Below are 56,261 nucleotides of genomic sequence, written 5' to 3'. Positions count from 1 at the left end.
TTGTAGGCCGGGTAAGGCATCAACCGCCGCCCGGCACAAACTCAACGCTGCGCGTTCAACGCGGCAATATCCTTCGGCGTAGTGCGGCAGCAGCCGCCGATCAGCTTCGCTCCCGCCGCCAGCCACTGGGGTAAATATCCCGCCAGCGTTTCGCAGGCTTCACCGTGGTGGTGCCACGTCTTGGTCACCGGGTCATAGTGCTCGCCGGAATTAGGATAAACCACCAGCGGCAGCGTCGTCAGGCTATGCAGATGCTCCAGCGCGGCGATGGTGTTTTCCAGGGCAATGCAGTTAATCCCCAGCGCCACCACCTGCGGATAGTTTGCCAGCACGGCAATCACTTCCCGCAGCGGCGTACCGTCGCTGATATGCCGGGCATCGCGCAGAGTAAACGAGAACCACGCGCGCGCGCGCGGAAACTCGGTCAACAGCTCCACCAGCGCCTTAATCTCGGCGAAATTCGGCATCGTTTCACAGGCCAGCAGATCGGCACCGGCGTCCAGCAGCGCTTCCACACGCGGACGATGGAAAGCCTGAAATTGTTCATGGCTACGGACGTAATCGCCGCGGTACTCCGAGCCGTCCGCCAGGTACGCGCCGTACGGCCCGACCGAACCGGCGACCAGCAGCGCGCCCGCCTGCGGATTCTCGGCCAGATACGCCTCCCGCGCCTTGCGGGCCAGCTCAACGCTTTTGCCAATCAGCGCTTTCGACTGCGCTTCATCCAGCCCGCGGGCGGCAAAGCCCGCCGGGGTAGCCTGATAGCTGGCGGTGATCGCCACCTGCGCGCCGGCGCGAAAATAGTCGAGGTGGACTTCGCGGATAAGTTCCGGGTTGTCGACCAGCACTTTCGCCGACCACAGGCTGTCGGCAAGATTACAGCCGCGCGCTTCCAGCTCCGTCGCCATCGCGCCGTCCAGCAGGATAAAGGGTTGTGCGTCAAGGATGGCGGTTAACGGATTATTCTGCGACATGTTGAGGCTCCTGGGTGAGTTTCCGTGAACGAGTCAGATAATACGCACCATAACACAGGGCCACGAAGGGGATCCCGCACCACAACGCAATCCTCTGACTCGGGTCAAACGCCAAACCCACGCAGGCCAACAGACAAAGCACAAATCCCAGCACCGGCACCAGCGGGTACCACGGCGCGCGGTAGTGCAGTTCGCTTAACGCCTTCCCCTCCTGCAGATGGCGACGGCGGAACATAAAGTGCGAGGCGCAGATGCTCAGCCATACCGCCACCACCGCAAAGCCGGAAATCGCCGACAGCGCGACAAACACCGTATCCGGGGCTACTACGCTGGAGAAAAGCGCCAGCACCCCGCCGAGCATGCTCACCGAAATCGCCGTCAGTGGTACGCCGTTTTTGGTCAATTTGGTAAAGCAGGCCGGCAGCGTTTTTTCATTGGAGAGCGACCACAGCATCCTCCCGGAAGCGTAGAGACCGGAGTTGGCCGCCGAGAGAATCGCCGTCAGGATCACGAAGTTAAAAATATCTGCCGCGTAAGGAATGCCGACCTTTTCAAACACCAGCACAAACGGGCTCTTCTCTACCCCCGCCTGCTGCATCGGAATCAGCGCCGCCAGCACGAACACGGTGCCGATAAAAAAGATAATCAGCCGGGCGATAGTGGTGCGAATAGCCACCGGAATGACTTTATGCGGATTTTCCGTTTCCCCGGCCGCAATGCCGATAAGCTCGGTGCCGGAGAAGGCGAAGTTGACCGCCACCATGGTCATCAGGATCGGCAGGCCGCCGTGCGGGAACCAGCCTTCGGCGGTGATATTGCGCAGCCCCGGCGCCGGCGAACCATCCTGCATCGGAATGATGCCGAAAATCGCCGCCCCGCCGAGAATAATAAAAGCAATAATAGTGACCACTTTCACCAGCGAGAACCAGAATTCCCCTTCGGCAAAAAAGCGGGTAGAGATAACGTTGAGGGCGAAAATGACCGCGCAGAACACCACGCACCAGACCCATACCGGTATCTGGGGGAACCAGTACTGCATGCAGAATCCGGCGGCGGTGAAGCTGGAGCCAAGCGCCACCGTCCAGGTCAGCCAGTAGAGCCAGGCCACGGTATAGCCCGTCGCCGGGCCGAGATAACGCGCGGCATAAACGTGAAACGCCCCGGTCTCCGGCATCGCTACCGAGAGTTCGCCCAGACACTGCATCACCAGCCAGACCACCAGCGCGCCGATCAGGTAGGCCAGCAGCGTTCCCGCCGCCCCGGTGGTGGAGATGATATAGCCGGTATTAAAAAATAACCCTGTGCCAATAACGCCCCCCAAAGACAGCATAATCAGGTGGCGAGTTTTCATGGTGCGCTTAAGCTGCCCACCTTGTTGTTGTGTTGTTTGCATTTGACCTCATGGGCGTATAGACATCTAAACATCCAGATAAGATAATCCTTATACCGCGCCGACCAGCAAATTGCAAAAAACGACGTAATCGTCTCTGCCACCTGTAAGGATTTCCCCCGGAGCACTGCACCATAACGGTCATCAATCGTCGTGCAGCTCGCCTCTTTTTTGCACATCAGGCCAGCGCAAAACGGCTAAACCGCCTCTGCAGGTGACCTGGCATTCTCCTTGCAACCCTCCCGATATCTTTATCCGGCGAGGCATCGACAATGACAGAGCAAACCACAACGCTAAAAAGAACGCTCGGCAGTTTCCGCCTATGGGGAATTGCCGTTGGATTAGTTATTTCCGGAGAGTATTTCGGCTGGAGCTACGGCTGGTCCCAGGCCGGGACGCTGGGCTTTTTGTTTGTCGCACTGGCTATCGCCGCGATGTACTGCGCTTTTATTTTTAGCTTTACCGAACTGACCACCGCGATTCCTCACGCGGGCGGGCCATTTGCCTACGCCTACCGCGCCTTTGGCCCGACCGGCGGGTTTATCGCCGGCTTCGCCACCCTGATTGAATTCGTCTTCGCCCCGCCCGCCATCGCCATGGCCATCGGCGCCTATCTTAACGTGCAGTTTCCGGCTCTCGACCCCAAATGGGTGGCCTGCGGCGCCTACGTTATCTTTATGACGCTGAATATTCTCGGCGTCGGGATCGCTGCCACCTTTGAGCTGGTGGTGACGTTATTAGCCATCTTCGAGCTGCTGGTGTTTATGGGCGTGGTCGCGCCGGGCTTCTCCTGGAGCCACTTTACCGCTAACGGCTGGGCGGGCGCCGGGAGCTTCAGCGGCCTGGCGCTGCCGGGCATGTTTGCCGCCATCCCGTTTGCGATCTGGTTCTTTCTGGCGATTGAAGGCGCATCGATGGCCGCCGAAGAGGCTAAAGATCCGCAGCGCACCATTCCCCGGGCGCTGGGCGGCGGCATTCTGACCCTGACCGTACTGGCAATTGGCGTGATGGTTTTTGCCGGGGGCGTCGGCGACTGGCGAACCCTGGCCAATATTAACGACCCGCTGCCGCAGGCGATGAAAATGGTAGTCGGCAACAGCAGCGGCTGGCTGCATATGCTGGTGTGGCTGGGGCTGTTCGGCCTGGTGGCGTCGTTCCACGGTATTATCATGGGCTACTCGCGACAGATTTACTCGCTGGCGCGCGCGGGCTATCTCCCCGCCGGGCTGGCGACGCTGAACCGCCGCACCCGCACGCCGCATCTGGCGATCCTCGCCGGAGGCGTGGTCGGCATCGCCGCCATTTTCTCTGATTCGCTGATCACCATTAGCGGGATGCCGCTGACCGCCTGTATCGTCACGATGTCGGTATTTGGCGCTATTGTTATGTATATCACCTCGATGGCGGCGCTGTTTAAGCTGCGCCGCAGCGAGCCGAATCTGATTCGACCGTTTCGCGCGCCGCTCTATCCGTGGGCGCCTGCCTTCGCGCTGGCGATGGCGGTTCTCTGCCTGGTGGCGATGGTCTGGTACAACCCGCTGCTGGCGCTGATTTTCGCCGCCATGATGCTCGGCGGCTATCTGTGGTTTCGCAAGACCGCAGGTGCCCGCCAGCGCGCGGCGGTGGATCCGCAGCTGCGTACCGTCTCCTGAGGAGCCGACATATGTATAAAACCACGCTATCGGGCCAGGTATGGCGTTTTGATAGTCTGAAGACGCTGATGGCGAAAGCCTCCCCGGCGCGTTCCGGCGACGCGCTGGCGGGCGTTATCGCGGAATCAGCCGAAGAGCGAATGGCGGCGAAAATGGCGCTGGCGGAGGTTCCGCTCACCGAGATTCTCGCTAATCCGCTGATTCCCTATGAACAGGATGAAGTGACCCGCCTGATCATTGATACCCACGACGATCGGGGCTTTGCGGCAATTCGCCATCTGACGGTCGGCGATTTTCGCGACTGGCTGCTTGATGACGCCACCGACGAGGCGGCTTTGCGCCAGGTGGCCCGCGCGATAACCCCGGAGATGGCGGCGGCGGTCAGCAAGCTAATGCGTAACCAGGATCTGATCCTCGCCGCCAGCAAATGCCGGGTGGTGACTCGTTTTCGCAACACCATCGGCCTGCCGGGACACCTCAGCGTGCGCCTGCAGCCCAATCATCCGACTGATGATATGAAGGGCATCGCCGCCAGTATGCTCGACGGCCTGCTGTACGGCGCAGGGGATGCAGTCATCGGTATTAATCCGGCCAGCGATAGCCTGCCGGTACTGGCGCAGCTTAACCATATGCTCGACGATATTATTCAGCGCTTCGCCATCCCTACTCAGTCGTGCATTCTGACCCACGTCACCAACACCTTACAGCTGATCGAACGCGGCGCGCCGGTGGATTTAGTGTTCCAGTCGGTGGCCGGTACCGAGGCCGCCAACAGCGGTTTCGGCATTAATCTGGCGCTGCTGCAGGAGGCCAGGGAGGCGGCGCTCAGCCTGAATCGCGGTACGCTCGGCAACAACGTGATGTACTTTGAAACCGGCCAGGGAAGCTGCCTTTCCGCCAACGCCCACCACGGCGTTGACCAGCAGACCTGCGAAGCCCGCGCCTACGCCGTCGCCCGCCATTTTGAACCGCTGCTGGTCAATACGGTGGTGGGCTTTATCGGCCCGGAGTATCTGTACGATGGCAAGCAGATTATCCGCGCCGGGCTGGAAGACCATTTCTGCGGCAAGCTGATGGGGCTGCCAATCGGCTGCGACGTTTGCTATACCAATCACGCCGAAGCGGATCAGGACGATATGGATACCCTGCTGACGCTGCTGTGCGCCGCCGGGCTGACCTTCCTGATCGGCGTACCGGGGGCTGACGATATTATGCTCAACTATCAAAGCACTTCATTCCACGATGCGCTGTACGCCCGCCGCCTGCTGGGTTTAAAACATGCGCCAGAGTTCGCCGACTGGCTGAGGAAGATGCAGATTATTGACCGCCACGGCGCGCTGCGTCTGACCGATGCCCGCCATCCGCTGCTTTCCGTCCTGCCGCAAGGAGAACCGGTATGAATCCTCCCGACGCCTGGAACCCGCTGCGCGAATTTACCGACGCGCGAATTGCGCTGGGGCGCAGCGGCGCCAGCCTGCCGACCCGCGAAGTGCTCAATTTTGGCCTCGCCCACGCCCGGGCGCGCGACGCCATCCACCAGCCCTTCGCCAGCGACCAGTTAGAACAGCCGCTGGCGGAGCTGGGCCTCTCTTCGCTGACCGTCCACAGCGCCGCCAGCAATCGCCATATCTATCTGAATCGTCCGGATCTGGGGCGACGTCTGAGCGAAGAGAGCCGCGCCGACCTGGCCGCCAGCGGCGTACGTCCCGCCGACCTGCTGCTGGTGATTGGCGACGGTCTTTCGTCATACGCTGTACAGCGTCAGGCGCTGCCGCTGATCCGCACCCTTCTCCCCTATCTGAACACGCTGGGGTTAAGCCTGGCCCCGGTGGTGCTGGCGCATCAGTCGCGGGTCGCGCTGGGCGATGATATTGGCGAAACGCTGAAGGCCAGAGCGGTGGCGATACTGATTGGCGAACGGCCCGGGCTCTCTTCGCCGGATAGCCTCGGAGTGTACTTAACCTGGCAGCCGCACCGTCAGCGGCTGGAGTCGGAGCGCAACTGTATTTCCAATATCCGTCCGGAAGGGCTGAGCTTTGATGCCGCCGCATTTAAGCTGGCCTGGCTGCTGGAGCAGGCCTTTTTACGGCGGCTTAGCGGAGTACGCCTGAAAGATGAAAGCGATAATCCAGCGCTGCATGGAAAAATAAAACCGTTGAGCCAGCTGAAATAATAAATCAAGCAATTTACAGAATAGATTTTTAATATTACCGGGCGCACCTGAATATTATATTCGGATGCGCGCTGGCATTGCGGATTTTGCAGGCCGGGTAAGGCGTCAGCCGCCACCCGGCAAAATGCGTTCACCGTACCAAAAACAGGGTTGTCATCAGCCTTATGTCCTTTACTGCAGGTAATAAGAATATTGCATGAGTAAAAACGAAACGGACGTTGTAAGGTAAATCTGCATACCAAATATATCTCGTTATCTATTCAATATAACAGCCAATAATTCGCCGGATATCCTGGTGAATTATTTCTCAATGTTATGCAGTCATTGATGGTTAAGCATAAATAATCGATTGACCGACGGTGAGGTAAAAATGAAAAAGTTTTCCGGGAAAGCGTCTTTAATGACCACGCTGGTTGCCGCGTGGGTCGGTGCCAGCAGCGCGCAGGCGGCTGAAATTAAAATCGGCGTGGTGTTACCGTTGAGCGGCGCGCTGAGCGGCTATGGACAGCCTTCGCAAAAAGGGCTGGATATTATCCAGAGCATTACGCCAACCTTAAAAAACGGCGACACCGTGAAGCTTATCGTGATTGACGATAAGAGCGACAAAGTCGAAGCCGCTAACGCCATGCAGCGCCTGGTCTCCAGCGATAAAGTCGATGCGGTGATCGGCGAAGTCACCTCTTCCAATACCCTGGCGATGACCAAAATCGCCGACGACAGCAAAACGCCGCTGGTCTCCTCAACCGCCACCAACGACCGCGTTACCCGCAATCACCCTTACGTCAGCCGGGTCTGCTTCTCGGACAGCTTCCAGGGCGTAGTTGGCGCTAACCTCGCCTCCCGCGATCTGAAGGCTAAAACCGCCGCCATCGTCTTCGACAGCAGCAACGACTACTCCGTCGGCCTGGCGAAGGCCTTCCGCACCCAGTTCCTGAAAAACGGCGGCACCATACCTATCGAAGTTCAGGCTCCCGGCGGCAGCAAAGACTTTAAGGCCCAGCTGGCCAGCGTGAAGGCGAAGAACGTCGACATGATTTATATGCCGATTTACTACACCGAAGGAGCGCTTATCGCCGTACAGGCGAAACAGCTGGGGCTGAGCAAGCCGGTGGTCGGCGGCGACGGTCTGGCGGCAGATCAGGTCTTTTTTGACGTCGGCAAAGATGCGGTCAACGGCTATATGACCACCGATTACTACTCGCCGAACGCCAAAGAGCAAACGCCGGCGGGCGAGGTGTTTATCAAAGCCTGGGAAGCCAAATATCAGCAGCCGACCCACACCTGGGGCGCGATGGCGGCGGACGCCTATAACGTCATTATCAACGCCATGAACCAGTGCAGCGACCCACACGACCGGGTCTGCGTTAACGAAAAAATACGCGCTACCAAGGACTTCCAGGGCGTGACCGGTACCCTGACCTTACAAAACGGCGATGCCATCCGCAGCGCGGTCATCAACGAAGTGAAGGATGGCAAGCTGGCGTTTCGTACCGTGGTCAATCCTTAACCCCGTCATACTTCAAGTTGCATGTACGTTGGCTGCACCTCGGAATTATTTTGGGTAGATAAGAGAGATATCAGATGGATGGTGCCATTTTTCTCCAGCAGGTGGTCAATGGAATGAGCCTTGGGGGCATGTACGCCCTGATTGCCATCGGTTACACGATGGTTTATGGGGTGCTGCGCCTGATCAACTTCGCCCATGCGGACGTGATGATGGTCGGGGCGTTTACCACCCTGTTTTTATTTTCTTCCATTGGGCTACCCTTCGGGGTAGCCGTTTTCCTCACCCTCGGCCTGTGCGGCCTGTTCGGGATGCTGATCGACCGGGTGGCCTATCGCCCGCTGCGTCAGGCATCAAAAATCTCCATGCTGATCACCGCCATCGGCGTCAGCTTCTTTCTCGAAAACCTGTTCAACGTGCTGTTTGGCGGCAGCTCGCGCTTCTTTTCGGCGCCGGAATTTTTCAACAACACCCGCGCCTTTGGCGACGTGATTATCACCAACGTGGCGTGGGTTGTGCCGCTGATCACCGTTCTGTTGCTGTTGGCTATCCTCTGGCTGCTGTACCGCACCCGCTACGGCATGGCGATCCGCGCGGTGGCCTTCGACGTCAACACCGTGCGCCTGATGGGCATCGACGCCAACCGCATTATCTCGCTGGTGTTCGCCCTCGGCAGCAGCCTCGCGGCGCTGGGCGGGGTGTTCTACTCGATTAGCTATCCGACCATCGACCCGCTGATGGGCGTGCTGATCGGCCTGAAGGCCTTCGCCGCTGCGGTACTTGGCGGTATTGGCAGCGTCACCGGCGCGGTGCTCGGCGGCTTTATTCTCGGCTTTACCGAAGTGGTGGCGGTCGCCCTGTTTCCCGAGCTCGGCGGCTACAAAGACGCCTTCGCCTTTATGTTCTTGATTCTGGTCCTCTTGTTCCGCCCGGTTGGCATTATGGGCGATGAACGTCTGGAAAGGAGCCGTTTCTGATGCTCAACGCTACGACTACCGCCGGGGCGCAGCTGCGCAACCTGGTTATTATTGTTATCTGTATCGCGCTGCTGGCCGGGATCAACGTCGTTTTCAACGACTACATTATTCGCGTCATCAGCACCATTTTTGTTTTTATGATCCTCGCGGTCAGCTACAACCTGATCAACGGCGTCACCGGCCAGCTGTCGCTGGAGCCCAACGGCTTTGTGGCGGTCGGCGCTTACGTCACCGCGCTGCTGATCCTCTCCAGCGACAGCAAGCTGGATATGTTTGAGATGGCCGCCCCTAGCCCGTGGATCCTCGTGATGCACGCCGGTTTCCTGCCCGCGCTGTTGATTAGCGGCCTGTGCGCGGCGGCGCTGGCGGTGTGCCTGGCCTTTCCGGTCTTCCGGGTACGCGGCGACTACCTGGCGATCGTCACCCTCGGCTTCGGCTTTATTATTAAAATCCTCGCCATTAATAATCCGCAGATCACCAACGGCGCGATTGGCCTCAACGATATCCCCCAGCAGCCGCATCTGCTGTTCTGGTGCGGACTGTTCGCCCTGCTGGCGACCGGGATGATCCTGCAGCTGGTGTGGTCGAAGTACGGGCGCATGATGAAAGCGGTGCGCGACGACGAAGACGCCGCTATCGCCATGGGGGTCAACACGTTTCGCATTAAAACCTGCGCCTTCGCCACCAGCGCCTTCTTCGAAGGGATCGGCGGCGGCCTGCTGGCCTCGCTGCTGACCACCATCTCGCCGGGCCTGTTCGACTTTATGCTTACCTTCCAGCTGCTGATTATTATCGTGCTCGGCGGCCTGGGCAGCACCACCGGCGCGCTGCTCGGCACCGTGCTGGTGGTCGGCAGCGGCGAGTGGCTGCGCTTTCTCGACCAACCGCTCCAGTTCTTCGGTCACGATCTCGGCGCGTATCCGGGCCTGCGAATGGTGGTGTTCTCGCTGCTGCTGCTGATCATCATGCTGTTCGCCCGCGAAGGTCTGTTGGGCAAAAAAGAGATTTGGCAGGTGGGCAGAAGGAGCCGCAGCTATGGTGCAAAATAAGGTCATTTTACAGGTGCAGGACGTCACCATGCAGTTCGGCGGGCTGCGGGCCATCGACAACGTCAGTTTCCACGTCGATGAGGCGGAAATTTTTGGCCTGATTGGCCCCAACGGCGCGGGGAAAACCACCATGTTCAACGTCATCACCGCCAACTATAAACCCACCAGCGGCAGCGTGACCCTGGCGGGGAAATCGCTGAAGGGGCTGAAGCCGAACCGGGTAGTCAACGCCGGGATCGCCCGCACCTTTCAGAATATCCGCCTGTTTAACTCGATGACGGTATTAGAAAACGTGATGGTCGGCCTCGACAGCGCCAGCCGCTATTCGCTGCTGGAAGCGGCGCTGCATATCGGCCGCTACTTCCCCGCCGAGCGGGCGGCGAAAGCCAAAGCGATGGCGATTCTGGACGATATCGGCATCGCCCATTTCGCCGATATGCAGGCCACCAGCCTCAGCTACGGCAACCAGCGTAAGGTGGAGATTGCCCGCGCGCTGGCGACGTCGCCAAAGCTATTGCTGCTCGACGAGCCCGCCGCCGGAATGAACCCGAAAGAGACGGAAGATCTGGCGGATCTGATCTTCCGCATGCGCAACGACTACCGGCTCAGCGTGCTGCTGATCGAGCACGATATGCCGTTCGTTAACAAGCTGTGCGAGCGGGTGATGGTACTGGAGTACGGCAAGCCGCTGTTTAGCGGCCTGATGTCCGAGGCTATCGAGGATCCGGAGGTGATTTCCGCTTACCTGGGAGACGTTCGTTATGCTTAGCGCGCGCGAGTTAAAAGTATTTTACGGCGTCATTCAGGGGCTAAAAGGCGTTGATATTGATATTTTCGACCGGGAAATCGTGACCTTAATCGGCAGTAACGGCGCGGGGAAAACCTCAACCCTTAACGGCATCGTCAACCTGGTACGCTCCACGGGGCGGGTTAATTTTCTCAACGAGGATATCTCCCGCAGCCAGACGCATCAGATTGTACGCAAGGGGCTGGCGCTGGTGCCCGAAGGACGGCGGATCTTCACCAATCTGACCATCGAAGAAAATCTGCGTATGGGAGCCTACAACAATCTCGCCGGGTTTACCCGCCTGCGCGACCGCATGTATGGCCTGTTTCCCCGGCTGAAAGAGCGGCGTTCTCAGATGGCGGGAACCATGAGCGGCGGCGAGCAGCAGATGCTGGCGATCGCCAGAGCCTTGATGAGCGAGCCGGTGCTGCTGATGCTCGATGAGCCAAGCCTCGGGCTGGCGCCGAAAATTGTCGGCGAGCTGTTCGCCACGATTAAACAGCTACGGGAGGAGAATATTACCGTGCTGCTGGTTGAGCAGAACGCCACGGCGGCGTTGACTATCGCCGATCGCGCTTATGTGCTGGAAAATGGCAAGATTATGCTTTCCGGCCCGGCGCCGGAGGTGCTGGCGAATCCGGAAATTAAGCGGATGTATCTGGGGGGATAAAGCTGTTCAGGGCTGCGGCTTCGCTTCCTGCATCGCCGCAACCGCAAACAGCCTCGCGCTACACAAAGCACACCTCATTCCAGTAGGCTTCACGCGTCCTGCGCCGCTCAGTATGTTTTATCATGGCGAAACCACCTTGCTTCTACGTTACCCAGATCGATGCCGTAGAGGCTGGCAACCGGTAATATTGCCTCCATGACGCGTTGGGTATCCTGCTGCCCGGCTTCACCGCTGGATAGAGAAGCCAGCCAGCCCGTTATGCGTTGCCACAGCGCTACTTTCATATTTCTTCTCCGTCGGGAAGCGTTTTGCTTGCGTCTATTTCAACCACAGTTGACGGCGGGCGGGAAATATCAATTCCTGATTTGTAATTCTGTGGGGTGCATATTGGGGGCTTTTCCCGGATTGCGACGTAAACGTCTTATCCGGGCTACACGACCCCAGACGGCTGAGGCCCCGTAGCCCAGCCAGGCGCAGCCCAGGCCGGGAAGGACCCGCAGCGTTTGCCGGATTGCGACGTAAACGTCTTATCCGGGCTACACGACCCCAGACAACTGAGGCCCCGTAGCCCAGCCAGGCGCAGCGCAGGCCGGGAAGGACCCGCAGCGTTTGCCGGAGCCTGATTTGTAATTCTATGCGCAAGGGTTCCGTTCACTCTCAATCTGCAGAAAATGCCTCACCGTTACACGTGAACGGGTAAAGGGGGATAAAACCGTCCCCCCTTTACAATCCCCACGGTCCCGCAAAGAAATCGGTGCTGCGCACTGCGCTCACCTCCCGGTCCTCAGCCTGCGGTCGGCTCAACTCGACATCACTGTCTCGATTCGCCTCTGTCCGCCATCCCTGGCGGCCAGCCCTTGTCTTCCGACCTCCGGTTCGCCGATTTCAGCGGGTTCCAGGGCATCGCTGCGAGTCTTATGGTTTCAGAAAGATATCAATAGCTAACGGAATATCTCCTGGAGGCGGTGCTGCGCACCTGTCCGGGCTACAACAGCACTGAACCGGGTAAACAATATCCACAACTTTGTTAAGTTCTTTTTCGTTATAGATAAGAACATTTTCTTCTTTGCCGCCGACGGGCAATTTGTGGGAGCGTGATAAACACAAAACAAAACAGGGATTCAGGGGAATAATCATGCGCATTACAAACACAAAAATCGCGCTGGCGCTGGGCATGCTGGTGCTCGCCGCGCAGGCTCAGGCCGACCAGTTAGCCGATATCAAAGCCGCCGGGGTGATCAAGGTCGCCACCTTCGACGCCAACCCACCGTTCGGTTCGGTAGATCCGAAAACGCATAAAATCGTCGGCTATGACGTGGACTTTGCCGAAGCGCTGGCAAAATCCCTCGGCGTGAAGCTGGAGCTGGTCGCCACCAACCCGGCTAACCGCATTCCGCTGCTGCAGTCCGGCAAGGCCGACCTGATCGTCGCCGATATCACTATCACTCCGGAACGTGCACAGGTGATTGATTTCTCAACGCCTTACTTCGTAACCGGCCAGCAGTTCCTGGTTCCGGCAAAATCAGCGGATAAGCTTGATGATTACAGCAAAGCGCGTATCGGCGCGGTAAAAGGCACCACCGGCGAGCAGGCGCTGCATCAGCGCTTCCCGCAGTCGCGCGTGCTCTCTTATGACGATATTCCGCTGGCGCTGACCGCCCTGCGCAACGGTAACGTACAGGCGATCACTCAGGACAGCACCATCCTGGCCGGGCTGCTGGCGGAAGCGCCGGACAAAGCTAACTTCAAAATTATCCCCGACCTGTTGAGCAAAGAAGAGATTGGCGTCGGCGTGAAGAAAGGCGAACCGGCTCTGCTGAAAGCGGTAAATGATGAGCTGGTGAATCTGGAGAAATCCGGTGAAGCGGCCAAAATTTACGACGTCTGGTTTGGCCCGAACACCAAAACCCCGCAGCCGCGCGCCTTTACTATCGAAGCTAAATAAGCAGACAAGAATTATGTTATCGGCTCTATTTTCACGCTCCGCGGCATCGTCCGCGGATTTTTCGCACCTGAAGCGCGCCAGCATTGAGTTTCGCGACGTCGCCAAAAGCTACGGCGATCACCGGGTACTGAACGGCGTTAATCTGCAGGTTGAACCCGGCGAAGTGGTAGCGATCCTTGGCCCTTCCGGTTCAGGCAAGTCCACCCTGATCCGCCTGATCAATCAGCTTGAATCCCTCAGCGGCGGCGAGATTTTAATTGACGGCAAACCGACACGCCAGCTCACCGGCAGCGCTCTGCGTCAGCTGCGCAGCCGGGTCGGTTTTGTCTTTCAGCAGTTTAATCTCTACGCCCACTTGACGGCGCAGGAGAATATTACCCTCGCGCTGGAGCGCGTTCACGGCTGGAGTAAAAGCGCCGCCCGCGAGCGCTCGCTGGAGCTGCTTGTACAGGTGGGTCTCGAAGATAAGGCGCAGCAGATGCCCGCCCAGCTCTCGGGCGGCCAGCAGCAGCGGGTAGCTATCGCCCGCGCCCTCGCCTCCTCGCCGCAGATCATTCTGTTCGATGAACCCACATCGGCGCTGGATCCGGAGATGATCGGCGAAGTGCTGCAGGTGATGAAAAATCTCGCCCACAGCGGGATCACCATGGTGGTGGTAACCCACGAGATGCAGTTCGCCCGCGAGATTGCCGACCGGGTGGTGTTTATCGACGGCGGCGATATTCTCGAAGTCGCGCCGCCGGCCGAGTTCTTCGCCCGACCGCAGCACGCCCGCACCCGCCGTTTTCTGCAAAAGGTGCTCGACCCGCTGCACCAGGAGAGTGAGGCGTGATCCCGCATCTCGACTGGCATGGCGTGCTGAGCGGGCAGCCGCTGCAGTGGATCATCTCCGGTTTTCTTACCACCGTCTGGGTCAGCGTCGCCGGGATGATTCTGGCAACCGTGCTGGCTGTCCTGCTGCTGGCTTTGCGTCTCGGGGGCGGCAGGCCCGGCCGCTGGCTGGTGGCGGCCTGGGTTTCGCTGTTCCGCAATACGCCGCTGCTGGTTCAGCTGTTGTTCTGGTATTTTGCCGCCTGGAACCTGCTGCCGCTGGGGGCGCGCGATTTTATCAATGACGACCACAGCTGGTCGATTCTGCCGGGCAACGTCTGGTGGCTGACACCGGAGTTTCTCTGTTCGATGTGGGGGCTGGGAGTCTTTACCTCGGCATTTCTGATCGAAGAGATCGCCTCCGGGCTGCGCGCCGTTGGCTACGGTCAGCGGGAGGCGGCGCTATCGCAGGGCTTTACGCCCTGGCAAGAGCTGCGCCACATTCTGCTGCCGCAGGGGCTGGCCAACGCCTGGCAGCCGATTATCGGTCAGTATCTCAATCTGATGAAGCTCTCTTCGCTGGCAAGCGGCATCGGCTTTGCCGAACTCACCTACCAGGTACGGCAAATCGAGAGCTACAACGCCCATGCGCTGGAGGCGTTTGCCGTCGGTACCGCGCTGTATCTGGCGCTTGGCGTAATAATGGGCATGGCGTTGACGCGCCTCGGTCCGGGAAGGCATCAGCACAGGAGAGCCGGGTATGAACGCTAATCTGGCGGTGATCGTTGATAACCTCGATTATCTGCTGTGGGGACGGCTGGCGGACGGTATCCCCGGCGGCGTGGTGCTGACGCTGCTGATGGCGATTGGCGCCGCCGCGCTGGCTTTGCCGGGTGGGGTTCTGCTGGCGGCTCTCGCCTGGCGCTACGGCGGGATCGTACGGCGGCTGCTATTCCTGTGGGCGGAAATTATTCGCGGCATCCCGCTGATCTTCGTGATTTTCTGGCTGTGGTATCTGCTGCCGATGCTCACCGGCAGCGACCTGCCGGGCGCAGTGACCGTCACGGTGGCGCTGGCGTGGTTTACCGCCGCCTCGGTGATGCACTCGGTGCTGGCGGGTCTGCAGTCGCTACCCCGCGGGCAATACGAAGCGGCGCTAACGCAAGGGTTTGCGCCCGGGCAGACGCTGCGTCTGATCCTGTTGCCGCAGGCCCTGCGCAACGTTCAGCCCTCGCTGGTCGGGATATTGATCGGCCTGCTGAAAGACACCTCGCTGGCCTTTATCGTCAACGTGCCGGAACTGACGACCGTCGCCGGGCAGGTCAATAACCGGGTGCAGATCTACCCGCTGGCGATTTTTATCTTTACCGGCGCGGTTTACTATCTGCTGTGCTGCGGCCTGAGCCTGCTGGCGAATCGTCGCTATGCGAGGCGCCCCGTTTAAAGGCGAAGCCCGGCTACTTCGCCGGGCAGTCTTTGGTCATCTTAATAAATTTATCGTTATAGATAATATAGTGGTTCCCAGGCTGACGCAGGGCAGCCTGGCGAACAACATCGCCGGGTCGTAAATACCACGCATCCCCTTCCTCTTCCGTCGAGTCGCAGCCGGGCTTGATCAGCAGCTTAAACCACGTATTGCCGGTATTGCTCACCGTTCCCGCCGCGCGATCGAAGGCCCATTTAAACTGCACCTGCCGCGGACGGACCACCAGAATGGTGTCCATCACGACCACGGGATCCATGCTCACTTCCGTCCCGCTTTTATTCCGCATCACATAGCTACGGGTGGGAATTTCACGAAAGGATACCCGGTAATAGCGCTCGCGATTGTCCTTCGGGCCGTGGTAGTAAAACTTAAAATATTCACTCTCTCCCGCCTGCAGGGTGAGCTGACGCGGCGCAAACAGCAGCTCGCCGTCCGCCGGACGGGTGCGAACCTCTTTCTCACCAGGGCGATCGATGCCGACGATTGAGATCCGATACAGACGGGCGCTTTTATTATTGTTAATCACCCTTTTCGAGGCGAAATTATCTTCTGCCGACAGCGAAAAGGTTAGGTTACCCACGTTGATCGCCTGCACCGCGGAAGAGAAGCCCAACGCCAGCAGCAGAAAGGCCATATGCAGCCGGTTAATCAATGTTACGCCACGTCGCCTGAACATGAATTTCTCCTGAAGCGCTCACATCACCAAACCAGCCGTTATCATCCACCGTACGCAGCGAAACCGGATCGTCCATCGGAATGGAGAACTTAACCGTTGTTTTGTCCATTTGCCCCACGGCACCGGAAATATCGGTCCACGGCGTGGTTAACCACAGAGCATCGGTCATATCGTGCCAGGTCCCTCCGCAGCCGGTCTCTATTTTTTTGGTCGTCCCTTCCCTGGTGATAAACGACACATTCGCAGGAAAAGGCACTTTCGCCGTTCCGTCCGGTGAGCTGAAAATACAGTAGGGGTAGCCGTTAATGGTCTGCGTCGGACCGGTGACGTTGATCTCCACTACATCGGCGGCGGTTTTACCGCTGGTGGTGACGATATAGCCGAAGTCCAGCGACGGCTCACCGACGCCCACATAGCCTTCACGCGTTGGCGCGCTGGTGTACTCATCGGAAATAATGCTGATGCCAAAATCACGCGGTTTAATAATCAGCGTATTGGAGGTGGAAAACTCATACCAGCCCGATTCCGATACGTCCGTGTTAAAGAAACGGAAGTTAAACAGGTCTTTGGTATTCACATCGCTGATACCGAGTTTCACCATCTGTTTAAAAAAGTTGCTTGAGAAAAACACGTAGATGGAATCCGAGCTTTTCATATCATTAAACGTGTAGTACTGAGAGATACCGCTCACCGGCTTCCAGGAATTACCGTTGAGGCTGAACTGCATATCATAAAGCCCCACGGCTGAAGCCAGCGCAGAGTTATTAATCGACGGGAAAATATGAATGTAGGTGTTGCTCAGGCCATTATGCTGCAAATTGTAGTTCACCATTTTGCAGCTCAGGCCGGAAAGCGATCCTATAGTCTGCGTGCGACAGTCGGCATTCCCTTCACCCAATGTCGGTACCCCGTCGCTGTTGATAAAGATTTCCGCCAGCGCATGGGTATTAATCAGCTTCAGACTCGCCGCTTTGGTATGGGTGACTTTACGCACGTGCCAGGTGCCTGAAGCCTGATCTTTACAGCGCGCGCCGGTGGTCGCGTCGTACTTGACCGAAGTCTGGCAGGTATTGATGGTCATCGAGAAGCTGCCGCCCACCGACATCTGCTGCAGATACTGATAGAAAGAGTCGGTCATCATGCCGTGCGACCACTTGGTTCCACTGCCGGCATTTACCCCATAAAAACCAGCAGCATCAGTGACTTGTGGCTGGATAAGACTGGTCTCCATATTACAACCTGAATACCAGTTGATACAGCGCAGACCGCTCAGCGGATAGGAGAACGGCGCGTCTTCCAGCCACATATCATACATCCAGTTGACATTCACCACCGTGTTCCAGCCATTGTCGATATAGCCCAGGCTCTGCTGGTAAATGGTGCCCGAGCCGGTATATTTCAGCCCGGTCCAGCGGTTCGCCCCGGTCATTCGCGGATCGCGCGCACCGCCGGGGGTGACAAAAAAGTTATCATCGGCATTGTTTTCAACGAACACGAACTGCATGGCTGGCGCATCGCTCCAGACGGTCTTTGTTACCGCCGCCTGGGTACACGCGCCGTACAAGCCAGCCACTGATAAAACCAAATAAATCAGCCAGTTAGATTTCATTGTTTTCTCCTGTCGGCTGCACGCTGGCCCAGGTGGAGAGGCCGCTACAGACTACATCGCCCACCCACACCGCGCCGCGCGCCTGGCTCAGCTCCAGCGCCACTTCACAGCTCTGGTTTTTACCGTAGCTAAAATCGATGGTGGGATACTTTTTATCCACGTCCATCACAAATTCACCGTTCTCATCGGTACGGGTTCGGCCGATATGGTTATTGATGCGGGCATTTGCCAGCAACGTGCCGTCTTCCGCGCGGATACGCCCGGATACCGTGACCATCTGTTTCACTTCCGGCTCAATCACCGCCACGTTGCCCGGATACAGGGTCAGCTGAGTCTTGCGCCCGGTCACGATGTCGTAGCTGTCGAGCGAGTTTTTACTGTTCTGCAGCTCCACTTCATAGCGGCTGTACGGCGACAGCGGCAGGTAGTTACGCTTGCCGGAAAGCTGGACAATACGTCCGTTGACCTTCGCGCTCAGCTTGCCGTCATCCTCAAGACCGGTGTTGAAAATCACCCCGGCATTACCGTCGGTACGGCCGCTGGCGGCGATATTTTTCCCCTGCCAGCCCACGCTGCCGTTGGCGGTCAGGTTGGTGTTCACATAGCCATCCACGCTGCTGTTCACATTCAGCGTACCGGTGGAGTAGCGGGTATCAAACTGCGCATAGGCGCCGCCGCTGAGGGTTTTGTCATCCCCGGTATCCCCGGAGATCGCCCGGGAGAGATTCGCGCCGACGGTCCGAATGCTGCCTTCATCAAACTGCTTACGCGCCGACAGGTTGGCCATGGTATAGCCGTTCTGGTGCGTCATCCCGGCGCTGAACCAGTTGCCCAGCGGCAGCGAGAAATCGAGCGCAATATATTTCCCGGTGTTCGAATTGCTGTTGGTGTTATTAAAGCGCTGGATCCCTGCGCGCAGGCCCAGCGAGCCCCAGCTCCCGGAATAAATCGTCTGGTAATAATCCGCCGTGTAATAGTGGCTGTTGTTTCGGCGATCGTCGTTATAGCTGACGCTGACTGTCCCCAGTTTTGACCACAGCGAATTGAGATTCAGCGTGCCGCCGATGGCCCGGTTATCGGCACTGCTGCGCCGTATCCTGTCGCCGATCTGCGTTTTTTCCTGATTCACCCACACCGAACTGAAGCCGCCGGGCAGCGTGGCGTTAACGCTGCCGATGCTGCTCCAGGAGCTGTCGCTGGCCAGCATATTCTGCAGGTTCACGCTGACAGATTCGGTCAGCGGCAGGGTCAGGCGCGTCTCGGCGACGGCGTTGTTATCGTAGCCGTAGCCGGTCGCCGCCCAGCTGAACACGTTGAGCGATCCGGAGGCCGACGCCCCGGCCAGCCAGCTGTCTTTTGCCGGAAGCGTCTTTTTACCGCTGTCTGACCAGCGGTCCATATGGAAACTGCCGCCCCAGAACTGCCAGGCCAGCGGGGCCCCTGCGCCGCGTCCGCGGCTGAACAGTTTATTCACCCGCTGGGTACGCTTGCTGACCACCCGGCCGTTCACAATCACTTCAACATCGACATCATAAATCCCGTACGGCAGACCGCGAGTATCCACCTCGTGGTTGCCCATGGCAAAGTTCTGCACGCTCATCAGGCGTCCGTCGCGGGTCAGATGCACTTCCCCGGCGGAAGGTAAAAAGGCCACCACCGGCGTCGCCGACTGGCTGTTATCGAACACCGTTGAGCTGGCCTGGTTGCCCCACGAGGCGCCATAGATCTTCCCCGCCGAAACGGCGGTCATCGGCCCCAGCGACTGCAGGTTCCAGGTATCCAGCATCCCGCCGGCAAAGCGATGACCGGCAAAGTCGCGCTCGTACATCGCTTTATAGACTTCACTGTCCTGTTTGCCCGAGCCAATGCCGTACAGAGAGCCATCCAGCACCACGTGGTGCTCGCGCAGCGCGGTGACGTTGTTCAGCGACAGATAGCTGGAGGTATTGTTGCCGCCATGGCGCATCTGGTTATTATAGACGCCAAGGTTATAGTTCAGGGTACTGCTGACGCTATTGACGCTGGACTGACCAATATCTTCGCTGCGGGTGCGCAGTACCGTGCCCAGCGCCTCTTTTTTCACCACCAGCTGCAGCAGCAGCTCACGCAGGCTGAGCTCGAGAGACGCATCGTCGGTCAGGCTGATTTTTAGATCTTTACTGAAAGCTTCATTGGCCAGCGCGGCCAGCTGATTGCGGGTCTTTTCGCTTACGGTGGCGTTATTATCTTTCTCTTCCAGCTGAATTTGCCGGACGCGCAGCACGCCGTTATCCAGCCAGATAAAGGCGTTGCCGATCCGCTGATCGTCCTGGGTGCCGGTGCTACTTTCGAGGTGAATAAACAGCGGGATACTCATCCCATCCTGTAAGGCCAGGCTAAAAGCCTGAGGGATAATGACGCCGCCGATCTGCTGCACTTTGTCAGCAGCGGCGGTGACGCTCAGCGGAACCAGCAAAATGGCCATGCCGGAGGCAAGAAGTATTTTTAGTCCCGGGGTGATCCTTGGTAGAGCCATAGTCTCAGTCCGTAAGCACAGATGTCTATTTCACGGGAACAAACTGCTCGCCCTGCCAGAGTGCGACCCGTCCTTTTTTGTCAGCCACGTTGACCCGCGTAAAGCGGCGCTCTTTTCCTGGCATCAGGAAGTAGTTTTCCTTGCATTCCTTACCATCAGCCGGTTTCAGACACGGACCGTAAGCGAGAATACGCAGCGTGGCGTTGCCGGTATTCACCATCTTTCCGTCAGCGTACTGATAGCGGAAATTAACCTTTCTCGGAGCCACCACCAGGATGGTGCCGATACGCGCTGAAGCCGTGGCCACCGCGCTGCGGGTAGCGCTATTGCGCTGGGCATCGCTGAGCGCCTGATCGAACCAGACAATGCGGTAATAGCGCTCTTTGTCGTCAGCCGGGCCTTTATAGAAAAAGCGAATGGCGTCGCTGGCCTTCGCGGGCAGTAATAGACTGGCGGGGGTGAGTAAGACTTCATCCGGTTTGTCCATCGGGATCACCGCGCCGCCGTCCAGCGGGGAAGAAAGGCGTTCCAGATGAATGTTAATTAAGCGACCGCTGTCGGTCGTATTTTTGATCTCTTTGCTCAGCGTGCTGCTGTCGCTGTTCATAAATGAAGAGATATCGCCCACATCCAGCGCCAGGGCTGGCGTCATTCCACTGAGCAACAGGCCGACGGCCAGAATGTGTTTTTTCATATGAATTCAGTCCATGAAATAAGGCAGGGGATATCCCCCTGCCTGGTGCTACGAGAGAATCAGCTGGTCCAGGTAGCGTCGAACTGTACGCTGACGTCGCCGCTCCAGATACCTTCCGGCAGGGCGCTGTAGTTAGTCACAGCTGTGGTGCCATCGGTGGTGCCGCTGATGATGGAGAACGTGAAACCGTCCTGTGCTGTAGTACGGCCAGTGGTTTTATAACCGTTAGACAGCGCGCTCAGGTTGCCGCCCAGGGTGCCTGCAGCGGTATCGATCATAGTGGTGTCGGCAGTTTTTCCGACTGAAACGCCGTTGTATTCAACGCCCACGCTCAGAGTAGAACCAGAGGTATCCAGCTGAGTCAGGGTGTTGGTGATCAGACGAGAAGTCAGTTTGAATGCGGTCGCGGTGGTATCACCTTCGATTGCTACATCAAACAGACCTTTCTGAGTGTTAAAGCCTTCAATCCCTTCGGCATACTGGAAAGCCAGGCTGCCAAGCGGAGTGACGACCAGCTTGCTGGAAGTATCTTTTTTAGCGGTTGCAGACCAGGTAGCGACTGCCTGAGCAGTAACGTCAGCTGCCTGAGCGACACCCATACCGGCAAACGCGGCTACCAGAGCAATTGCAATAACCTTCTTTTTCATAGCATTTTCATCCTGAGTTTATTTAGGGACTTTATGTCCCACGTTTGTGTGCATTTCCCGCCATAGTTCAGGCCGCATAGATATTAACTGCGATATGAATTATTTTGGGTATAACGACCTGGTGCACAATTTAAAAAAACATTTATTACAGTATTACAGTTAAAGCGCTAACTTATATATTTTTGAATACAGTTTTGCCTCGGCATTTCGCCGATGGGTATATACTGTTTTCACACTACAATTTTCAATTTTGGCGATAGATTTCGGATGCATTCCCTGCGCCGTCATACGGATTATTTGCATTTCCCTGTTAGTGATTTTATCTTTCTTTATATCTTTACGTAGAAAACGGCCATTAATGACATAAGCTAACTCATGGCGAATATCTTTCGCTAAGTCTACGTAGACGACGCCACGAATTGAACCGTTATAATACCAATAATTTGCCAGTGCTTCCGAACGCCGTGCAGCAATCAATACAATCTGCTTGCCCTTCATTTCAGCCAGCCACTCATTATCGCGGCGGATAAAATAATTAAGCGAACTAGAGCTCAGATTAATAAATACAAATTCCTGACGTACCCTTTCAAGTGACAGATAAATTAAGTCATCAATATCCAGAATCAGCTCAGCGAGACCTTTTTTAAAATAACTGTCATGCGCTGGCCAGATGCACTGATCTAAAGAATCTTTATAATCCATATAAATTAAACCCCATAGTCCTGGAAATCTTGAACGTATCACAACACTGCTGATAGCCCAGGCCTGCAAAGTCTAAGTCAGCAAATTCCCTCTTTTATATATCTAGTCTAAAACTCAAAATAGTATTACTTGAGGAGACAAAGAACACTAAATGACTTGCTTGTTTCTTGTGTAATCAAATTTAGGATTTTTCAGGATGTGTGTCAATAAGTGCGCTAAGGGCCAATTACCGACCAGGTCAATTTAAGCCTGAATAATAAAAATAAGGAAATTGAGTTAAGCAAAAAAACCATTGTTTTTCAGTTCGTTAATGTTGCCACATACGTAGATTCTTAAGTGAATATGATATGTTCCAGGATCTTAGCTATTAGCCGTTAAGATAATTCTTAAGGGGACTTTCGTTCGAAAAAGCAAAAAAACCGAGCAAATTCAAAAAATAAGAATATAAATCTAATAATCAATACAAAAGCAGTGGTTAATTTCATTAATTAGCAAAAATAATGGAATTATAGTCCGCACAAAAGGTATAGTCGCCGACTAAAAAATTACGGAGTAAAGCGTACTGGAACAAGAATTGGTTATCTACTCGGTTAAACCGACTCAGGCACAAGCCTGAGACGAACATCCGCAATCATTCTCCCTGCGCTAAAGGCGATGACTTTCTCCAGCAAATGTCGCATACGGCGACTCTTTTTTGTCAGAAGAAATACATATGATTATTAATCTCATGCGTTATCGCGTATTAAAGGTAGGCAGAGTATTCTCATATGCCTGCTTGTCGACATAAAAACGTGATAAAAATCACACTTTTTCAGCAAAAAAATCCTGAATTGATACATCCGTTCATTATTTGTTCGCCTGAATGTCATCTGTTAGTCACATAAAACACCATTAATAGTGCCCAGTTAACTGATGAACCTGGACACATTTTATGAACAGTTCTCTGGCAGCGGTTGCCGAAACCGATTTTCAACCGTTCAGGCCACCGCTGCTTGACCAGCAGAGGCAGGTGCTGAGCGTACGTAACCTGAGAAAAAGCTGGAACCCACAGCAGACCGTACTGGATAACATCAGTTTCGACCTCTGTAAGGGCGAACTGGTTGGCGTAATTGGCCGCTCCGGCGCCGGAAAGTCAACTCTTCTGCACGTCATTAACGGTACCCATCGCGCCAGCGGCGGCGAAATCCTGAGCTATCCGGAAAGGGGTACGCCGCAGGACGTGTCGAAGCTGTCAGGCCGCGCGCTAAACGCCTGGCGCAGCCAGTGCGGTATGATCTTTCAGGATTTCTGTCTGGTCCCGCGTCTCGACGTCCTGACTAACGTACTGCTGGGGCGCCTCAGCCAAACCTCGACCCTGAAGTCATTATTCAAAGTTTTCCCCGATGCCGACCGGGCCCGCGCCATTTCCCTGTTGGAATGGATGAACATGCTGCCGCATGCGCTACAGCGGGCGGAAAATCTCTCCGGCGGGCAGATGCAGCGCGTGGCGATTTGCCGGGCCCTGATGCAAAACCCGGGAATTTTACTGGCCGATGAACCGGTCGCCTCGCTGGACCCGAAAAATACGCAGCGGATCATGAATGTCCTGCGCGAAATTAGCGAACAGGGTATCAGCGTAATGGTAAACCTGCATTCGGTGGAACTGGTTCGAGAATATTGCACACGGGTTATCGGCGTGGCCAACGGCAAGATTATTTTTGACGACCATCCCACTAGGCTGAGTCAGGATATTCTGCATCGGCTGTATGGCGATGAAATTAGCCAATTGCATTAAATTTCACTCACACGGGAAAAATAATGAAAAAGTACACCACTGGCGCAGTTCGTTTATCCGCAGTAATTGCAGGGATTATGATGACGTGGCAGGTAAGCGCAGCCGGGCAACCTAAAGAATTAAATTTGGGTATACTCGGCGGGCAAAACGCTACGCAGCAAATTGGTGATAACCAGTGCGTTAAACAATTCCTCGATAAAGAGCTGAATGTTGATACCAAATTGCGAAACTCTTCCGATTATTCCGGGGTAATCCAGGGATTATTGGGCGGGAAAGTTGACGTGGTCTTAAGTATGTCGCCGTCATCATACGCTTCCGTTTATATTAACAATCCTAAAGCCGTCGATATTGTCGGGATTGCCGTAGATGATAAAGATCAATCCCGCGGCTATCACTCGGTGGTGATTGTCAAAGCCGACAGTCCGTATAAAAAGTTAGAAGATCTGAAAGGCAAAGCGTTTGGCTTCGCCGATCCGGACTCCACTTCCGGTTTTTTAATTCCCAACCACGCCTTTAAACAGCAGTTCGGCGGTACTTCGGATAATAAATATAATAACTTCTTCTCCAGCGTCACCTTCTCCGGCGGTCATGAGCAGGATATTCTGGGCGTGCTGAACGGTCAGTTTGCCGGCGCGGTCACCTGGACCTCCATGGTCGGTGACTATAACAGCGGCTACAGCGTTGGCGCATTCAACCGTCTGATTCGCATGGATCACCCGGATTTGATGAAGCAAATCCGCATTATCTGGCAATCGCCGCTGATCCCGAATGGCCCAATCCTGGTCAGCAATTCCCTGCCTGCTGACTTTAAGTCTAAAGTCGTCACCGCGATTAAAAAGCTGGATACCGACGATCACGCCTGCTTTATCAAAGCTATGGGCGGCACGCAGCATATCGGCCCGGGCAGCGTAGCTGATTTCCAGCAGATCATTGATATGAAACGCGAACTGGTTAGCGCGCGTTAATCCCGCCCTGACGTCGCTGCCCGGTCATTTTCGCGGGCAGCGACGACTCGTTGAAGACACTGCGACGCATGAACAACTCCCATACCGAATTTGAGCGCTATTATCAGCAGGTCCGCTCGCGACAAAAACGCGATACCTTTAGCGGCTCCCTGCTGCTACTGGTTCTCTATTTTGCCGCCGGCAGCATGGCCGAGTTTAATCTCTTTACCATCTGGCATTCGCTGCCCAATTTTCTCGATTACATGTTCGAGACGTTGCCGACTCTGCACATCGCCGATCTGTTTGCCGATTCGCATACCAAAGGCTCGCTGGCTTACTGGGGCTATCGCCTGCCGATACAGCTGCCGCTTATCTGGGAGACGCTACAGCTGGCGCTGGCCTCTACGCTGGTTGCCGTGGTTATCGCCTCCCTCCTGGCGTTCGTTGCCGCCAATAACGCCTGGTCCCCCGCCCCGCTGCGCTTTGCCGTTCGCGTGCTGGTGGCTTTTCTGCGCACCATGCCGGAGCTGGCGTGGGCGGTGATTTTCGTCATGGCTTTTGGTATCGGGGCGATACCCGGTTTTCTGGCATTAATGCTGCACACTATAGGCAGCCTGACCAAACTGTTTTATGAAGCGGTAGAGAGCGCTCAGGATAAACCGGTGCGCGGCCTGGCCGCCTGCGGCGCGTCGCCTCTGCAGCGTATCCGCTTCGCCCTGTGGCCGCAGGTAAAACCCATCTTTCTCTCATACGGCTTTATGCGTCTCGAAATTAACTTCCGCTCCTCAACCATTCTTGGGCTGGTGGGCGCAGGCGGCATCGGCCAGGAGCTGATGACCAATATCAAACTCGACCGTTACGATCAGGTCAGTATCACGCTGCTGTTGATTATTATCGTGGTCTCGCTGCTGGATATGCTGTCCGGTCGCCTGCGGCAGTGGGTTGTGGAGGGGAAAAAATGAGTCAGTGGCAAAATCAGCCGGATATCGCCGCCAGCCGTCGCCAGCATCAACATTTATATCAGGCCCAGGGCCGTTATCTGCGCTATATCGGCCTGCTGACGCTGGCCAGCGTGCTCTACTATATATGGTTCTTTATGCAGTTCGGCATCAGCGGCGAGCAGCTCGCCACCGGGCTGCAGCAAATCGGCCGCTATCTTCTGCGCATGTTCGTCTGGAACGACTTTCTCAACTGGCCGTTCGGCTACTACTTCACGCAAATCGCGATTACCCTGGCGATTGTTTTCTCCGGGACCATTACCGCGACGGTCATCGCCCTGCTGCTCTCGTTTCTGGCGGCGCGCAATATTATGCGCGGCTTCCTTCCCGGGATTATCGCCGTGCTGATGCGCCGGTTGTTCGACATTTTACGCGGCATCGATATGGCAATCTGGGGGCTGATTTTTGTCCGCGCCGTCGGACTTGGGCCGCTGGCCGGGGTACTGGCGATTATCATGCAGGATACCGGGCTTCTGGGCCGTCTTTACGCCGAGGGGCATGAGGCGGTAGACCGCTCTCCCGGACGCGGACTGACGGCGGTGGGGGCAAATAGTTTGCAGAAGCACCGTTTTAGCATTTTTACCCAGTCTTTCCCGACGTTTCTGGCGCTAAGTTTGTATCAGATTGAGTCCAATACCCGTTCCGCGGCGGTGCTCGGCTTTGTCGGCGCGGGGGGCATCGGCCTGATTTATGCCGAAAATATGCGCCTGTGGAACTGGGACGTGGTGATGTTTATTACCCTGCTGCTGGTGGCGGTGGTGATGGCGATGGATACGCTTTCCGCCTGGCTACGCCGTCGCTATATTGGCGGCAGCGTGGTGCCGCTGTTTAAGGCTGATTAGTTGCGCTGCGCTTACCCGGGCTACCCCCGGGGGGGACCTGATATCGCGACATTCCCGGAGGCGGCGCAATGCGCCTGTCCGGGCTACCCAAACAGCACGAAAAAGTAGCCCGGGTACGGCGTTTACGCCGCAACCCGGGGGAAAATCACAGCCGCCACTCCAGCACCGGCCACTGATGCTGCGCATTCGCCGCGATTAACTGCGGACAGGGATTGACCAGCCTCACGCGATCGGCGTGCAGGCACAGCGGCAGATCGTTGATCGAGTCGGTGTAGAAAGTCACCTCGCCCGAATATTCAGGATGCGCCTGTTGCCACTGCTCAAGACGCACCACTTTCCCCTGCTGGTAGCTCGGCGTACCGGCAATAACGCCACTATAGCCGCCATCAACCATCTCGACGTCAATCCCCAACGCCTGTTCGATGCCGAGCTCCGCCGCGACCGCCTGCACCAGCAGGCTTACCGACGCCGAGATAACCAGCATCTGCTCATCTTTAGCCTGTAAAGTACGAATCAGATCCCACGCCTGGGGATACACGCGCGGCATAATCTCTTCACGCACGCAGCGCGCCAGCAGCGTGTCCACTTCCTGCTTTGATACGCCAATTAGCGGCGCCTGAATCAGAGCCACATAATCGGCGATATTCATTTCGCCGCGATCGTAGTCCTCCATCTGCTGCGCTTCACGCGCCAGGTAACCCGGATCGTTTACCCAGCCCTCGCGTACCATAAAGCGGCTCCATAGCGTACTGCTATCGCCCTTAATTAACGTATTATCCAGATCGAAAATAGTCAGCGTTTTGCCCATCGTTTAATTTTCCTTATCAGCGCCAGCGTCTCGCGAGAGCATGCGCAAGAAAAATGACAGCAGGATGACCCGGGCAAACGCCCGGGTTATTGGCTATGCGGCGCTGACTTTCGGCGTGCGAAAGACCAGCATAATTCCGCCAAGGATCGCCACCATGCCGACAATCGCCGCCCAGGGCAGTCTGTTCCCCAGCAGCAGGTAATCCAGCAGCGCGGTAATCACCGGCACCAGATAAAACAGGCTGGTGACGTTAACGATATTACCGGCGCTCAGCAGCCGGTACAGCAGCAGCTGGGCCACAACCGAAATCAGCAGGCCAAGAAACAGCACCGGGATGATAAAGCCGGCGCTAAAGCGAACATCAAAACCGCTGACCGGCGTCATCAATACGCATAAAAGCAAGCTCACCAGATATTGTAGCGGCAGAACGTCCACCGGCGCCTGGCGGCTGCGCTTTTGCAAAATGGCGCCAAAGGTCATCAGCAGCAGAGCGGCAAGGGCAAAAACAATGCCACTAACCGCCATCTGCGAAGCCGATAAGCTCCGCCATACCAGCAGAACCAGTCCCGCCAGCGCCACCAGCAGGCCCAGCAGCCGGGTGCCCTGCAGGCGTCGTTCAACAACGCAGAGGGTAAGAATCGGCTGAATGCCCATGATAGTGGCAATCAGGCCCGGCGTTACGCCGTGGGCCATCGCCTCAAAGTAGCAGACGGAATAGCCGCCAATCAGCATCAGTCCGGTGGTGGCGACCTGCAGTCGCGTACCGCGCGCCGGTAGCCAGCGTTTGCGCAAAATGACGAGCGGTAGCAGCGCCAGCAGGGCTATCAGAAAACGGAAAACCAGCAGCGCCATCGGCGAAGCGTTATCCAGACCCCAGCGGGTAAAAATCGCGGCGCTGCCCCACAGCAGGACAAAGGTCGCCGTTGTCGCCTGCGAGGCGAGCAAAGCATATCGAGAATGCATAAATGTGTTCCAGATCCTGAAGTTGTAGCGAGTGGTACTCATGATTAACGAATACCCTGACGTTCGGAGATCAGACTCCGGCGACTACCATTTCAGGAGGCGGGGGACAGGCGCAGGAAAACAGGCGGCGAGGTGATAATGCCATTCGGCCCGCCGGTAAATCAGCGCAGGAGGCAAAATGTCCTGGGATTATAATCTGCGTCACGGGAAGCCCCTGTTAATAAGAGTGCATGAACATTAGCATGGTTAACGAAAAGTTTACAAGGCAGCGCGGCCTGGGGAATGTGCCAGGATTCACGCGTCAGTGCGGCTTTTTCCCGGGTCGCGCTGCGCTTACCCGGGCTACGGCCCCTTGCACCACGGGAGGTGTCCATATACGGACAGGTGCGCAGCACCGCCTCCGGGAAGCCGCTTTCCCATTATCACCACATGCTCATCACCAGCAGGACGGCTATCAGCAAGAGCGGATAAATGCGCACATGCCAGCTATCCGGCAAACGCGCCAGCCAGCGGGAGGCGATTTTTAATCCCAGCCAGCTTCCTGCCACCAGCTGCGCCGCTGCCGACAGCCAGATATTGCCGACAAACCCAGCCGGTAACGTCACCGGCGATAGCCATGCCGTCACCAGCCAGGTGAGCGTCGCCGTTGCCGCCAGCGGCAGCGTCAGCACGTTGGCCATCGCCGCCGCTTCGGACATCTGCACGCCCCGGCGGCGCATCAGCGGAACGGTCATCACGCTTCCCCCTACGCCAAGAAAAGCAGCGATCAGGCCGATGACGCCGCCTACCGCCAGCTCATGGGGTGCCGTCGGCATCACCCGGCTGACGGGAGGAGTTATAAATCCGGCGCGAAAGTAGCAATCGACAATCGTCACCAGCAGGTAAATAACGAACAGCCAGCGGATCCACTCGCCATTGACCAGAAGCGCCAACAGCACGCCAGTGATTCCGCCAACGGCAATGCCGGTGAGCATGACCCAAAGGCGACGCCAGCTCAGAGTGCCGGTGCGCGCGTGCCGCCAGGTTGCCAACAGCGCGGAACAAAGCATCACCAGCGCCGAGGTGGCGACGGCGATTTGCATCGCCTGCTGCCCGACTGCGCTTTGCGCCCCCCACGCGCCGGTCACCAGTAAATAGAGCAGCGGAACGGTAACGAAACCGCCGCCAAAGCCAAAAAGCCAGGTGGTCACGCCGGAAAGTATGCCGCACAAAAAAAGCCAGTCGCTCATTAGAACGCCTCCACAAAAGGAGGTAACGATATAGAATAAGATCGTGGCCGGCTTACGCTTTAAAGCCAATCTATTACGAATTTCAGCCAGGGCTAGTTTTTATGCGCAACGTTGCAATTAATGACGTCGACCACCTCCCTCGCCGGGTGCTGGCGCTGGGTAGCGACTATCCGCCGAATACGCTGCTGGAGCGTCATAGCCACCGGCGGGCGCAGTTTCTGTACGCGATGAACGGGTTAATGAAGGTGGAAACGGATGACGGCCAGTGGCTGGTCCCGCCCTTTAGCGGAGTGTGGATCCCGGCGACGAAACCGCACCGCGTCTGGATGCCCGGCGTCAGCACCCACAGCCTCTATATTGATGCGCAGGTCGCCCCGCGTGATAGCGAGCGCTGCGAAGTCTTACAGGTTTCTCCGCTAACCCATCAGCTCCTGCTGGCCGCCTGCCAGCTACCGCTGCTGTATGAAGAGAGCGGGCGCGACGCCGCTTTGATTGAGCTGCTGCTTTACGAACTGCGCGCCGCCGCGCCGCTGCCGATGTTTACCCCGCTCCCGCAGAATAGCCACCTCGCTGCGCTGTGCGGCGATTTTCAGCGCCAGCCGACTATCCGCAGTACGCCGCAGCAGTGGGCGCACAAAATGAGCAAAAGCGTACGCACCTTTAATCGTCTGTTTCGCCAGGAGACCGGGATGGCCTTTTGCGCCTGGCGTCAGCAGGCGTGCCTGATGTACGCCATGACTGCGCTGCGTGAAGGGCGTTCGATTACCGAAGTCGCGCTAACTCTGGGCTATGAGTATCCCGCCGCTTTTACCGCCATGTTCCGCAAAACGATAGGCTGTTCCCCCATGGTCTTTATCCGCCAGATGAACGGCGGACCGGCATAAACCAGTCCGCCTGCAAGCGGATCACAGCCCCGCGCTGCTCAACCAGTCGAACAGATTTTCCAGCGAAAGCTGCGCAGGCGCGCGCGATGCTGGCTGCCCCGGTTTTATCAGCAGCAGCGCCGGCAGGCCGCGCACGCCGAGGTCGCTCGCCAGCTCCTGATGCTGGTCGGCATCCAGATAGCGGGTATTAAGCTGAGCAATCCGCGGGCCAAGCTTTTCATGCGCCAGCAGCTGCCAGAGCTTGCGGCAGTGCACGCAGCGCTCCGCGCCAACGAACAGCAGCACCGGTCGTTCGCTCTCCAGTTCGCTCGCCGCGCTTATCGGCGTGAACGCGCTTTCCGCGACGCGGAACAGCTTCGGACTGCGGCGCAGGGTATCGTTATCGGTTGCCACGCACAGCGCATCGGCGCTTTTACTGTACGGCTGTACGCCCGCCACCCGCACTACGCTTTGCGCCGGTCCCGCTTCCGCCGCCCCCGGCTGGCGGAGGGTACGCACATCCACCTCCGCGATTGGCGTCTCCTGCGGCTGCGCCAGCTGCGGGATCCACGCGTAGGGAATACGGTAGGCGCGATAGACCATATTGTTGTTCAGCGTCTTGCCCCAGAACGGCGAAATATATTCCCAGACAATTTCGTGGTCGCGGGTCACTTCGAAAATGCGTCCGTTCGATCCTTCATTAATCAGGGTATTGCCGTTTTCCAGGCGCTGCATATTGCTGATATATGGGCTGTAGAAGCGGTATGAATCGGTGGGCTGCGGCAGATCCGCTTCATAGGGCGAGTAGCGCCATTCAATATCGAGAGTTAGCGGGTTGATCTCCAGGATCCGTGAATAATCGCGCCAGGCGTTTTTCACTCCGTCCGCCGACGCCGGGTTCGGCGCGCCGTATCCGGCCCAGCCGCCGTTATCAAAAATCAGGATATTACCCGCACCCGGCAGCCCCTGCGGGATCATATGCGCATGATGTTGGCCGATGATCCAGCCGATGTGCTTCAGCTCAGGTTTGCTGTAGTCCGGGCCGAGCTGCCAGACTATTTTGCCGCTCTGCTTATCGATAATGGCGATAATGTTGGATTCGCGGGCGTCCCAGATAATGTTGTCAGGATGGAAGCGCTCATCGCCGGCGTCATACCACTTATTCGGCCCCAGCGCCGACATCGAGTTGATATGCATCCAGTCGCCCATACCGCCGCCGCTGGCGCGCATGTTCGGGTTGTTGTACAGCGAGGTGCGCGCCGCGTCGTCGAAACCCAGTTCGTGAAAATGATCGCTGCAGCGCCACTCCCACACCACGTTGCCCTGCCAGTCGACTTCAATAATGGTGTCGTCCAGCAGCAGCTTGTCGGAGATCGCTTCATTAACCAGATTGGTGTGGGCGAGGATCAGGGTATTGCCGCCATCCACCTGCGGCTCCAGCCCCGGCGCGTAATAGCCCACCGGGTTGCCTGCGCGCTGATAGTCATGATGCGCGCGCGCCATCCAGCGCGTTTCATTGCCGGGATCGCTCACCTGCTCATAGCGATCGAATTTCCAGGTCACGTTGCCTTCCCAGTCCACCTGGATCAGATCGAGCATATCCTGCATGCCGTAGCGCGGATCGCGCTCGCCGCTATGGCCAAGGATGGCGCCGCCGGGCAGGATTTTATTAGGAAACCCGTGCAGTTCAGGCCATTCGCGCACCACGTGACCGTTCATATCCACCAGCACCGCGCCGTGTTCGGTGGCCTGGAAAAGGGTGTAGCCGCTCCAGGCGCGCTGCGGATCGTAGAGTGTGGCGCCTGTCGGGTAGACGGAAGGATGTCCCATATGTTGCTCCTTAAATTAAAGAATCAGGCAGAAGTAATCAGATTACGAATCTGGCGGCAGGCGGCGGTAAACGAAGCATCATCGCGCTGGCGCGGATGGGGCAACGCCAGGCTTACCACCTCCCGTATCCGCCCCGGACGCGGCGAGAGCACAACGATCCTGTCGGCCAGGACGACGGCCTCTTCCACATCGTGCGTCACCAGCAGTGTGGTGGTTCCTGCGCTTTGGTGGATCTGTAAAAGTTCCTGCTGCAGGGTGTGACGCGTCAGGGCATCCAGCGCGCCGAAAGGTTCATCGAGCATCAGGATCTGCGGACGGGCCACCAGACCGCGGGCGATGGCAACCCGCTGGGCCATACCGCCGGAGAGCTGCGCGGGCAGCGCATTGGCAAACTCGCTTAGCTGCACGCGCTCCAGCATTTCCAGCGACCGCTGGCGCTTCGCCGCCCGGCTGAGCTTTTCATCCGCCAGGCCGAGCATCACGTTGTCGATCACGTTAAGCCACGGGAACAGACGCGGCTCCTGAAACACGATGCCGCGCTCTTTACCCACGCCGGTAACCGGCTTACCGTTGATGCGAATTTCGCCCTGGGTCGCTGGCTCAAGGCCCACCAGCATCCGCAGCAACGTCGATTTACCGCAGCCGCTGCTGCCCACCAGCGCCACCAGTTCACCGGCGGCGATATCCAGGCTGAAATTCTGTAGCGCCGTCACCTGTTGCCAGGATTTACGCACATGGCGAAAAGAGACCAGAGTCGAAGATGTCATAGCTGCTCCTGTAGGCGCCAGCGGGTGGCGCGCATTTCCAGTAAACGTCCGGCTTTATCCAGCGCCGCGCCGGTGATACCGACCAGCACCATGCCGCAGAGAATGGTGGGCATATCCAGCAGCTGCTGGGCGTTGATCATCAGGCTGCCGATGCCGACGCCGGAGGACATGAAATATTCCGCGCCGATATTGCCAAGCCAGGCGTATATCAGCGCCAGCCGCAGACCGGCGAAGATCCCCGGCGCGGCGCCGGGAAGAATGACCCTGCGCAGGCGCGCTAATTCGCCCAGGCGCAGTACCCTGGCCACTTCATCAAGCTGCGGATTACGCTGCAGCACGGCCTGCAGGGTGCTGAAGAACATCGGAAAAAACGACGCCAGCGCGATAAAGACGATTTTGCCGCCGTTATCATTGCCCACCCATGCGGTCAGCAGCGGCAGCCAGGCAAACAGGGCGATATGGCGCAGCACGTTAAGGGTAGGCGTGAAGATTTGTCCGGCGCGCGGGCGCAGCGCCAGCAGCACTCCGCAGAGCAGGCCGCCCGTAATCCCCAGCGCGCCGCCGATAAAGGCCCGTCCGAAACTGGCCAACATCGCCGTAGTCAGCTCCCCGCTCAGGATGCCCTGAATAAAGCGCACCGCTACCGCCAGCGGCGAAGAGAACAAGGCTTCATCAATCCAGCCTGACTGGCTGGCCAGCTGCCACAGCGCCAGCAGAACCAGCGGCAGCTGCAGCGCCCGCCAGCTGGCCTGCGGTTTCCACGCCAGGCGTCCGGCGGCAGGCTGCGGCCAGAACACCAGCCGGGAACAGGCCCGATTCGCCGCCCACTCCATCAGCATGCCGCTCAGACCGACCACCGCGATGGTGACAAAGACGATATCCAGCTGAAACAGCTGGCGGCCCCAGACCATCAGGTAGCCAATGCCTTCTGAAGAAGCCAGCAGTTCCACAACGATAAGCGATACCCAGGCCTGCGAGAGCGCCAGACGCAGGCCGGTAAACCAGCCCGGCAGGCTTGCCGGGACAACCAGCCAGCGCAGCCGCTGCCAGCGGGAAAAGTTCATCACCCTTGCGGCTTCGCTCAGAGTCAGCGGCACGCTGGCCACCGCCTGCTGGGTGTTGATGGTCATCGGCACTACGGTAGTTTTGACGATAACCGCCAGCTTGAGGCCGTTATCGATCCCGAACAGCACCATAAATAGCGGGATCCAGCCCAGCGTCGGGATTTGCGCCAGCGCGTAGAACAGCGGCTCCACGCGCTGCGCGGCGGCCGGGACCAGGCCGAACAGCGCCCCGAGCAGCGTGCCGGCAATGGCCCCCAGCAGCAGGCCAAGCGCCAGATGCTGAAGGCTGAATCCCCATTGCGCCAGCAGATCCCCACTCAGCAGCGACAAGGCGGTATCGGCAACCACCGATGGCGCGGGCAAAATTTGCTCCGGCATCCATCCTTCACGGGCGGCGATGTACCACAGCAGCAGCAGTAATGCCGGCAGCAGCCACGGCCAGCCGTTAAGCCTGAAGCCCGGCCTGCCGGGAGCATCGGTTCTTAAGATCATCTGCGACATATCGGTCCACTTTTCGACGAGTTATGCCGCTATCAAAACGTGACTCACGCGGCGCCGCCATTGCGTAAGGTGAATAATCCCGATGCATCAAATGCATTTCAGCCTGGCGAGCGCGCGGCCTCTGATTTAGCTTTTTTTCACCAATGCTTGGCGAATAAAAGCATTTAACACGCTGCCAGTCGGCTCTTTAGGGTGAGAAAAAAACTCAGGGGAGCAATAAGTTATGATGAAAGCATTTTTTAGCCGTACCTTGCTGGCGCTGGTGGCGGTCATTGGCCTGGCAGCCAGCGTCCAGGCCGAAGCGCTACGCACTATCCGCATCGGCGTGCCGGATCAGAGCGCGGGCAGCAAACCGTTTATCGAAGGTCCGGTCGGCATGGCGTTTATCCGCCATCAGCTGGAAGAGGTGTTTAAACCGCAGGGCGTGGAAGTGCAGTGGCAGTTTTTCAAAGGTGCCGGTCCGGCGGTCAATGAAGCGTTAGCCAACCGCCAGCTGGATTTTGTCTACCTCGGCGATCTGGCGGCGATTATCGGTAAGGCCAATGGCCTGCCGACGCGCCTGCTGCTGGGCAGCCGGGGTTCGGAATCTTATCTGGCGGTGACCAAAGCCTCGGGAATTAAAACCCTGACCGATCTGCAAGGCAAACGGGTTGCGGTTTATCGCGGTACGGCGGACCAGCTGGCCTTTGACCGGGCGCTGCAAAGCGTTGGCCTCAATGAGCGCAGCCTGCAGGTCATCAATCTTGACTGGAATGCCGGCAAAGCGGCGCTGGCGGCCGGTCGCGTCGATGCGGTTTGGGGTGGCGTTTCGCTGCTGGCGCTACGCGGCGATAAGATAGAGGTGGTCGTAAAAAGCGGCGACTCGGGCCGCCAGAACACCACCCAGGCCGGATTTCTCGGGACCCAGGAGTTTATTGCAGCATGGCCGCAGGCTACGCAAGAGATTATTAATGTGCTGGTAAAAAATGCCGCGGAAATCAGCGATCCGGCCAATCGTGACGCCTGGTCCGCCGAGATGGCGCAGCAAAGCCAGATCCCGCAGACGCTGTTTCTGCAGGAGCTACAGCCGCAGGAGCTGAACTTTACCACCTCGCCGCGCATCGACCCGTTCCTGACCGCCAGCTTTAGCAGCAGCGTCGAGCAGGCTAAATCCGGCCGCCTGATCCGCAGCGCTTTTGACGTCAGCCAGTGGGTGGACGGCCAGTTTGTCGAGCTGGCGCTGAAAAACCAGAAGCTGGAAAACCACTGGCCGCAGTACGACGCTAAGGGAGAGGCGAAAAACCCAGGCTAGCCCTTCTCCTCTTGCGCCAGCAGCTGTAGCTGATGCTGACGATCGGTATGAAGGATAATCTCAATCAGCTTCTCAACCAGCGGCGGCTGAACCGCGTGAACCGGAGAGATAATAGCAAACCGGGTCTGCATCAGCCGCCACTCCTCAGGCAGATCGCTAAGTTCCAGCTTAACCAGCCGATGGCTATGCTGGCACAGGGCGAAGCCATCCTCACTGGCGAAGCTTATCGCGTTAGTCTGCGCCAGAGTGGAAAGCAGCGCGTAGATATGGTCACACTGGATCGTCGGTGAAAAGTCCTGCTGCTGGCTAAGGGTCGCCAGCACCTTACGTACGCCCGGCGGCAAATAGGGCGCGGCAAAAGGATAGCGCAGCATCTCCTGGATAGAGACCGCCCCCCGTTTTGCCAGCGGATGTTCGGCATGGCAGACGAAGAAACAGCGCTGAGGGCTGAGCGGCTGTACGCGCAGCTGCGGGTCGAGCTCTGCCTGCCAGCTATCGGCAACGACAAAAGGATAGTGCTGAGAGGTTAGCACCTGATGCAAAGCAAGCCAGTTATCGATTTGAAAACGCACCCTCGCCTGCGGCAATTGACGGTGAAACTCGCCGATGGCGGCAGGGATCAGCTTCGCGCCGGGTGCCGGACCGCAGCCAAAGGCGACCTCGCCGTTCTGCGCATCATCCGCTTCGCGCAGCTGGCTGCTGAGCTCGACGTTCAGCTCCTGAAAGCGGCGGGCGTAAGGCAGCAGCTTTTGCCCGTGCAGGGTTAGCGTCGGCAGCTTACTCTGCCGATCAAATAAAGGATGGCCGACGCTCTGTTCCAGCGCCTGAATGCTGCGGCTGAACGCCGACTGCGACAGGCATACCGCCTCCGCCGCACGATTAAAACTGCCTAACTCAACCAGCGCCACAAAGTTGCGCAGTTGGCGAAAATCCAGATGCATTGGTCTGCCCTATTCTCTCTGTTATGGCACAAAAGTAATGGAGGGCGGCCTGGCGGCGCAATGCCGGGATGATGAGGATCTTTCACCTTGCGCGATATCTGAGTCGTTTAGCTACCTTCATAATTTGTGAAATATTGTTTCATGAAGAAAAAATTTATTAATAAAGAACCGATCTGTTTTAGCGGTAATAAGCGCCGTTGATTCTCAAATCGCGATCGAACATATATTAGTTACGTAAGGTTTCGTAAATTTTGCGTTTGGTCATTCTGAGGATGTAACGAATCGGCTATAAAAGAACACGGCCCGTTCTCATGTGACGAAAAACAATGATATGAAGCCCAAACTCTCTCACGCGCTATTATTCGTTCCTTTTTTGTTTTTGGCAGGATGTTCGTCCTCATCTAAACCGCATAAAACCGTCGCCCAAAATAGTCATTCGACTATTGACGGCGGTTCCGATGACCTGATCCCGGTAATTGCCGCTCTGCACGACCAGATGCACACCTGGGAGGGAACGCCCTATGAATGGGGCGGGACGGAGCAAAGCGGCGTCGACTGCTCCGGCTTTGTCTGGCGAACGCTAAAAGATCGCTTCAATCTGCCGATGGAGCGTATCACCACTCGCGAACTTCTGCATATGGGAGAGCGCGTTAACCCGCGACAGCTGCGGCCGGGTGACTTAGTCTTCTTCCGTATTAAAGGCGGCATGCACGTCGGCTTCTATGATACCGAGCGTAATTTCCTTCATGCCTCTACCAGCCAGGGCGTTATGCGCTCCTCGCTGGATAATCCATACTGGCAATCGGTATTCTACCAGGCGCGACGTCTACCGAAAGAATATAACGCTCAGATAACGATGAATAACGATAATCTCCATCTGGCGAAGAATCGTTAATCACTCATAATAAAGCCGCCCTGTCACCACGGCGGCTTTATTGTTGCTTAGCGACGATGACTTAGAACTGGTAAGTCATACCAACTGCGACTATATCGTCATCGTTGATACCGAGCTTATTATTGCTTTTCAGCTGGTTGATTTTGTAATCAACAAAGGCGTTCATGTTCTTGTTGAAGTAATAGGTCACGCCAACATCAATGTAGTTAACCAGATCTTCACTGCCGATGCCCTCGATATCCTTGCCTTTTGACAGCACGTAGCCCAGGGACGGACGCAGACCGAAGTCGAACTGATATTGAGCCACGGCTTCAAAGTTTTGCGCTTTGCTGGCAAAACCGCCGCTGATTGGCGTCATTTTGCGAGTTTCTGAGTACATGGTCGCCAGGTAGATATTATTGGCGTCGTATTTCAGGCCGGTCGCCCAGGCTTCCGCTTTTTTACCCGTTCCGCGGGCCAGACGGTTCTGATCGTCAGTACGGTCGGAGCTGGTGTAAGCCGCGCTAACGGCGAAATCGCTGCCGCCGAAGTCATAGCTTAAGGCGGTACCAAAGCCGTCACCGTTCTGTTTCTTAGCTTCACGGCCTTCATTTTTGCCCTGATATTGCAGAGTCAGATCCAGACCATCAACAACGCCGAAGAAGTCAGTATTACGCCAGGTGGCCAGGCCGCTGGCGCGCTTGGTCATAAAGTTATCGGTCTGCGCGGAAGAGTCGCCGCCGAACTCCGGGAACATATCGGTCCAGGCCTCCACATCGTACAGCGCGCCGAGGTTACGACCGTAGTCGAACGAGCCGTAGTTTTTGACTTTCACACCGGCAAACGCCAGACGCGTTTTCTGCGTGGAGTCGCTTTCGGTTTTGTTGCCGGAGAATTCAGATTCCCAACGACCGTAGCCGGTCAGATCGTCGTTAATCTGCGTTTCGCCTTTAATGCCGAAACGAACGTAGGTCTGGTCGCCGTCTTTGCTGTCATAGTCGCTCATATAGTGCATCGCTTTGACTTTGCCGTAGACGTCCAGCTTATTGCCGTTTTTATTAAATACTTCTGCCGCCTGGGTAGCCGAAGAAGCAATAAGACCCATCATCATTAATGCCAGTGAGCTCTTTTTCATTATTCAGTCCTGGTGATTTATTTATACGCGCTAATCAATTCCGGGCGGAAGCCCTGTCAAAAACTGCAGGTTTTTTAACGCTCTAATATTAAAAATTTATGACAACATGGAACTTTTTATAAAAAAGGGTATTTAAATATTTCTTTCATGAATGTGTCACACTTTCCCGCCAGAATGCCCGATCCGCGCAATGAAGTGGTTGGTCCATGACGCCAGGTGTTGGCAAGCGGGCTCACTCCTGTTACAACATCAATTCGATATCGAAACTCCTTTTTGAACGGCAGAGAATCATGAGTGATAGCCAGACGCTGGTGGTAAAACTGGGCACCAGTGTTTTAACGGGCGGATCCCGCCGCCTGAACCGCGCCCATATCGTTGAATTAGTGCGCCAGTGCGCGCAGCTCCACGCAATGGGCCACCGAATTGTGATCGTTACTTCCGGGGCAATCGCCGCCGGACGTGAGCACCTCGGCTACCCGGAACTGCCCGCGACCATCGCGTCGAAACAGCTGCTGGCGGCGGTCGGCCAGAGCCGTCTTATCCAACTGTGGGAACAGCTGTTTTCTATTTATGGCATCCACGTTGGCCAGATGCTGCTGACCCGCGCCGATATGGAAGACCGCGAACGTTTCCTCAACGCCCGCGATACCCTGCGCGCGCTGCTGGATAACAACATCGTGCCGGTCATTAATGAAAATGACGCCGTGGCAACCGCCGAAATTAAAGTCGGCGATAACGATAATCTTTCGGCGCTGGCGGCTATTCTCGCGGGCGCCGATAAACTGCTGCTGCTGACCGATCAGCAGGGCCTGTTCACCGCCGACCCGCGCAACAACCCGCAGGCCGAGCTGATTAAAGACGTGTACGGTATCGATGACGCCCTGCGCGCTATCGCAGGCGATAGCGTATCGGGTTTAGGTACCGGCGGTATGGGCACTAAGCTGCAGGCCGCCGATGTCGCCTGCCGCGCGGGTATCGACACTATCATTGCAGCCGGTAGTCGTCCGGGGGTGATTGGCGACGTGATGGAGAGGATTTCCGTTGGCACCCGTTTCCATGCGCAGGAGTCGCCGCTGGAAAACCGCAAGCGCTGGATCTTCGGCGCGCCGCCGGCGGGTGAAATTACCGTTGACGCCGGCGCTACAGAGGCGATCCTCGAGCGCGGCAGCTCTCTGCTGCCAAAAGGGATTAAAACCATTACCGGCAACTTCTCGCGCGGTGAAGTGATCCGCATTCGCAGTCTCGAAGGCCGCGATATTGCGCACGGCGTCAGCCGCTATAACAGCGATGCTTTGCGCCGCATCGCCGGACATCACTCGCAGCAGATCGATGCCATTCTGGGCTATGAATATGGCCCGGTTGCCGTCCACCGTGACGATATGATTATCCGTTAAGGAGCTGAAAATGCTGGAACAAATGGGCATTGCTGCCAAAGCGGCCTCATACAAACTCGCGCAGCTCTCCAGCCGCGAAAAGAACCAGGTACTGGAAAAGATTGCCGATTATCTTGAAGCGCAGACCGAAGAGATTCTGCGCGCTAACGCTGAGGACCTGGCAGAAGCTCGCGCTAACGGTTTGAGCGAAGCGCTGCTCGATCGCCTGGCGCTCAACCCGTCGCGTCTGAGCGGGATTGCTAACGATGTTCGTCAGGTTTGCAGCCTGGCGGATCCGGTCGGTCAGGTGATCGATGGCGGCCTGCTCGACAGCGGCCTGCGCATTGAGCGTCGCCGCGTGCCGTTGGGCGTGGTTGGCGTGATTTACGAAGCGCGTCCAAACGTTACCGTCGACGTCGCCTCTTTATGCCTGAAAACCGGCAACGCGGCGATTCTACGCGGCGGTAAAGAGACCTGGCGCACCAATGCCGCCACGGTGAAAGTGATCCAGCAGGCTCTGCAGGAGTGCGGTTTACCGGCAGCCACCGTCCAGGCGATTGAAAGCCCGGATCGCGCGCTGGTGGGCGAAATGCTGAAGATGGATAAGTATATCGATATGCTGATCCCGCGCGGCGGCGCAGGTTTGCACAAGCTGTGCCGCGAGCAGTCGACAATTCCGGTGATCACCGGCGGGATTGGCGTATGCCATATTTATATCGACCACTCCGCTGACGTTACCGAAGCGCTGAAGATTATCGTTAACGCCAAAGTGCAGCGCCCGAGCGCCTGCAACTCGGTCGAAACGCTGCTGGTGCATCAGGATATTGCCGAACGCTTCCTGCCTGCGCTGAGCAAACAGATGGCGGAAAGCGGCGTCAGCCTGCACGCCGATGCGGCTTCCCTGCCCGTGCTGCAAAACGGCCCGGCAAAGGTAGAGCCGGTGAAAGCGGAACAGTATAACAATGAGTACCTGTCGCTGGATCTGAACGTTAAGGTGGTAGCCGACCAGGATGAAGCGGTAGCGCATATTCGCGAACACGGTACCCAGCATTCAGATGCCATCCTGACGCGCACGCTGGGCAACGCGAACCGCTTTATCAACGAGGTCGATTCCTCGGCGGTATACGTCAATGCTTCTACTCGCTTTACCGACGGCGGCCAGTTCGGCCTCGGCGCGGAAGTGGCGGTCAGCACTCAGAAGCTTCACGCTCGCGGCCCGATGGGTCTGGAAGCGCTGACGACCTATAAGTGGATTGGTTTCGGCGACGATACTATTCGCGCTTAACGCCAGCAGGTGATGCAAAAGTAGCCGTTTGATTCGCAAGGCCATTGACGCATCACCTGGTTAGTTTTAACCTTCTAACCCGTACTTACGCCAGTAAGCACGTCTTGCAGGGCCGATATAGCTCAGTTGGTAGAGCAGCGCATTCGTAATGCGAAGGTCGTAGGTTCGACTCCTATTATCGGCACCATCACGTAAAAATCCTTATAAATCAATAAGTTAGACTTAAAAATCTGTCTTTTATTCATCTATAAGAATCGGTAAATCATCCCTCATAACTGCCGTTATGGTTGATATGGCAATTGGGAATGTTAACTGTAACGGCCTGTAGTTGTACAGCTCGAACAGGTACAAGCTCAACTCGAAGCCTATGACGTTGCCAGCGTCTCTAATCAATCCCAACACTTTTAACCGTTCCACACTTAGCGCGGTGTCCCGTAACAGCCTGTCGTGATGACACGCCACGGATAAACGAGCAAATGATGGGAATCCTAACCAGTCCGGGAAAGGGGCTGGCTCTCTCGTGGTGTTCACCGTGCCATAAACGAACGGTACTCGATAAGAGAACGGTTAACTGAAAGATGCGCATAAGGCGCTTGTTATGGTGTCCCATCACGGCGCTAAATGGCTGCTATTGTCTTTAAATCACTCATGCCGATTCAATCAGGTGAGCCAATGCCAGCAATCTCACGCGCTGCTCTGATAATCCGCCCAATTTGTAACGTCCCGCGAGTTCATAACCTACTCTGTCCAGCTTCTGTAGCATTGGGACAGGAATATTCAGGGCGAGATTTTGAGTTAACGGAATTGCATCCCCTTGAGACTTCAGAGGATTACACGGATAAAGCGTCATTCAAGCCTCCTGAGCATCTCACCGATTGCCAGTGTTAAACGCTGGTCTTCTGATACCACACCTTGACCAATCTGTTCAGAAAGCTTTTCCAGCTTTGTGATAAGCGATGGATGCAGCGTCATCAGAAGATTACAACTTACTTTCTGACCATATTCATTGAAGAGTTGATTCATTTACAGCCCTCCCATCGACTGAGCAACTTCAGCCGCTTCTGAGGCTGCTGTTATGGCTTTGTTTCGTTTTGTCTGTGCTTCGAGGATTCGTACAGTTGCATCACGCTGCAAGCGGGTGACCTTTGAAGAAGCCGCTTTCAGAATCCCGTCACAGAACGCTTTATGCTGGTTACTCATAGCGCTGGTGGCCTTAACGTAATCAGCGGGATTGATACCTATAGCTTCACAGAAAGGCTGTACAGCGTCGATGGCAGTCACTGTATGACGTTGCATTAACTGAGCCTGTAAAGTGGCAATCTGAGCCTTGTAAGCGGCTTCAGTGACTTTGTTAGTCATTACCCACCTCATCGGCTACAATCACAGACAGATAGGATTCAAACGGTTTGATTCCCGATAACGCTTCTTCAGCCTGTTTCACCAATACATTGTGAGCATGGATGGCATTATTTACCTTATTCGCTTTCTCAGTGATTCCTGCATCAACAAATTTCTCAGCGGCTTTCTTACATGCCTTTTCAATCTCAGCAAGCGGGTTATGTTTTGGTGACTGCTGTAATGGTACAAACTTGATAAATCCAGCGCCCATTTCATACACAATATAATTCTCATTCATCATGTTCTGAATAATGGTCTGTACCATCGCTGGGTGTGTAACCTGTCGGATTCTGAATCCATAATCTTCGACTGGCTGAGACATTAGTTGCTTAGTCTTGACAGCAATAAGAGTATCTTTATTCAGGCTGTCTGCGTTGTAAATATCCTTTGCATCTTCGATATTTTCCAGTGCAGCTTTAATTTTGGGGGTGAAATGTGATTCGATTTCAATTCGTTTCTGTGTAGGACTATTCATTATTAACGCTCTCGTGAAATTCAGATGCAAAAATACACCACACAGGCCGTCTTTTACGTAACCCGTGTAGTGTCATCTGGAATGTGTAAGGGGGTTGGCTGACCTGTCCCGAGGAAGGGATGCCACAGGAAAGCCATTAATTTGTCAGGAAATCAATCCAATATACAAATGTTAACATGTTGTTAAATTCTGTCAAGGGGTTTCAGTTTCTGACAGATAGCCTTGATAACTTCGTATCTTCTGGTTTTTGTCATCATACGAGGTGGGGTGTAACCAGAGGGAGGTGTAATCCCTGTTAATTCGGAGAGGCTCTTATACTGCATGTAGAATTGATGTGTCTTTTCCGCTACGATAGTAAAGTACTTCTTCATTCATGTTAATACTCCTGAAACAGGAAAGGTCACCCCCCCCATAATAAAACCTGAGAAAGTGACCTTCCAGCTATTCTCATCTATCTAAGACCCTGTTGACCGATTTTGATAAATGAGTATTACTGTATTATTATCATACGTAACTGTGTTTTTGTCCAGTGGTATTATGTTATTACTGAAATTGATGGATGGTTATTATTGGTGGGGTGGGTGGTATGGCGAAAAAGCATATTTAGCACTTTTTGCTATTGACGGATTTTTTACGATTGATATAATGCATTAAGACCTTTATAGATTATCTTTATAGTTTTCTGATTATCACTAATTGAATACTACAATAAGAAAATGGCTTACGCCAAAAGCCATTAAAATCTTATTATCTCTTCAAAGATACTTAATCAATACCTTTAAAGATTACTGTTAAGATGTGGAATCACCAATCAAGGAATTATCCTTTCAACATTCGCATGGCTTCGCGTTGTCATGCTCTTGCTTTCGCCTTGTAATCTATTCAGATAGCCTATCAGAACCCCTGTATGCCATTCTGAAGCGTTCCTAATATCAACCTACATTCTCCCCTCAAGGCCCATCATAAGCCCTCAGAAAGCGCTAAAATAGCTCAGGTTACAATTGCATCAAACCATTGCGTTTGATATAATAATCAACCTGTTAGAGATGAGTTCTCTTTGAGTTGTGGGAATATCTGGTGTCGTTGCTTAAGCCCCCGTTGAGTCGGGGTAGCTTGAGAGTTCAACTAGTCCAGCCATATCTAAAGAGATTTATCAAATGGCAGACATTCACAATAAGAGCGAAGACTAAACACCCCCAAATTGTTGAGTCACCTCACCTACAGCAATATTGTGAATTGCAACTTTTCAGACCTTCCCATCTGTTAAGCCATAGACAATCCATCACGGTGAAAAGGGTTCCTTCCCATCAAGCGTTAATCGCTGGTGGGCTGAATGATTTTCCACACCGGAGACTGGAAGAATGAAACCTACTGTACAGACATCAAACCGATTTTTGTTTCTTACCGGAAACGAAGACTTCACCATCCGAAAAACTGCTGCTGCAAAGATTGCCAGAGCACGCGGTCAGCGTTTCTTTGTTCACATCTGCAAGAGACATGGTGCTAGTGAACATTACTCAAGCTGCATGGCTTGTGTTGAATGCCAGAAACAATGGTACAGGGATAACGGTAAGCATAAGCCGGATCCAGACATCAAACCTTTCATCTCAGTTTACCCACTGGTTAAGATGACTTTCAGAGGGTTACAATTCCCTCAGATATTCTCTTAAGGGCCTCTCAATGGATGACGAAAAATTACACACCTACCTTAAAGCTATTGGTATGGGGTGCTTTGTGACGTATTACAGCAAGTTTGCCAACACCACCATTTCACGTGCTGACCTCATTGAACTGCTGCATACTCAGGAAGGATACACAGAAAAAAGCTGTGGGAGCCGCACCAGTAAAGCGAGAGCAATCATTTCCGCAGGGGCAAGTGAAGAAGCACTAAGGCTAATTATTGCGTCTAATCGTGTTAACGATGATTTAAGGGATGAGGCCAGAAAATTACTGATGAAAATTTTTCCGTAAAATCAGGGTATCACTCGTTATTTTCGGCCTTCATTGATTGCTGGAACATATCTGTGAAGGTCTGGAAGATTTGATGAGCAGATGAATACCTGCTTAGAAGGCGAACCTGAGAAAGTAGCGTTTAACAAGCACTTTTTTGACATATCTGCAATGAAATCAATTAGAAAGCCCCACACAAAGCAGGGCGTGACTCTTAACAAGTCAAATTAAGCCATCTCTTTGAGGCTCTTACTGACCTTTGCCACCGTTGCCCTTGAGCAGCTCACCGTTTCCATTACGTCACTGTAGGACATACCAGCCTGTAACAGCCTGGCTATTCTCTCATTACGCTGTGTGTCCTCTGGACGACCTTTGTACTTACCGTCTGATTTGGCCTTTACGATGCCCTGAGCCTGTCTTCTTTTACGGTCTGTGTAATCTTTTCTGGCAATAGCAGCGAGCATGTCCAGCATCATCCCGTTTAACGCCTCAAGCATCCTGCTGGTGAACTCATCTCCTGACTGAATAAGCTGGTGGCTTGTTGGCAGGTCTAAGGCAACCACTCTAACGCCTTTCTCATTAATCAGTGACCGTAACTTGTTCCAGTCTTCACCGCTCAAACGTGACAGACGGTCTACCTGCTCGACTAACAGAACATCTCCCTTCTGTGCAATCTCAAGCAGTCTGAACAACTCAGGACGCTGTAGCGATGCACCTGATTCATTCTCTGTGAAGTAGCTTGAAATGGTCATACCGTTGGCTGTAGCGAACTCATCCAACTGACCTTTGGCGCGTGTTGCGTCTTGCTGAGTGGTGGAAGCTCTGAGGTAAGCATAGACACGTGAAGTCATGATAGTGAACCGTAGTAGTCTGTTTAAGGTGGTTCAATTATATCAGTCTGTTTTGCGTGGTTCAATAAATCATTTTTGGGGTGAACTGGTTCAGTAAATCGGTGCCTCTTGAGGTATACCTTAACCAGACTGGAAACAGTGTGTAAATTACCAGTAGTTCACTGTAATCACCACAGAACAGAAAAATGGCTTGAGGTCAGGACTGGCAAGCCATCGAAGAAGAAAATATGGGGTGTGAGAAAACTGTTAATCACTGTTAAAACAAAGAATAACCATTCAAGTTAATCAGTGTACGCGGGACATTGATGTATAACTATGCACTTTTCATGAATGAAAAAGAAAGGCCGTCAGATAATAGCGGCCTTAACTTGATGTCAGACAGGAATGTTAAAGTAATGGCAAAGCGCATTGGTAAGAACAGCAGGAGCCACTGCGCCAGCGATTTTAAGCCCTCCAGTGAAAGCCTTTCCCGTCATCTTACCAATCCAAGCCCCAAAGCCCTTTTCAACTTCACCTTTTGAAGTCGGTTTATCAGTCTGTTTAACAAGCTGCTCCAGTTCTATGACATCAGCATCATCCAGCCCATGCTCTTTTAGCTGACGCGCAAGGGAGTTAAAATCACCTGAAGTAATACTGTTCTGTTGGTGAATATCTCCTGTATTACCAGCACCAATAGCGCCAGCATTATGCACGTTGCCGTTAAAGTTATTAATATTGTTAACAGTCATTGTTGCAGCCTCTCTTTTCTCTGCTTGTGAGAATAATAAACCTTCGCCTAAAATCCCTTTACTTTCTAATAATAGGGCCCAATCAAGTATCTTTGATTTCACATTGGAAAGTATTTTTGTAATCTGTGCTGGATTTATGCTCCATGCAAGGCGAAAATCACAATCGCTCGCCTGCTGTAAAAAGTTATATTGCACAGGGGGTAAGTCACTGTATAAAGTCTGATTACTTTTAGCGAACTCTACTAACATAGAAACAGAGTTGGTGAGATGTAATGTTGTTAGAATTTCATAAACATCACGGTGATTTTCACTCATATCACCCAACTGAAATGGAATCCACCCAGCATATGGGTTATAGGCTCTAATAGGAACGTTTTTGATAACCCTGTATGCAGGGAGAGAATCAAATGAAGGATAACCATTTATCTCGTGCTCAAGCCAGTCTGAAATATCTTGTAAGCCAAGTTTTACTGATATCATTTTGGCTCGTGAAAGCAGCTCTTCAATATCTGTAGAGCTTGAGCTTGCAATGTCTTGTAATTTCAAGACGGGGGAATTGTTCATAGGCCACCACTTCTCGTGTAGTAGAGGGTTCATTTTAGCTAATGGTTCACAAAGTGTAACCAGTTTTTACGTTGATTGCCTCTATATCCACATGCTTTTTCAGTGACAAGCTTGAACCGCCAGCCAGAGAAAGCACTGACTGCTGAAGGTCAAGTTACAGGTCAAAATTGACCTTTTCCACGTACTGAGCAAGCTCTTTGAGTGAAGCCCCTTGACTGTAAGTCTTGAAAGACTCTGTACTCCCCCTCTCGTGGCCTACAAGAAGCGCTATCCGGTCTTCAGGCACTTTGAGGCGGTCAAGTTCGGTGATGAACATCCCACGCAACGAGTGAAAGACTTTCCGCTCCGTTTCCTTCTCGCCTAAAGCCTTTCTCTTTGCTCTGGTGAATTGCTGTGTATGCCATGTAGAGCGCTTACCATCAGCCCTGTCTGTTAACGCTGCATGCCTGAAAAGAAACGTATCAGTATGGTTTTGAATCAGCGTGTCAATAAGTCCGTTAATTGAAGGATGAACGGGAACTAATCGGGCTGCATTCTTTGTTTTGCCTTTTGAGATGCGTAAGCACCTTACGTTTTCCTCTGTAACAATATCATCAGTGATAAGGCTACAAATTTCATTCAATCTCATCCCTGAATAAAGGCCGATTAAGGTTACCTGTTTCATCTCATCATTGAGTAACCTAAAGACTTTGCTTAACTCAGAAATAAGGAAAGGTTCATAACTATCATGTGAACTTTTGGCCTCTAACCTGTGCCCTCTGAAAGGATTATCTTTAGGTGCATCGTGATAACGATTCTTTGCAAAATCGAATAGTTGAGCCAGTGCGCTTATATAGTTTTGTAGCGTTTGAGTTGCTTTCTCTTTTTTCAGTTGGTCAAGCCATCCGGTTACTACCGTTCTGTTAATATCCTGAAGCTGTGAATCACGTTGCTTAATGTGAGAAAGTATTAACTCAACGGCTTTAGTTATCTTTGATAGCGTTGTTAGTTTGCGTTTATCGCTATATTGCAGCAAATAAAGGTCACGTATTTGTATCAGTGTAGGACAACGCTCTATATTAGCCCCGTAATTCACTGGTGATTCCTTTGCAAAGTTGCTGATACCACGTAGTTCATTGATTATCTGCTCAACCTTTGAGCCGTTTTGTTTTGGCTTAAGCTGTTCCCTTAGCTTGATGAACTCTACCGCTACAGCATCCCTGAAAAGCCTTGCTTGCCTGATATCTTTGGTGGCTGTGGATTTCATGTAGTAGCGCTTACCGTTGAAGTAAGGCTTCATGTAGGACGGTATAACGATTCGCACCATGTAAACCCCGCAATGGTCGAGAATCAGATATCTGTCACGCTTGTAAGTCATGTAAACCCCTGATATTTTGTCGGGGCAGTTTCAGGGTTGATATATACCTTTTGTTGCTGGTGAAAAGTCTAATTAACTAAGTTTAATCAATCAGTTAGCTAGGCTTTGTAGATAATTCATTAGAGTCTGCGAAGGTCGTAGGTTCGACTCCTATTATCGGCACCATCTCAAATTCCCCAAACGTCCGTATTCATCCATAAATACCCTGATTTATAACGATTTTACCGCTTTTTAGTCCATCATCGTCCGTAACCATCCAGTAGAATCCGATACAGAATGTGTATAGGATTGTGTATATGTTCCTGTTCGGTCTTGGATTCCTATACACATGCCTTTAAACGATATGCAGATTCGCCGCGCTAAGCCTGAAGCTAAAGCCTATACACTTGGAGATGGGCAAGGGCTGTCATTGCTTATAGAACCTAATGGAAGTAAGAGCTGGCGGTTCCGTTATCGTTTTGCCGGTAAACCAAAAATGATCTCGCTGGGTGTATATCCGACGATCACACTTGCAGATGCCCGTTCTCGTCGTGATGATGCCCGAAAACTGGTAGCCGAAGGGAAGAATCCGAGTGAGGTTCGTAAAGAGCAGAAGATCGCTTTGCAAACCGAGTCTGAAAGCGCGTTCGAAAAGATAGCCACAGAGTGGCATCAGATGAAGTCAGTCAAGTGGTCGGCAGGATATGCCTCAGACATCATGGAAGCATTTCAGAACGACATCTTCCCTTATGTAGGGGCGAGACCAGTAGGTGAAATTAAACCGCTGGAATTGCTTAATGTACTGCGCAAAATTGAGAAACGTGGTGCATTAGAGAAAATGCGTAAAGTTAGGCAGCGTTGTTCAGAAGTGTTTCGCTACGCAATTGCAACGGGTCGGGCTGAGTACAATCCTGCGGCTGATCTCTCCAGTGCCCTCGAAGTACATCAATCCAATCATTTCCCGTTCCTAAAAGCTGATGAGATACCTGATTTTCTGCGTGCCTTAGAGGGTTACTCGGGGAGTAAGCTTGTCCAGGTAGCAACGAAATTACTGATGATTACGGGCGTGAGAACCATCGAATTACGCGCGGCATTATGGCAAGAATTTGATCTGGATAACGCTATTTGGGAAATTCCTGCCGAAAGGATGAAAATGCGCAGGCCGCATCTTGTTCCATTGTCGACCCAAGCGTTAGATTTACTCCATGAGCTTAAGACTATGTCAGGGAACTATCGTTATGTTTTTCCAGGACGAAATGATCCTAACAAACCTATGAGCGAGGCAAGTATCAACCAGGTTATCAAACGTATTGGTTATGCAGGTCGAGTTACAGGACATGGATTCAGGCATACATTGTCAACAATTTTACACGAAAAAGGATTTGAGAGTGCATGGATTGAAATGCAATTAGCACATGTCGATAAGAACAATATTCGTGGGACTTATAATCATGCTCAATACTTAAATCGTAGAAGGGAAATGATGGATTGGTACTCATCATATATTTTTCAATGCTAGCCGGGCTATCACCCGGCTAAAATTTAAAAAGGTAAATCTTCTTCCTGAATATTAACTTGCACATTATCGGATATTTTAACTTGGCCAGACATTCTGTCTGCAATACCCTTTAATTGTTCTACTGTAAATCTCGGCTCAGACCATCCCTTAGAAAAACTAACGTTCTCTGACCGAGGTCTTCTATCTTCCGGTAAAAAATTAATTTTAATTCTAGATGGTAATGCAGCGGCTTCGCCAACAAAAATACCTTCCTGCTGAGATAAGCTAGGTAAAGACGCTACCAAACCGGAAAGGCCATCCGGTAAAAATGTTGAGACATGCTGTTGATCCGTCGCATTTGTTAATCTTAACACAACCCATGAGCCGCATTGGGAAATGACAGTGCTTTCAATGTCAGCTGGCCTTTGACTGATTAACATTAATCCCAAACCATATTTTCTGCCCTCACGCGCAATTCGTCGGATCGCGGATTGTGCAGCTGCGTATTGGGCTTCACCATGGTTAGGAACATAGCGGTGAGCCTCTTCGCAGACTAGAAGAAATGGATCTTTATTTCTTTCAGATACTGTTTGATGTACTTTATATTGGAATAGAAGCCTGGCAAGTGTTGCTGCTAATGGACCAGCGACTTCATTGGGTAGGCCAGATATGTCAATAATTCGTATATCTTTATGTTTTTCTTCAATAATGATTTCACCAACTAGCTGATCTAATATTTGTTCAAGATTATAGTCATTCTTCTGAGACCAGTTTTCCATCATGAATTTAATTCTTGGATCTCGTCTTAATACTGATAATTTGTCTAAAATTGATTTAAACTTTTCAGCAAATGTTGATTCTGTTTCTTTTTCTATTTTTCCTGACTTTACTCTGGCTGCTTGAATGTATCTTATGTGGTTTTCAAATTCATTTAAACAAAACGGAATTGGTTTATCCGAGTCAAATGAAAGTATTTCTTCAATAGAATGACCGTCAGTCGGCCTCGGTTCATCTAGAGCTTGACCATCTGCCGGTAGAGGCCAGTTATAGTTATCTGGCGCATGATTTGTAATTCCACATGTAACCATCCTGGCATGAGATAGCGCTTTGTATATAATATTGTTTTGGGATGTGGCTTCTTTTTCAGTTTTGCCAATTATTAATGTTCTAAACTCATCACTTGACATTAGCCAGTATGGGAGTTTTATGTTTTTTTTACTTTCATCGTTTTCAAGAGCACTGTAAGCTTGATAAGTTATTCCTCTATCTTTAAAGGCTAACCCATATTCATCATGCGGGTCTATCATTACAATTCGAGGAGATAGGGTTTTGCCCTCAATGCTTGAGTGTTCTAATATGCTATGAAGGATAGTGGCGACGGCACCAGATTTTCCTGATCCTGTCGAGCCTAATACCGCACAATGAAGTCCAAATAATTTGTCAATATTCGCTCTACAAGGTATTGAGTTTGCACTTGAATAGTGAGCGAATGGCACTAAAGGGTTACACGAGTCATCTCTTGCACCTTCTGCAGCACTAAAGAGTTCTGCTGATTCAGAATGAGTTAGGAGATAAACGCCCTGCTGAGGCAATGGGTATATTTTTACACCGCGGTTGAATGTTAATTTCTGATTTGATGGCGACCAGTAACCGTGCGAGAACAACTCTACCTCCATGATACGTTGGTCTGCTTCTGGAGGGATTGGTAGAGAGTTAGGTTGTAATTCATCCGATCTCATTCTTAAAAGAGTTACAAAACCAAAAATGATATTTCTTCCGAAGTTTATCTTAACAATACTACCCAGTTGTCCTATTGCATAAACTTTACCACAATAACTTCTAGTCAGTTCTTCTACATTGTTGGACAGTTCTACTCTTATTTTTGTACCGGTCACTTCTACTACGTGTCCTATTTTTAACTCTTCTACTGGTTTGAATTTCATTATAGAACCCCTTCTTTTAGAACTTTAGTCATCCCAGAAAAAGTCCACCAATCATCATATTCCTCCTTTCTCTTAATGGGGGATTTACTTCCTACATAAAGACCATTTTGGGTTGCAACATAAACTCTTTCTCCCCAATCACTGCATCTCCAAATATCAAGAGCTTCCGGTATCTTGTTATCAACTTCCTCGCAAAATGCAAGCAAGACTGTTTTATTGTTAGGGTTTGATAGTGATAGATAAATTTCTTGATTGATATGCTCATCTCCAAAACTATAACCACAAACAATTAATACATGATAGGATAATGAGTTCAAAGATTTTCTAAGTAAATCAAATTGTGCAGAAAAGGGATCTTTCTGAGTTGCAATGTACTTTGTAGATTGAGGATAGATTAATACTCTATTGTTTTTAATAGGGTATGTATCCCGGTCTCTTACTCTCCACAAAGACCCATCATCATTTTGAAACCAATCTATGGAACCATGCATTTTAATTATGTGAGCCTTTGCATCGTTCATAGGTTCAATTTGTCCATATTGATATGATCTATACGCAACAGCACCACCACTAAACCCATCCCAATATGGTATTCTGTTTAATGCCAAAGCATCTTCAAGCAATGTGTCATAATTTGTTGTGAATAATCGTATTGGTTTTCTGCGTTCATTTATACCAGCTCTTAAACTATAAAAAATAGTATTAATGAAATTAAAATGCTCTTTTATATCGACTATGAAGTTATCTTTATCACCAATGATTTTTTCAGGCTTTTCTACATAACCGTATCGTATTGTATCAGCAATATATTTAAGTATTTTATTATGGATTTTTTCAATGCAATCTAATGTGAATTTTTCTTTGCATATTTCAATTTCTTTCTTCAATGTGCGAGAAGCAATTGCACAGTAATCACCTAAGTGACTAAGTATATGTTCTATATGGAGGTTTGGTGGAAGTTCTGATTTTATTTTTGTTATAAGATTTAAGGCCTCGGCATCCTCTTGGATCAACTCCATAATCCTCGAGGTCAGGGGGTACATTAAGGGAATTTTTGCGGAATAACTAATTCCTGCACCAAGCAACCAGTTTTGTTCAGGGCAATTCAGTAATTCCTGAAATTGCTCTAAGTCATCTTCTATATCACTGTTTTTCATGGGTAATCCTTTTTTGTCGCTCATTCCGATTTTCAGTTTTTGACGTCGGTTGACGTAAGGGATAAAGGGGAGTTGTTCAGATGTATCATACTGATGAACAGATAAAAAGTGTCAACTAGGGGCTTTGTGGGGTGGTTAAAATTAATCGATGTGAATTTAACATGCTCGGAATAATCACTGGTATTCTCATGCTTCTCGACTAAAAGAGCTTAGCGTGCGCAGCCCCGCCCGCCTGCCCGCTTCACTTAATGCATAGGTTTTCATGCATTGTCGATTTGCCCTCAATGCCCGTGAATCATGGGCGCTGGGACGTAAATTGATGCATGAGGCTCATGCGTTTTCATGCAGCATAGACATGCACTTCCAACATCAACGGGAAAGTCAGAAAGTTAGCGTAAAAAAAACCGGCATATAAGCCGGTTCTGGGATTGCTTGAGTCGTTAGACAGGAATTTGCTGGCGGTTGGATAGCCTGGACGCAGCGCCATATTTTCCTAGCGTATGAGCTGGCTTCTCTGACTGTTCGGCAGCCGCTTCATCCTTAACTTCGACCTTGTTAGGCCGGGCAATAATCGTGTCCACGCTCTCCAGCGCGGTGAATGTGCATGAGCACTCCAGGTTCTTGCACTGATAGTAAGTCCGCTTTATGGATGGGGCCTCATAAAAGCTGGAACGGGCATGTGAGATTGCGCCGCACTCAGGACACTGTAAAGCCATAGGCTTCCTCCGCAAGTTTCAGGCGCTTGAGCCTGTCCTGAAAAGTTTTATGCTTCGCCGGAGTGAATCTCCTGGATGCATCCATGCGCATTGATGCATCAGGCGACAAACCTGATTCATCTAGGATGTCACGACAGGACTCAACCAGCTCTGGAGCATTGAGTTCCGCATGGTGCGCCAGTGCAGAACGCAGCACATGGGCTGCAACATCAAGACCAAAGGGGCCGTTCAGATAAGGTGCCAGCGCTGAGGTCAGCGCCTTGCCCGAATTTGCCATAAAGTCACTCAAGGCATTATCAACACAGGCATCTACAACACTCCTCTGCGCGTAGAGGCTATCGTTTGCCGCACAGCTGATCTGCCATTCAAGCACTTCGAGCTTTTCTCTGAGAGTTTCAACCTGCCAGGCATAATTGGCAGGCTTATCTGCAGACAGCAACAATGCCTGCAGCCGTAGCTGGGCAGTGCTTTGTACATTGCGAAGGGATAGCCAGCGCTGAGAAGCTTCCCGGTAGTGCTGCAGCGCTTCCTGAGGGGTAATTGTGGTTTCCATCAGCTTTCCTCCTTCTTCGCTTTTTCACGCTGTTTTTGTATGCGGATTTGCGCCGCCGGGCTGGGGGCGTCCTGAATATCCTGATAGGCACTATTATCTGCAAGTACACCAATTTTATTTAGGAAGGGATCGCTCTGCAGAGAGGCATTCTGTTTTAACGCCGGATTAGTGATTGAAGAAGTAATGAACTCCCGCAATAACGTTTCAGGATCATTCACAGAATGGACAACCCCGATAATAGAGCTGGCACTTCTCCCTTTTGTCACTTTGAGAAGGCTTAAAAGTTGGATAAGGGTTTGACCATGCAGCTTCATAAAATCATCCCATAGCCGGGTAACATGGATCTCGATAAGGTCGTCGTGCGCCTGAATGTAACCACGGGCCAGTTTCGCCGTATTCCAAGGCAGTAATTCATTTTCTCCGGCATGGGCTGCAAGCAGATCATCAAACTCATCGAGCGTTTCGCGGCCCAGAGCAATCTCGGCCCGGAGCTTTTTCATCTTTGGCGTTACCTGTCCCTGGTTTTCATGGAACATCTGCCGCCATTTCTCATTCTGTGCCTTTGCCTCTGCTTCCGTTTCAACTCGGCGTCTACGGATTGTTGCGAGCATCGCTGCAGCGTCACCTTGCTTGCGACGGGCGTCCATCCAGGCTGATTTAGCGACATTCACTTTTTCAAGCGCCTGTTGCGTCGAGGCAGGAATAGAAATATCAGCGATCGGGTTATTGCTCTGGTCGGGGATAGTCATGTCAGCACCTTGTTGTTTGTCGTGGTGTCAATTGTGCTGTTATGCATACAAAGCTGCCATTGAACACCATTGTGCGAGCGACAAGACAAAGACCTCTTTTGGCTAGCCAGGAAAGGCCTCGTTTAACTGAGGCTGTTTCAGATTTACTTTAACTGTTCACTACTATTCACTTAGGTAAAAAAAATAGATAATACAGTAAGTTAAATGGTGAAAGGTTGGTAGGGAAGTATTCATCGACTGTTCATAGCTGTTCACGTGGAAATAAAATTACTTATGGTATTTTTTCATAATTAATGGCTGTTTTATTCCTAATGGCTATTTTATTTTTTCTCCTCACCACTATTCACCATTATTCAGTAGTATTCGACAAGCGCTGAAATAGACTGCTTTTTTTGCCGGAAAATAACATTTTCGCCTCTGATCATGGTGTTGCATTTCATTCTGTTTTTTATAAAACTAGAGCTGTCCGGTTCTTTATGGATCCATTCGGATATATTTTAAGATTTAAAATGAGGTTATTTAACATCGAGGTTTTATGCAGGCCCAATATTTATAAGTTGGATGCGATTCATAAATATGTCCGGAAATTGTGGCCTGCAAT

52 protein-coding genes, 1 tRNA gene and 1 pseudogene are annotated in these 56,261 nt (G+C 53.3%); 24 read left to right on the top strand and 30 right to left on the bottom strand.

Annotation, left to right across the window (positions count from 1 at the left end):
- Positions 1–41: 41 nt before the first annotated feature.
- Both mmuM and mmuP read right to left on the bottom strand, forming a co-directional pair.
- Positions 42–974 (bottom strand): homocysteine S-methyltransferase, encoded by a 933-nt coding sequence (gene mmuM / locus GJ746_RS05620; RefSeq protein ID WP_154679299.1) that lies wholly within the window; start codon positions 972–974, stop codon positions 42–44.
- Positions 961–2,367: an S-methylmethionine permease gene (gene mmuP / locus GJ746_RS05615; protein WP_154679298.1), complete on the bottom strand. Its 1,407-nt coding sequence runs from the start codon at positions 2,365–2,367 to the stop codon at positions 961–963. The genes mmuM and mmuP overlap by 14 nt, the downstream gene beginning before the upstream one ends.
- 269 nt (positions 2,368–2,636) lie before the next feature.
- Between mmuP and eat the strand changes: the two genes are divergently transcribed.
- Genes eat through eutC form a run of 3 tightly spaced genes read left to right on the top strand, consistent with a single transcriptional unit; the run spans position 2,637 to position 6,189 of the window.
- Complete coding sequence (eat, locus tag GJ746_RS05610) at positions 2,637–4,016, top strand: ethanolamine permease (RefSeq protein WP_154679297.1); 1,380 nt, start codon at positions 2,637–2,639, stop codon at positions 4,014–4,016.
- 11 nt (positions 4,017–4,027) lie between these two features.
- The gene (locus GJ746_RS05605) at positions 4,028–5,416 is read left to right on the top strand and encodes an ethanolamine ammonia-lyase subunit EutB (RefSeq protein ID WP_154679296.1); all 1,389 of its coding nucleotides are present in this window, start codon (positions 4,028–4,030) and stop codon (positions 5,414–5,416) included.
- Positions 5,413–6,189, top strand: coding sequence for an ethanolamine ammonia-lyase subunit EutC (gene eutC / locus GJ746_RS05600; protein WP_154679295.1), 777 nt, complete (start codon positions 5,413–5,415; stop codon positions 6,187–6,189). The genes GJ746_RS05605 and eutC overlap by 4 nt, the downstream gene beginning before the upstream one ends.
- A gap of 260 nt (positions 6,190–6,449) precedes the next feature.
- Here the strand turns inward: eutC and GJ746_RS25210 are convergent.
- Positions 6,450–6,597 (bottom strand): annotated as a pseudogene (locus GJ746_RS25210) (hypothetical protein).
- On the opposite strand from GJ746_RS25210, the gene GJ746_RS05595 reads away from it, so the two are divergent.
- The 5 genes from GJ746_RS05595 to GJ746_RS05575 all read left to right on the top strand — a co-directional run bounded on the left by GJ746_RS05595 (position 6,590) and on the right by GJ746_RS05575 (position 11,176).
- Positions 6,590–7,696, top strand: coding sequence for an ABC transporter substrate-binding protein (locus GJ746_RS05595; protein WP_195908802.1), 1,107 nt, complete (start codon positions 6,590–6,592; stop codon positions 7,694–7,696). The pseudogene GJ746_RS25210 and the gene GJ746_RS05595 overlap by 8 nt on opposite strands.
- A gap of 74 nt (positions 7,697–7,770) precedes the next feature.
- Positions 7,771–8,670 carry a branched-chain amino acid ABC transporter permease gene (locus GJ746_RS05590; RefSeq protein WP_154679293.1) on the top strand — a complete coding sequence of 300 codons (900 nt, stop codon included), beginning with the start codon at positions 7,771–7,773 and terminating at the stop codon, positions 8,668–8,670.
- On the top strand, positions 8,670–9,719 hold the full coding sequence (locus tag GJ746_RS05585; RefSeq protein ID WP_154679292.1) for a branched-chain amino acid ABC transporter permease: 1,050 nt from the start codon (positions 8,670–8,672) through the stop codon (positions 9,717–9,719). The genes GJ746_RS05590 and GJ746_RS05585 overlap by 1 nt, the downstream gene beginning before the upstream one ends.
- Positions 9,706–10,488, top strand: a complete 783-nt coding sequence (locus GJ746_RS05580; protein WP_154679291.1) for an ABC transporter ATP-binding protein — start codon at positions 9,706–9,708, stop codon at positions 10,486–10,488. Before GJ746_RS05585 ends, GJ746_RS05580 begins: the two co-directional genes overlap by 14 nt.
- Entirely contained in the window at positions 10,481–11,176 is a 696-nt protein-coding gene (locus tag GJ746_RS05575) for an ABC transporter ATP-binding protein (RefSeq protein ID WP_154679290.1), read from the top strand. Before GJ746_RS05580 ends, GJ746_RS05575 begins: the two co-directional genes overlap by 8 nt.
- A gap of 107 nt (positions 11,177–11,283) precedes the next feature.
- On the opposite strand, the gene GJ746_RS05570 is transcribed toward GJ746_RS05575, so the two are convergent.
- Positions 11,284–11,460, bottom strand: coding sequence for a hypothetical protein (locus GJ746_RS05570; RefSeq protein ID WP_154679289.1), 177 nt, complete (start codon positions 11,458–11,460; stop codon positions 11,284–11,286).
- A gap of 851 nt (positions 11,461–12,311) precedes the next feature.
- On the opposite strand from GJ746_RS05570, the gene GJ746_RS05565 reads away from it, so the two are divergent.
- Genes GJ746_RS05565 through GJ746_RS05550 form a run of 4 tightly spaced genes read left to right on the top strand, consistent with a single transcriptional unit; the run spans position 12,312 to position 15,375 of the window.
- Entirely contained in the window at positions 12,312–13,121 is an 810-nt protein-coding gene (locus GJ746_RS05565) for an ABC transporter substrate-binding protein (RefSeq protein ID WP_195908801.1), read from the top strand.
- Positions 13,122–13,134: 13 nt separating this feature from the next.
- Positions 13,135–13,953 (top strand): amino acid ABC transporter ATP-binding protein, encoded by an 819-nt coding sequence (locus tag GJ746_RS05560; protein WP_154679288.1) that lies wholly within the window; start codon positions 13,135–13,137, stop codon positions 13,951–13,953.
- Positions 13,950–14,702, top strand: a complete 753-nt coding sequence (locus GJ746_RS05555) for an amino acid ABC transporter permease (RefSeq protein WP_195908800.1) — start codon at positions 13,950–13,952, stop codon at positions 14,700–14,702. The genes GJ746_RS05560 and GJ746_RS05555 overlap by 4 nt, the downstream gene beginning before the upstream one ends.
- Entirely contained in the window at positions 14,692–15,375 is a 684-nt protein-coding gene (locus GJ746_RS05550) for an amino acid ABC transporter permease (RefSeq protein WP_154679287.1), read from the top strand. Before GJ746_RS05555 ends, GJ746_RS05550 begins: the two co-directional genes overlap by 11 nt.
- A 13-nt stretch (positions 15,376–15,388) precedes the next feature.
- Here the strand turns inward: GJ746_RS05550 and GJ746_RS05545 are convergent, their stop codons facing one another.
- From GJ746_RS05545 to ecpR, 6 genes are all read right to left on the bottom strand, one after another.
- The gene (locus GJ746_RS05545) at positions 15,389–16,093 is read right to left on the bottom strand and encodes a fimbria/pilus periplasmic chaperone (protein WP_154679286.1); all 705 of its coding nucleotides are present in this window, start codon (positions 16,091–16,093) and stop codon (positions 15,389–15,391) included.
- On the bottom strand, positions 16,062–17,702 hold the full coding sequence (ecpD, locus tag GJ746_RS05540) for a fimbrial adhesin EcpD (protein ID WP_154679285.1): 1,641 nt from the start codon (positions 17,700–17,702) through the stop codon (positions 16,062–16,064). Before ecpD ends, GJ746_RS05545 begins: the two co-directional genes overlap by 32 nt.
- On the bottom strand, positions 17,692–20,217 hold the full coding sequence (locus GJ746_RS05535; protein WP_154679284.1) for a fimbrial biogenesis outer membrane usher protein: 2,526 nt from the start codon (positions 20,215–20,217) through the stop codon (positions 17,692–17,694). The genes ecpD and GJ746_RS05535 overlap by 11 nt, the downstream gene beginning before the upstream one ends.
- Before the next feature lie 25 nt (positions 20,218–20,242).
- Positions 20,243–20,911 (bottom strand): hypothetical protein, encoded by a 669-nt coding sequence (locus GJ746_RS05530; protein ID WP_154679283.1) that lies wholly within the window; start codon positions 20,909–20,911, stop codon positions 20,243–20,245.
- 59 nt (positions 20,912–20,970) lie between these two features.
- Positions 20,971–21,558 (bottom strand): common pilus major fimbrillin subunit EcpA, encoded by a 588-nt coding sequence (gene ecpA / locus GJ746_RS05525; RefSeq protein WP_154679282.1) that lies wholly within the window; start codon positions 21,556–21,558, stop codon positions 20,971–20,973.
- Positions 21,559–21,717: 159 nt separating this feature from the next.
- A complete protein-coding gene (ecpR, locus tag GJ746_RS05520; RefSeq protein ID WP_154679281.1) occupies positions 21,718–22,260 on the bottom strand; it encodes an ECP biosynthesis operon DNA-binding transcriptional regulator EcpR in 543 nt (180 codons plus the stop codon).
- A 931-nt stretch (positions 22,261–23,191) separates the two neighbouring features.
- On the opposite strand from ecpR, the gene phnC reads away from it, so the two are divergent.
- The 4 genes from phnC (at position 23,192) to phnE (GJ746_RS05500) (ending at position 26,818) form a co-directional block, all read left to right on the top strand.
- Positions 23,192–24,034 (top strand): phosphonate ABC transporter ATP-binding protein, encoded by an 843-nt coding sequence (phnC, locus tag GJ746_RS05515; protein ID WP_154679280.1) that lies wholly within the window; start codon positions 23,192–23,194, stop codon positions 24,032–24,034.
- Between the two features lie 23 nt (positions 24,035–24,057).
- Complete coding sequence (gene phnD, locus GJ746_RS05510; protein ID WP_154679279.1) at positions 24,058–24,999, top strand: phosphonate ABC transporter substrate-binding protein; 942 nt, start codon at positions 24,058–24,060, stop codon at positions 24,997–24,999.
- A 68-nt stretch (positions 25,000–25,067) separates the two neighbouring features.
- Positions 25,068–25,940 (top strand): phosphonate ABC transporter, permease protein PhnE, encoded by an 873-nt coding sequence (phnE, locus tag GJ746_RS05505; RefSeq protein WP_154679278.1) that lies wholly within the window; start codon positions 25,068–25,070, stop codon positions 25,938–25,940.
- The gene (gene phnE, locus GJ746_RS05500; RefSeq protein WP_154679277.1) at positions 25,937–26,818 is read left to right on the top strand and encodes a phosphonate ABC transporter, permease protein PhnE; all 882 of its coding nucleotides are present in this window, start codon (positions 25,937–25,939) and stop codon (positions 26,816–26,818) included. The genes phnE (GJ746_RS05505) and phnE (GJ746_RS05500) overlap by 4 nt, the downstream gene beginning before the upstream one ends.
- A 145-nt stretch (positions 26,819–26,963) precedes the next feature.
- Here the strand turns inward: phnE (GJ746_RS05500) and GJ746_RS05495 are convergent, their stop codons facing one another.
- The 3 genes from GJ746_RS05495 to GJ746_RS05485 form a co-directional block, all read right to left on the bottom strand.
- On the bottom strand, positions 26,964–27,626 hold the full coding sequence (locus tag GJ746_RS05495; RefSeq protein WP_154679276.1) for an HAD family hydrolase: 663 nt from the start codon (positions 27,624–27,626) through the stop codon (positions 26,964–26,966).
- Positions 27,627–27,719: 93 nt separating this feature from the next.
- Positions 27,720–28,589, bottom strand: a complete 870-nt coding sequence (locus tag GJ746_RS05490) for a DMT family transporter (RefSeq protein WP_154679275.1) — start codon at positions 28,587–28,589, stop codon at positions 27,720–27,722.
- A gap of 422 nt (positions 28,590–29,011) precedes the next feature.
- Entirely contained in the window at positions 29,012–29,818 is an 807-nt protein-coding gene (locus tag GJ746_RS05485) for a sulfite exporter TauE/SafE family protein (RefSeq protein ID WP_154679274.1), read from the bottom strand.
- Positions 29,819–29,919: 101 nt separating this feature from the next.
- On the opposite strand from GJ746_RS05485, the gene GJ746_RS05480 reads away from it, so the two are divergent.
- Positions 29,920–30,702, top strand: coding sequence for an AraC family transcriptional regulator (locus tag GJ746_RS05480; protein WP_154679273.1), 783 nt, complete (start codon positions 29,920–29,922; stop codon positions 30,700–30,702).
- A gap of 21 nt (positions 30,703–30,723) precedes the next feature.
- On the opposite strand, the gene GJ746_RS05475 is transcribed toward GJ746_RS05480, so the two are convergent.
- From GJ746_RS05475 to GJ746_RS05465, 3 genes are read right to left on the bottom strand one after another with little or no spacing between them, the layout of a single operon-like run.
- Complete coding sequence (locus tag GJ746_RS05475; protein ID WP_154679272.1) at positions 30,724–32,511, bottom strand: aryl-sulfate sulfotransferase; 1,788 nt, start codon at positions 32,509–32,511, stop codon at positions 30,724–30,726.
- 23 nt (positions 32,512–32,534) lie between these two features.
- Entirely contained in the window at positions 32,535–33,278 is a 744-nt protein-coding gene (locus GJ746_RS05470) for an ABC transporter ATP-binding protein (RefSeq protein ID WP_154679271.1), read from the bottom strand.
- Positions 33,275–34,843, bottom strand: coding sequence for an ABC transporter permease (locus GJ746_RS05465; protein ID WP_154679270.1), 1,569 nt, complete (start codon positions 34,841–34,843; stop codon positions 33,275–33,277). The genes GJ746_RS05470 and GJ746_RS05465 overlap by 4 nt, the downstream gene beginning before the upstream one ends.
- Before the next feature lie 223 nt (positions 34,844–35,066).
- Between GJ746_RS05465 and GJ746_RS05460 the strand changes: the two genes are divergently transcribed.
- Positions 35,067–36,134: an ABC transporter substrate-binding protein gene (locus GJ746_RS05460; protein WP_154679269.1), complete on the top strand. Its 1,068-nt coding sequence runs from the start codon at positions 35,067–35,069 to the stop codon at positions 36,132–36,134.
- Here GJ746_RS05460 and GJ746_RS05455 read toward each other — a convergent pair.
- The gene (locus tag GJ746_RS05455; RefSeq protein WP_154679268.1) at positions 36,131–37,075 is read right to left on the bottom strand and encodes a LysR family transcriptional regulator; all 945 of its coding nucleotides are present in this window, start codon (positions 37,073–37,075) and stop codon (positions 36,131–36,133) included. The two genes, GJ746_RS05460 and GJ746_RS05455, sit on opposite strands and share 4 nt — an antisense overlap.
- Before the next feature lie 331 nt (positions 37,076–37,406).
- Between GJ746_RS05455 and GJ746_RS05450 the strand changes: the two genes are divergently transcribed.
- Positions 37,407–37,970 (top strand): NlpC/P60 family protein, encoded by a 564-nt coding sequence (locus tag GJ746_RS05450; RefSeq protein ID WP_154679267.1) that lies wholly within the window; start codon positions 37,407–37,409, stop codon positions 37,968–37,970.
- Positions 37,971–38,031: 61 nt separating this feature from the next.
- Here the strand turns inward: GJ746_RS05450 and phoE are convergent, their stop codons facing one another.
- Entirely contained in the window at positions 38,032–39,084 is a 1,053-nt protein-coding gene (gene phoE / locus GJ746_RS05445) for a phosphoporin PhoE (RefSeq protein ID WP_154679266.1), read from the bottom strand.
- Between the two features lie 290 nt (positions 39,085–39,374).
- Here phoE and proB point away from each other — a divergent pair, with 290 nt between their 5' ends.
- The 3 genes from proB (at position 39,375) to GJ746_RS05430 (ending at position 41,929) form a co-directional block, all read left to right on the top strand.
- Positions 39,375–40,478, top strand: a complete 1,104-nt coding sequence (gene proB / locus GJ746_RS05440; protein ID WP_154679265.1) for a glutamate 5-kinase — start codon at positions 39,375–39,377, stop codon at positions 40,476–40,478.
- A gap of 10 nt (positions 40,479–40,488) precedes the next feature.
- Positions 40,489–41,742 (top strand): glutamate-5-semialdehyde dehydrogenase, encoded by a 1,254-nt coding sequence (gene proA, locus GJ746_RS05435; RefSeq protein ID WP_154679264.1) that lies wholly within the window; start codon positions 40,489–40,491, stop codon positions 41,740–41,742.
- 111 nt (positions 41,743–41,853) lie between these two features.
- Positions 41,854–41,929 (top strand) — tRNA-Thr (locus GJ746_RS05430).
- A 459-nt stretch (positions 41,930–42,388) separates the two neighbouring features.
- Here GJ746_RS05430 and GJ746_RS05425 read toward each other — a convergent pair.
- Genes GJ746_RS05425 through GJ746_RS05415 form a run of 4 tightly spaced genes read right to left on the bottom strand, consistent with a single transcriptional unit; the run spans position 42,389 to position 43,615 of the window.
- Complete coding sequence (locus GJ746_RS05425) at positions 42,389–42,592, bottom strand: hypothetical protein (RefSeq protein WP_012542743.1); 204 nt, start codon at positions 42,590–42,592, stop codon at positions 42,389–42,391.
- Positions 42,589–42,765: a hypothetical protein gene (locus GJ746_RS25205; RefSeq protein ID WP_012967825.1), complete on the bottom strand. Its 177-nt coding sequence runs from the start codon at positions 42,763–42,765 to the stop codon at positions 42,589–42,591. The genes GJ746_RS05425 and GJ746_RS25205 overlap by 4 nt, the downstream gene beginning before the upstream one ends.
- Positions 42,766–43,101: a hypothetical protein gene (locus tag GJ746_RS05420; RefSeq protein WP_041165403.1), complete on the bottom strand. Its 336-nt coding sequence runs from the start codon at positions 43,099–43,101 to the stop codon at positions 42,766–42,768.
- On the bottom strand, positions 43,094–43,615 hold the full coding sequence (locus tag GJ746_RS05415; RefSeq protein ID WP_154679263.1) for a hypothetical protein: 522 nt from the start codon (positions 43,613–43,615) through the stop codon (positions 43,094–43,096). The genes GJ746_RS05420 and GJ746_RS05415 overlap by 8 nt, the downstream gene beginning before the upstream one ends.
- A gap of 1,680 nt (positions 43,616–45,295) precedes the next feature.
- On the opposite strand from GJ746_RS05415, the gene GJ746_RS05410 reads away from it, so the two are divergent.
- Entirely contained in the window at positions 45,296–45,586 is a 291-nt protein-coding gene (locus GJ746_RS05410; protein ID WP_032453058.1) for a hypothetical protein, read from the top strand.
- Positions 45,587–45,792: 206 nt separating this feature from the next.
- Here GJ746_RS05410 and GJ746_RS05405 read toward each other — a convergent pair whose 3' ends face one another.
- From GJ746_RS05405 to GJ746_RS05395, 3 genes are all read right to left on the bottom strand, one after another.
- Positions 45,793–46,416, bottom strand: coding sequence for a recombinase family protein (locus GJ746_RS05405; RefSeq protein ID WP_154679262.1), 624 nt, complete (start codon positions 46,414–46,416; stop codon positions 45,793–45,795).
- Between the two features lie 374 nt (positions 46,417–46,790).
- Positions 46,791–47,708, bottom strand: coding sequence for a hypothetical protein (locus tag GJ746_RS05400; protein WP_023325102.1), 918 nt, complete (start codon positions 47,706–47,708; stop codon positions 46,791–46,793).
- 154 nt (positions 47,709–47,862) lie between these two features.
- The gene (locus GJ746_RS05395) at positions 47,863–49,065 is read right to left on the bottom strand and encodes a site-specific integrase (protein WP_154679261.1); all 1,203 of its coding nucleotides are present in this window, start codon (positions 49,063–49,065) and stop codon (positions 47,863–47,865) included.
- Between the two features lie 328 nt (positions 49,066–49,393).
- On the opposite strand from GJ746_RS05395, the gene GJ746_RS05390 reads away from it, so the two are divergent.
- Complete coding sequence (locus GJ746_RS05390) at positions 49,394–50,563, top strand: tyrosine-type recombinase/integrase (protein ID WP_154679260.1); 1,170 nt, start codon at positions 49,394–49,396, stop codon at positions 50,561–50,563.
- Positions 50,564–50,586: 23 nt separating this feature from the next.
- On the opposite strand, the gene GJ746_RS05385 is transcribed toward GJ746_RS05390, so the two are convergent.
- The 5 genes from GJ746_RS05385 to GJ746_RS05365 form a co-directional block, all read right to left on the bottom strand.
- Complete coding sequence (locus GJ746_RS05385) at positions 50,587–52,485, bottom strand: ATP-binding protein (protein ID WP_154679259.1); 1,899 nt, start codon at positions 52,483–52,485, stop codon at positions 50,587–50,589.
- On the bottom strand, positions 52,485–53,642 hold the full coding sequence (locus tag GJ746_RS05380; RefSeq protein ID WP_154679258.1) for an SIR2 family protein: 1,158 nt from the start codon (positions 53,640–53,642) through the stop codon (positions 52,485–52,487). Before GJ746_RS05380 ends, GJ746_RS05385 begins: the two co-directional genes overlap by 1 nt.
- Positions 53,643–54,082: 440 nt before the next feature.
- Complete coding sequence (locus GJ746_RS05375; RefSeq protein ID WP_154679257.1) at positions 54,083–54,358, bottom strand: ogr/Delta-like zinc finger family protein; 276 nt, start codon at positions 54,356–54,358, stop codon at positions 54,083–54,085.
- The gene (locus GJ746_RS05370; RefSeq protein WP_154679256.1) at positions 54,339–54,911 is read right to left on the bottom strand and encodes a phage polarity suppression protein; all 573 of its coding nucleotides are present in this window, start codon (positions 54,909–54,911) and stop codon (positions 54,339–54,341) included. Before GJ746_RS05370 ends, GJ746_RS05375 begins: the two co-directional genes overlap by 20 nt.
- On the bottom strand, positions 54,911–55,660 hold the full coding sequence (locus GJ746_RS05365; protein WP_154679255.1) for a septation initiation protein: 750 nt from the start codon (positions 55,658–55,660) through the stop codon (positions 54,911–54,913). The genes GJ746_RS05370 and GJ746_RS05365 overlap by 1 nt, the downstream gene beginning before the upstream one ends.
- Between the last annotated feature and the right edge of the window lie 601 nt (positions 55,661–56,261).

The organism is Klebsiella oxytoca (assembly GCF_009707385.1).
GTDB lineage: Bacteria > Pseudomonadota > Gammaproteobacteria > Enterobacterales > Enterobacteriaceae > Klebsiella > Klebsiella oxytoca_C.
This window is presented reverse-complemented; position numbering and strand designations above follow the sequence as displayed.

Excerpts from the sequence above, each read along its gene's own strand:
- GJ746_RS25205 (WP_012967825.1), bottom strand. The coding sequence starts at position 42,765 with ATGAATCAACTCTTCAATGAATATGGTCAGAAAGTAAGTTGTAATCTT.
- phnE (WP_154679278.1), top strand. The coding sequence starts at position 25,068 with ATGAACAACTCCCATACCGAATTTGAGCGCTATTATCAGCAGGTCCGC.
- GJ746_RS05420 (WP_041165403.1), bottom strand. The coding sequence starts at position 43,101 with ATGACTAACAAAGTCACTGAAGCCGCTTACAAGGCTCAGATTGCCACT.
- proA (WP_154679264.1), top strand. The coding sequence starts at position 40,489 with ATGCTGGAACAAATGGGCATTGCTGCCAAAGCGGCCTCATACAAACTC.
- GJ746_RS05530 (WP_154679283.1), bottom strand. The coding sequence starts at position 20,911 with ATGAAAAAACACATTCTGGCCGTCGGCCTGTTGCTCAGTGGAATGACG.
- GJ746_RS05470 (WP_154679271.1), bottom strand. The coding sequence starts at position 33,278 with ATGACATCTTCGACTCTGGTCTCTTTTCGCCATGTGCGTAAATCCTGG.
- eat (WP_154679297.1), top strand. The coding sequence starts at position 2,637 with ATGACAGAGCAAACCACAACGCTAAAAAGAACGCTCGGCAGTTTCCGC.
- GJ746_RS05390 (WP_154679260.1), top strand. The coding sequence starts at position 49,394 with ATGCCTTTAAACGATATGCAGATTCGCCGCGCTAAGCCTGAAGCTAAA.
- GJ746_RS05465 (WP_154679270.1), bottom strand. The coding sequence starts at position 34,843 with ATGTCGCAGATGATCTTAAGAACCGATGCTCCCGGCAGGCCGGGCTTC.
- GJ746_RS05425 (WP_012542743.1), bottom strand. The coding sequence starts at position 42,592 with ATGACGCTTTATCCGTGTAATCCTCTGAAGTCTCAAGGGGATGCAATT.
- GJ746_RS05375 (WP_154679257.1), bottom strand. The coding sequence starts at position 54,358 with ATGGCTTTACAGTGTCCTGAGTGCGGCGCAATCTCACATGCCCGTTCC.
- eutC (WP_154679295.1), top strand. The coding sequence starts at position 5,413 with ATGAATCCTCCCGACGCCTGGAACCCGCTGCGCGAATTTACCGACGCG.
- GJ746_RS05460 (WP_154679269.1), top strand. The coding sequence starts at position 35,067 with ATGATGAAAGCATTTTTTAGCCGTACCTTGCTGGCGCTGGTGGCGGTC.
- GJ746_RS05585 (WP_154679292.1), top strand. The coding sequence starts at position 8,670 with ATGCTCAACGCTACGACTACCGCCGGGGCGCAGCTGCGCAACCTGGTT.
- phnC (WP_154679280.1), top strand. The coding sequence starts at position 23,192 with ATGAACAGTTCTCTGGCAGCGGTTGCCGAAACCGATTTTCAACCGTTC.
- ecpR (WP_154679281.1), bottom strand. The coding sequence starts at position 22,260 with ATGGATTATAAAGATTCTTTAGATCAGTGCATCTGGCCAGCGCATGAC.
- proB (WP_154679265.1), top strand. The coding sequence starts at position 39,375 with ATGAGTGATAGCCAGACGCTGGTGGTAAAACTGGGCACCAGTGTTTTA.
- GJ746_RS05580 (WP_154679291.1), top strand. The coding sequence starts at position 9,706 with ATGGTGCAAAATAAGGTCATTTTACAGGTGCAGGACGTCACCATGCAG.
- phnD (WP_154679279.1), top strand. The coding sequence starts at position 24,058 with ATGAAAAAGTACACCACTGGCGCAGTTCGTTTATCCGCAGTAATTGCA.
- phoE (WP_154679266.1), bottom strand. The coding sequence starts at position 39,084 with ATGAAAAAGAGCTCACTGGCATTAATGATGATGGGTCTTATTGCTTCT.
- GJ746_RS05480 (WP_154679273.1), top strand. The coding sequence starts at position 29,920 with ATGCGCAACGTTGCAATTAATGACGTCGACCACCTCCCTCGCCGGGTG.
- GJ746_RS05595 (WP_195908802.1), top strand. The coding sequence starts at position 6,590 with ATGACCACGCTGGTTGCCGCGTGGGTCGGTGCCAGCAGCGCGCAGGCG.
- GJ746_RS05550 (WP_154679287.1), top strand. The coding sequence starts at position 14,692 with ATGAACGCTAATCTGGCGGTGATCGTTGATAACCTCGATTATCTGCTG.
- GJ746_RS05485 (WP_154679274.1), bottom strand. The coding sequence starts at position 29,818 with ATGAGCGACTGGCTTTTTTTGTGCGGCATACTTTCCGGCGTGACCACC.
- GJ746_RS05380 (WP_154679258.1), bottom strand. The coding sequence starts at position 53,642 with ATGAAAAACAGTGATATAGAAGATGACTTAGAGCAATTTCAGGAATTA.
- GJ746_RS05450 (WP_154679267.1), top strand. The coding sequence starts at position 37,407 with ATGAAGCCCAAACTCTCTCACGCGCTATTATTCGTTCCTTTTTTGTTT.
- GJ746_RS05415 (WP_154679263.1), bottom strand. The coding sequence starts at position 43,615 with ATGAATAGTCCTACACAGAAACGAATTGAAATCGAATCACATTTCACC.
- GJ746_RS05385 (WP_154679259.1), bottom strand. The coding sequence starts at position 52,485 with ATGAAATTCAAACCAGTAGAAGAGTTAAAAATAGGACACGTAGTAGAA.
- GJ746_RS05565 (WP_195908801.1), top strand. The coding sequence starts at position 12,312 with ATGCGCATTACAAACACAAAAATCGCGCTGGCGCTGGGCATGCTGGTG.
- GJ746_RS05405 (WP_154679262.1), bottom strand. The coding sequence starts at position 46,416 with ATGACTTCACGTGTCTATGCTTACCTCAGAGCTTCCACCACTCAGCAA.
- GJ746_RS05400 (WP_023325102.1), bottom strand. The coding sequence starts at position 47,708 with ATGAACAATTCCCCCGTCTTGAAATTACAAGACATTGCAAGCTCAAGC.
- GJ746_RS05495 (WP_154679276.1), bottom strand. The coding sequence starts at position 27,626 with ATGGGCAAAACGCTGACTATTTTCGATCTGGATAATACGTTAATTAAG.
- GJ746_RS05560 (WP_154679288.1), top strand. The coding sequence starts at position 13,135 with ATGTTATCGGCTCTATTTTCACGCTCCGCGGCATCGTCCGCGGATTTT.
- GJ746_RS05395 (WP_154679261.1), bottom strand. The coding sequence starts at position 49,065 with ATGACTTACAAGCGTGACAGATATCTGATTCTCGACCATTGCGGGGTT.
- GJ746_RS05570 (WP_154679289.1), bottom strand. The coding sequence starts at position 11,460 with ATGAAAGTAGCGCTGTGGCAACGCATAACGGGCTGGCTGGCTTCTCTA.
- mmuM (WP_154679299.1), bottom strand. The coding sequence starts at position 974 with ATGTCGCAGAATAATCCGTTAACCGCCATCCTTGACGCACAACCCTTT.
- GJ746_RS05575 (WP_154679290.1), top strand. The coding sequence starts at position 10,481 with ATGCTTAGCGCGCGCGAGTTAAAAGTATTTTACGGCGTCATTCAGGGG.
- GJ746_RS05605 (WP_154679296.1), top strand. The coding sequence starts at position 4,028 with ATGTATAAAACCACGCTATCGGGCCAGGTATGGCGTTTTGATAGTCTG.
- GJ746_RS05370 (WP_154679256.1), bottom strand. The coding sequence starts at position 54,911 with ATGGAAACCACAATTACCCCTCAGGAAGCGCTGCAGCACTACCGGGAA.
- GJ746_RS05365 (WP_154679255.1), bottom strand. The coding sequence starts at position 55,660 with ATGACTATCCCCGACCAGAGCAATAACCCGATCGCTGATATTTCTATT.
- mmuP (WP_154679298.1), bottom strand. The coding sequence starts at position 2,367 with ATGCAAACAACACAACAACAAGGTGGGCAGCTTAAGCGCACCATGAAA.
- GJ746_RS05475 (WP_154679272.1), bottom strand. The coding sequence starts at position 32,511 with ATGGGACATCCTTCCGTCTACCCGACAGGCGCCACACTCTACGATCCG.
- ecpA (WP_154679282.1), bottom strand. The coding sequence starts at position 21,558 with ATGAAAAAGAAGGTTATTGCAATTGCTCTGGTAGCCGCGTTTGCCGGT.
- GJ746_RS05535 (WP_154679284.1), bottom strand. The coding sequence starts at position 20,217 with ATGGCTCTACCAAGGATCACCCCGGGACTAAAAATACTTCTTGCCTCC.
- GJ746_RS05590 (WP_154679293.1), top strand. The coding sequence starts at position 7,771 with ATGGATGGTGCCATTTTTCTCCAGCAGGTGGTCAATGGAATGAGCCTT.
- GJ746_RS05545 (WP_154679286.1), bottom strand. The coding sequence starts at position 16,093 with ATGTTCAGGCGACGTGGCGTAACATTGATTAACCGGCTGCATATGGCC.
- GJ746_RS05490 (WP_154679275.1), bottom strand. The coding sequence starts at position 28,589 with ATGCATTCTCGATATGCTTTGCTCGCCTCGCAGGCGACAACGGCGACC.
- ecpD (WP_154679285.1), bottom strand. The coding sequence starts at position 17,702 with ATGAAATCTAACTGGCTGATTTATTTGGTTTTATCAGTGGCTGGCTTG.
- GJ746_RS05410 (WP_032453058.1), top strand. The coding sequence starts at position 45,296 with ATGGATGACGAAAAATTACACACCTACCTTAAAGCTATTGGTATGGGG.
- phnE (WP_154679277.1), top strand. The coding sequence starts at position 25,937 with ATGAGTCAGTGGCAAAATCAGCCGGATATCGCCGCCAGCCGTCGCCAG.
- GJ746_RS05455 (WP_154679268.1), bottom strand. The coding sequence starts at position 37,075 with ATGCATCTGGATTTTCGCCAACTGCGCAACTTTGTGGCGCTGGTTGAG.